The 57671-nt window shown below is 47.5% G+C and carries 40 protein-coding genes (2 of these 40 cut by a window edge); 23 read left to right on the top strand and 17 right to left on the bottom strand.

Features of this window, described 5'->3' with window-relative positions:
• Nucleotides 1–39, top strand: partial view of an ATP-binding protein gene (locus CFT61_RS04580; RefSeq protein WP_089543288.1) — the 3' portion only. The gene continues 1218 nt to the left of window position 1, outside the view; 39 of the gene's 1257 nt are visible here — the last part of the coding sequence; its start codon lies beyond the left edge, outside the window; its stop codon occupies nt 37–39.
• Nucleotides 40–121: 82 nt separating this feature from the next.
• On the opposite strand, the gene CFT61_RS04575 is transcribed toward CFT61_RS04580, so the two are convergent.
• The 8 genes from CFT61_RS04575 to CFT61_RS04540 form a co-directional block, all read right to left on the bottom strand.
• Nucleotides 122–2668 (bottom strand): hypothetical protein, encoded by a 2547-nt coding sequence (locus CFT61_RS04575; protein ID WP_142990561.1) that lies wholly within the window; start codon nt 2666–2668, stop codon nt 122–124.
• A 21-nt stretch (nt 2669–2689) separates the two neighbouring features.
• Complete coding sequence (locus CFT61_RS04570) at nt 2690–3340, bottom strand: DUF4974 domain-containing protein (protein ID WP_089543286.1); 651 nt, start codon at nt 3338–3340, stop codon at nt 2690–2692.
• Between the two features lie 10 nt (nt 3341–3350).
• Complete coding sequence (locus CFT61_RS04565; protein ID WP_089543285.1) at nt 3351–3902, bottom strand: sigma-70 family RNA polymerase sigma factor; 552 nt, start codon at nt 3900–3902, stop codon at nt 3351–3353.
• Nucleotides 3903–4079: 177 nt separating this feature from the next.
• Complete coding sequence (locus CFT61_RS04560) at nt 4080–5444, bottom strand: MATE family efflux transporter (RefSeq protein ID WP_254918854.1); 1365 nt, start codon at nt 5442–5444, stop codon at nt 4080–4082.
• A 62-nt stretch (nt 5445–5506) separates the two neighbouring features.
• Entirely contained in the window at nt 5507–5908 is a 402-nt protein-coding gene (locus CFT61_RS04555; RefSeq protein WP_089543284.1) for a hypothetical protein, read from the bottom strand.
• A 96-nt stretch (nt 5909–6004) separates the two neighbouring features.
• Nucleotides 6005–7297: an ATP-binding protein gene (locus CFT61_RS04550; RefSeq protein ID WP_089543334.1), complete on the bottom strand. Its 1293-nt coding sequence runs from the start codon at nt 7295–7297 to the stop codon at nt 6005–6007.
• A gap of 172 nt (nt 7298–7469) precedes the next feature.
• Complete coding sequence (locus CFT61_RS04545; protein ID WP_089543283.1) at nt 7470–9473, bottom strand: AAA domain-containing protein; 2004 nt, start codon at nt 9471–9473, stop codon at nt 7470–7472.
• A 65-nt stretch (nt 9474–9538) separates the two neighbouring features.
• Nucleotides 9539–10408: a PfkB family carbohydrate kinase gene (locus CFT61_RS04540; protein ID WP_089543282.1), complete on the bottom strand. Its 870-nt coding sequence runs from the start codon at nt 10406–10408 to the stop codon at nt 9539–9541.
• Nucleotides 10409–10607: 199 nt separating this feature from the next.
• Between CFT61_RS04540 and CFT61_RS04535 the strand changes: the two genes are divergently transcribed.
• On the top strand, nt 10608–12266 hold the full coding sequence (locus CFT61_RS04535; RefSeq protein ID WP_089543281.1) for a putative transporter: 1659 nt from the start codon (nt 10608–10610) through the stop codon (nt 12264–12266).
• Nucleotides 12267–12321: 55 nt separating this feature from the next.
• Here the strand turns inward: CFT61_RS04535 and CFT61_RS04530 are convergent, their stop codons facing one another.
• Nucleotides 12322–14118, bottom strand: coding sequence for an RluA family pseudouridine synthase (locus CFT61_RS04530; protein WP_089543280.1), 1797 nt, complete (start codon nt 14116–14118; stop codon nt 12322–12324).
• 86 nt (nt 14119–14204) lie between these two features.
• On the opposite strand from CFT61_RS04530, the gene CFT61_RS04525 reads away from it, so the two are divergent.
• The gene (locus CFT61_RS04525) at nt 14205–15104 is read left to right on the top strand and encodes a DMT family transporter (protein ID WP_089543279.1); all 900 of its coding nucleotides are present in this window, start codon (nt 14205–14207) and stop codon (nt 15102–15104) included.
• Nucleotide 15105: 1 nt separating this feature from the next.
• Here CFT61_RS04525 and CFT61_RS04520 read toward each other — a convergent pair whose 3' ends face one another.
• The 3 genes from CFT61_RS04520 to CFT61_RS04515 form a co-directional block, all read right to left on the bottom strand.
• Complete coding sequence (locus CFT61_RS04520; RefSeq protein WP_089543278.1) at nt 15106–16359, bottom strand: ATP-binding protein; 1254 nt, start codon at nt 16357–16359, stop codon at nt 15106–15108.
• A 201-nt stretch (nt 16360–16560) separates the two neighbouring features.
• Nucleotides 16561–16656 (bottom strand): smalltalk protein, encoded by a 96-nt coding sequence (locus CFT61_RS16850; RefSeq protein ID WP_153090088.1) that lies wholly within the window; start codon nt 16654–16656, stop codon nt 16561–16563.
• Between the two features lie 33 nt (nt 16657–16689).
• A complete protein-coding gene (locus CFT61_RS04515; protein WP_254918853.1) occupies nt 16690–17208 on the bottom strand; it encodes an HU family DNA-binding protein in 519 nt (172 codons plus the stop codon).
• A 1050-nt stretch (nt 17209–18258) separates the two neighbouring features.
• Here CFT61_RS04515 and CFT61_RS04510 point away from each other — a divergent pair.
• The 11 genes from CFT61_RS04510 (at nt 18259) to CFT61_RS04455 (ending at nt 35455) form a co-directional block, all read left to right on the top strand.
• Nucleotides 18259–18792, top strand: a complete 534-nt coding sequence (locus tag CFT61_RS04510; protein ID WP_089543277.1) for a DUF3575 domain-containing protein — start codon at nt 18259–18261, stop codon at nt 18790–18792.
• Between the two features lie 44 nt (nt 18793–18836).
• Nucleotides 18837–20204, top strand: coding sequence for a DUF4139 domain-containing protein (locus CFT61_RS04505; protein ID WP_142990560.1), 1368 nt, complete (start codon nt 18837–18839; stop codon nt 20202–20204).
• Between the two features lie 10 nt (nt 20205–20214).
• Nucleotides 20215–21120, top strand: a complete 906-nt coding sequence (locus CFT61_RS04500) for a hypothetical protein (RefSeq protein ID WP_142990559.1) — start codon at nt 20215–20217, stop codon at nt 21118–21120.
• A 48-nt stretch (nt 21121–21168) separates the two neighbouring features.
• Entirely contained in the window at nt 21169–22512 is a 1344-nt protein-coding gene (locus tag CFT61_RS04495) for a hypothetical protein (protein WP_142990558.1), read from the top strand.
• A gap of 203 nt (nt 22513–22715) precedes the next feature.
• A complete protein-coding gene (locus tag CFT61_RS04490) occupies nt 22716–24017 on the top strand; it encodes a hypothetical protein (protein WP_176425498.1) in 1302 nt (433 codons plus the stop codon).
• A gap of 33 nt (nt 24018–24050) precedes the next feature.
• Complete coding sequence (locus CFT61_RS04485; protein WP_142990557.1) at nt 24051–25511, top strand: hypothetical protein; 1461 nt, start codon at nt 24051–24053, stop codon at nt 25509–25511.
• Between the two features lie 51 nt (nt 25512–25562).
• The gene (locus CFT61_RS04480) at nt 25563–30419 is read left to right on the top strand and encodes a hypothetical protein (RefSeq protein ID WP_089543271.1); all 4857 of its coding nucleotides are present in this window, start codon (nt 25563–25565) and stop codon (nt 30417–30419) included.
• Between the two features lie 263 nt (nt 30420–30682).
• Nucleotides 30683–31363 carry a hypothetical protein gene (locus CFT61_RS04475; RefSeq protein ID WP_089543270.1) on the top strand — a complete coding sequence of 227 codons (681 nt, stop codon included), beginning with the start codon at nt 30683–30685 and terminating at the stop codon, nt 31361–31363.
• A 318-nt stretch (nt 31364–31681) separates the two neighbouring features.
• Nucleotides 31682–32116 (top strand): hypothetical protein, encoded by a 435-nt coding sequence (locus CFT61_RS04470; RefSeq protein ID WP_089543269.1) that lies wholly within the window; start codon nt 31682–31684, stop codon nt 32114–32116.
• Nucleotides 32098–34842, top strand: coding sequence for a hypothetical protein (locus tag CFT61_RS17190; protein ID WP_254918852.1), 2745 nt, complete (start codon nt 32098–32100; stop codon nt 34840–34842). The genes CFT61_RS04470 and CFT61_RS17190 overlap by 19 nt, the downstream gene beginning before the upstream one ends.
• A gap of 52 nt (nt 34843–34894) precedes the next feature.
• Complete coding sequence (locus tag CFT61_RS04455; protein ID WP_089543268.1) at nt 34895–35455, top strand: DUF5675 family protein; 561 nt, start codon at nt 34895–34897, stop codon at nt 35453–35455.
• Between the two features lie 33 nt (nt 35456–35488).
• Here CFT61_RS04455 and CFT61_RS04450 read toward each other — a convergent pair whose 3' ends face one another.
• From CFT61_RS04450 to CFT61_RS04440, 3 genes are all read right to left on the bottom strand, one after another.
• Nucleotides 35489–36289 carry an ABC transporter ATP-binding protein gene (locus CFT61_RS04450; protein ID WP_089543267.1) on the bottom strand — a complete coding sequence of 267 codons (801 nt, stop codon included), beginning with the start codon at nt 36287–36289 and terminating at the stop codon, nt 35489–35491.
• Between the two features lie 53 nt (nt 36290–36342).
• Nucleotides 36343–36717, bottom strand: coding sequence for a RidA family protein (locus CFT61_RS04445; protein WP_006848032.1), 375 nt, complete (start codon nt 36715–36717; stop codon nt 36343–36345).
• Nucleotides 36718–36803: 86 nt separating this feature from the next.
• Nucleotides 36804–40835 (bottom strand): hybrid sensor histidine kinase/response regulator transcription factor, encoded by a 4032-nt coding sequence (locus tag CFT61_RS04440; RefSeq protein ID WP_089543266.1) that lies wholly within the window; start codon nt 40833–40835, stop codon nt 36804–36806.
• A gap of 254 nt (nt 40836–41089) precedes the next feature.
• On the opposite strand from CFT61_RS04440, the gene CFT61_RS04435 reads away from it, so the two are divergent.
• From CFT61_RS04435 to CFT61_RS04410, 6 genes are all read left to right on the top strand, one after another.
• Nucleotides 41090–44164: a SusC/RagA family TonB-linked outer membrane protein gene (locus tag CFT61_RS04435; RefSeq protein WP_089543265.1), complete on the top strand. Its 3075-nt coding sequence runs from the start codon at nt 41090–41092 to the stop codon at nt 44162–44164.
• Between the two features lie 63 nt (nt 44165–44227).
• Nucleotides 44228–45790: a RagB/SusD family nutrient uptake outer membrane protein gene (locus CFT61_RS04430; RefSeq protein ID WP_089543264.1), complete on the top strand. Its 1563-nt coding sequence runs from the start codon at nt 44228–44230 to the stop codon at nt 45788–45790.
• A gap of 34 nt (nt 45791–45824) precedes the next feature.
• On the top strand, nt 45825–46742 hold the full coding sequence (locus tag CFT61_RS04425; protein ID WP_142990556.1) for a hypothetical protein: 918 nt from the start codon (nt 45825–45827) through the stop codon (nt 46740–46742).
• Between the two features lie 35 nt (nt 46743–46777).
• Nucleotides 46778–47980 (top strand): esterase, encoded by a 1203-nt coding sequence (locus CFT61_RS04420; protein ID WP_089543262.1) that lies wholly within the window; start codon nt 46778–46780, stop codon nt 47978–47980.
• 77 nt (nt 47981–48057) lie between these two features.
• Complete coding sequence (locus CFT61_RS04415) at nt 48058–49284, top strand: esterase (RefSeq protein WP_089543261.1); 1227 nt, start codon at nt 48058–48060, stop codon at nt 49282–49284.
• A 59-nt stretch (nt 49285–49343) separates the two neighbouring features.
• Nucleotides 49344–51686: a glycoside hydrolase family 3 C-terminal domain-containing protein gene (locus CFT61_RS04410; RefSeq protein ID WP_437176818.1), complete on the top strand. Its 2343-nt coding sequence runs from the start codon at nt 49344–49346 to the stop codon at nt 51684–51686.
• A 139-nt stretch (nt 51687–51825) separates the two neighbouring features.
• Here the strand turns inward: CFT61_RS04410 and ilvA are convergent, their stop codons facing one another.
• Together ilvA and CFT61_RS04400 are read right to left on the bottom strand one after the other, a co-directional pair.
• A complete protein-coding gene (gene ilvA / locus CFT61_RS04405) occupies nt 51826–53025 on the bottom strand; it encodes a threonine ammonia-lyase (RefSeq protein ID WP_089543259.1) in 1200 nt (399 codons plus the stop codon).
• Nucleotides 53026–53337: 312 nt separating this feature from the next.
• A complete protein-coding gene (locus CFT61_RS04400) occupies nt 53338–54144 on the bottom strand; it encodes a Cof-type HAD-IIB family hydrolase (RefSeq protein WP_089543332.1) in 807 nt (268 codons plus the stop codon).
• A gap of 277 nt (nt 54145–54421) precedes the next feature.
• Between CFT61_RS04400 and CFT61_RS04395 the strand changes: the two genes are divergently transcribed.
• The 3 genes from CFT61_RS04395 to CFT61_RS04385 all read left to right on the top strand — a co-directional run.
• A complete protein-coding gene (locus tag CFT61_RS04395; protein WP_089543258.1) occupies nt 54422–56497 on the top strand; it encodes a glycoside hydrolase family 127 protein in 2076 nt (691 codons plus the stop codon).
• Nucleotides 56498–56635: 138 nt separating this feature from the next.
• Nucleotides 56636–57136: an RNA polymerase sigma factor gene (locus CFT61_RS04390; protein ID WP_089543257.1), complete on the top strand. Its 501-nt coding sequence runs from the start codon at nt 56636–56638 to the stop codon at nt 57134–57136.
• A 45-nt stretch (nt 57137–57181) separates the two neighbouring features.
• On the top strand, nt 57182–57671 hold the 5' portion of the coding sequence (locus CFT61_RS04385; protein WP_089543256.1) for a hypothetical protein. It continues 272 nt past the right edge of the window; only the first 490 of its 762 coding nucleotides appear in the window; it begins with the start codon at nt 57182–57184; its stop codon lies beyond the right edge, outside the window.

Raw genomic sequence — 57671 nt, 5'->3', positions numbered from 1 at the left:
GAGATAATCCCTCTATGGAAATGGTTGCTGGAATTCTGATAACAGACAAAAAGGCTGAACTTCGGGTGAGGAAGTCCAGCCTTTTGCTTATTTGTGATTTCGGGAAAAGCGAAGACGGCTTTTACTTGAATGCGCCAGCATCTGAATCGTAGTTGTTAATGTTCTTTCGGATGTTCTTCTTCTTTCCGGAGAAGAAATTGTAGCTGACACCCAGCATCAGCATGCGGCGATTATCCTTGATGATGTGCTGTTCCGTCTGGTTCATAATCGGATTGTCGAACGACTGGCTCTCGTACTTGGCAGGAGCAAACATCCACATGCCATAGAGCGAGAAACGCCAGGCTCCCTTCTGATAAAAAGCAGAGAATTCGCTCTTAGGCTCATCCGCCTTGCGATAGTCCAAAACAGCCATCTTCGACGGAATATTTCCCTGGTAAGATGCTCCCCAGTTTCCCTTCCGGAAGTTGATGCCATATTTGAATGGACTCCACCAGTAGCAATGGCGACCATAGGAATTGCTGATTACCTCTCGTTCAAAACCTCCACCCACCATCAGTTTCAAAACCTCGTTCTTGAACGGCTTGAACTGAAGATAATAGCCTGTGCCATAACGCCAATAGAAACTGCCGTTTTCATAGGTAGAAACTATGCTGCGCTTGTCGTTCACCGTGGTCCAATAATAATAAGGTGTAATTACCTTGTCATTATAGATTCCATAAAGTGCTACTTGCAGGTAGAGCATCGCATCATTATAGGTGTATCTGAATATCGGTCCCCATTCCATCGTAGCCTTTACATTTGGGTTGCCCTGCTTCATCAGTCCGGGGATGACAATCGTCATGTTCTCGCTCAATGTTGAGATAGCTGGGTAATTGGTGCCGCTGGATGATAGCAGCTGCAACGAACCGTTCTTCAGCTTATAAGATAAATACAGCAACGGATGAATATAGTTGTTGTTATAGGTGAGATCCTGATAGCTCTGGGTTCTCCACGTGCTCTTTACGCCTATGCGATAGGTAAACTTGCCGATATGGTTCTGGTATTGGGCATAAACCGTATTGATCTTGATGCATGAAGAATACTTGGATGGCTCATAGCCGGAAAGGATATTGCGCACATTATAGTTGCTCCACTTATTCCAGGTATAAACTCCTACCGATAGCTCTCCCTGCTCCCATTCTTTGGTATAATCTGCTTCTCCTATCAGGGAATAGATGTGGCTCCTGGAGTGCATGTCGTCATCGGTCAAGATGCTATCCTTGTCGGAAGTCCATTGCCGGTTGAGCATTTGCTGCCTGGTGTTGAAGTAAGAGCCGAGCACGTCCACATCGAGTGTCTGCTTATGGGCAAACTGCTTGCTGAGATAGAGATCTACTGCTGGTTTCACGTAATCTACAATATCCTTCGTGTTTCCGAAACCATCCTTCCAAGCCTCGTTTCCTTGCGTTGCAACCTCGCTATTTCCCCGGTTGAACTTATGAGACAATTCTGGTGAAAAGGTGACCTGGAAGGTTACGTCATCTGGTTTGCTGTAAGCATACTTCAGGTTGAACTTGTTGTCGGTATAGCCAAAACGCTTGTGCAGATGGTAATCATAGACAGCCTGCTGGTCGTCAAGCGTAAAGGAATACTGGTTGTCTTCTATCCAGTTACGATAGTTTCTCACGTTGATGTTGTAATCGAAGGAAAACTGATGATTGCCCTTGTTGTACTTGAAATACACATTGTCATCGCTAAACCCTGTAGTCAAGGCACTGGACACATCAAAACCGGTAGTATAACCCGTATCAAGCGGCTTGGTAATAATGTTCATCAAGATGCCCACATCGCCGTATCTGATAGGAGGATCTTCGTAGTATTCCACCTTCTTTATTTTATTGGCGGCAATAGCCTTCAAGTCGTTCTCGCTCGTCATCGGCACGTTGTTGATGAGAATCTTGATGGATTTGCCTGTCATACTGGATGTCTTGCCGGTCATCGGATCGGTATAGATTCCCGGGAGTGTTCCCAGGAGATCCTGTGAATGGCGTGAGTTCTTGATCTGTTCGTCAGAGAATGTATAAGAGGCATGGTCTCCGTGGTCGATACGCAGCTTGCCCTTTACTTCCACCTTGCCCAGTTGATAGGCATTCGCCTGCATCTTCACATTTCCGATATGGGCAATAGGTACCAACTTGCAAATCGTCTTGTAGCCCACGAAAGAAACCTTCATGAGGGCCTGTTTCTGCTGGCAGGGGATGACGAAATCGCCATTGGCGTTGCTCACGCCTCCACAGAGAAAGGAGGAATCCTTCGGGTTGAGCAGCTGGATATTGGCGAATTCTACAGGAAGATTGTGATTGTCTATCAGTCTGCCTATCAGCTTGCGCTCGCTCTTGCGCATGCACTCCACGGTGATGAGGCTGTCGCCCACGGTCATTTGCATCGGATAGAAACCGATTACCTTGCGGATGGCATCGGGAATATTGGCTGTCTTCACGTTCTGGGTAACTGTGAAATCCTCCAGTTCGTTGTAGATGAAACTGATTTTGTAGTGCTTGGAGGCCTTGTCGAGGTCGATGAGGACGTCCGACATGCTGCGGTTGTGATAGTTGCGCTGGATGTGCTGTGCGCTCATCGCCAGGGCGAACGTGCACAGCAGGAATATGATGGCTGAAAATCTTCTCATAATGATGTTGCTTTTTATTTGTTATTTTACAATCAGCTCGTTTTGTTGCAATTCGATGTTTACATTCTCGAATTGGTTCAGTTCTTTTACGATGTTCTCGATGCTCGAATGACTGTTCCATTCGTAATAGAGGCGGAGGGTCTTGTCCTCGTTATTCTCAAACTTCACTTGTAAATCATAATAAGAAGCAATCTCTGAAATCATCTGCTCGAAAGCCACATTCTCGAAAGTCTTGTGAATGGCTGGCTTTTCTGGTTTCGGATGAGTCAGGGAATCCTTTCTTGCTACCTGCTTTGCGGAATCTGATTTTATGGCTTCCGGATGAGTATCAGCCGTTACCTGGGTTGGTTCCTGGCTGCGCTTGATGTAAGTATGGATTGCGGCAAAGGCAATACCCGAAATCAAGACAAATCCGGCGATGGATGCTGCCAGCTTGCGCCAGGAAGTTATAGGATGAGTTGCTTTTTCCTGAAGTTGATGCTCCTGGCTGAATTTCTCCCATTCCTCATCTACATTAATAATAGGAGAGGGGCTTTCAAGTGCAGAATCCACTTCCATCATCGTCTGATAGAGTTTTCGGCATTCCTCATCCTGCAATATTTCACGAATCTCCTCATCAGAATACTTCTCCTGATGGTCGATGATATCCAGTATTTTTTCAAACTTGTCCATAATAAATCTGCTAAGGGTTAAACTTTTGCTTTAATTTTCTGATGCCTTGCGCCAGATGCTTATAAACTGCCACTTCGCTGATGCCCAATTCCGTAGCAATCTCCCGATATTTCAGTTTCTGCCGAAAACGGAGATCGAGTACCTTGCGGGTTTGTGGCGTGAGTTCTGCATCCATATAAGCTTGAATTGCCTCGTACTTTTCGGTCTCCCTGTCTATTTCGGCAATCGTCGCTTCCAGGGGAACTATCGAAGGCGAAGTATCGGCTTTCAGGAGATGATGAACCCGGTCTTTCATCTTCTGTCGGCTCAACAGGTTGAGGCATTTATGGCGCACACACACCAGAAGATAGCTCCCGGCGTTGGCGGAAGGCAGGGGCGAATCGCTGGTTATAGTCTCGTTATCAAGACCCAGTTGAGTCTTTCTGTCGAGCACATCGGCAAAGACTTCGCTCACCACATCCTTGCTGGCTGCATCATCCTTCAGAAGTATCCTGGCCAATTGGTACATCCTCAGATAATGCTGCCGGAAGAGCTGTTCTATCGTTTCTTTGTTTATTTGCATTACTTTATTTCTTTTCTTTTGCCTATATTACAATCGAATTTTCATTTTCCTAACCCATAGCAGAATATTTTTTAATGCAAATTTTTAAATAAATGAGAGCTTGGTTGTGCGGATTGCAAATCCGCAAGAAGTAGGTCGAACCTTTTTTGACTCCGGATTGCAAATCCGGAGGAACGCCTAGCGGACTTGCTCCTTCTTCAGATGCTTATAAAGCCACAGGAAGGCGGGAATGAGGAAGAGATCTGCCATGACCCATGCCACAGGATCGCCGAAGCAGACTCCCGTCCACGCCAGGGCTGGTACCAGCCAGAGACTCACACCGCATCTCGCTATCATTTCCATTACGCCACTCAGCATCGAGAGGTTGCTGTAACCCAATCCCTGAATGCTGTAGCGCAGGATGGTGAGCAAGCCCAGACAAGGATAGAAATAGTTGGCTATGCGCATAAACTGTGCTGCATAAGTTACCACCTCAGCCTCGCCCTTATCCACGAAGAGCATCATCATCTCGTCGGCAAACGGATAGATGAGCAGGAAGGTGAAGACGAAATAAACCAGCATCATCCTGATGGAAGCTCTTACGCCCTGACCGATTCTATCCAGCTTCCTGGCTCCCAGGTTCTGACCGCAATAGGTAGCCATTGCCACTCCGATGTTCTCGAATACGCAGGTAAAGAGATATTTGATGCGCATAGAGGCTGTGAATGCCGCCACATAAACCGTTCCCAGAGCGTTGTTGGCACTCTGCAGCATGATGAGGCCGATGGCGGTAATCGAGAACTGCAGACCCATCGGAACACCATTGTTCAGCAGAATGCTTACCTTTTTGTTGTCGAATTTCCTTTCCTCACCCTTCGGAATCAGAATCTGCATTTTCTTTTTGATAAACCAGATACAGAGCAGCACGGAGATTCCCTGCGAGAGCCAGGTGGCAATGCCTGCACCCTCTACGCCTAACCCCATGCCGAGAATGAGAATGGCATCAAGAATAATGTTGATAACGGAAGCTGTAATGAGAAAATAGAAAGGCTGCTTCGAGTTGCCCAGGGCACGGATCTGACCTGAGAGCAGGTTGTAGGCGATAGTGAAAGGAATTGCCGCAAACTGCAGCATCAGGAAGATGTAGGCATCATCGAACACCTCCTTCGGCGTATTCACCAGGTGCAGAATCTTTCCGCAGAAGATGCAGGAAAGAAAGGTGATGACCACGGCAAACACCACGGCGATGCGGATGCTGTTGCTTACGTAAGCCCGCATCTTGGCGTAATCCCTGGCACCGAAAGCCTGGGCGATAGGGATGGCAAAACCGGCACAGGAGCCGTTGCAGAAGCCCATGATGAGGAACATGATGGAGCTGGATGCGCCTACTGCCGCAAGTGCTCCCACGCCAATCCATCTTCCCACGATGGCGGCATCGATGATGAGATACATCTGCTGAAGGATGTAGCCCAAGATAAGTGGAATCGCAAATTTGATGATGGCTCGCAAGGGCGAACCCACCGTCATGTCGTTTGTTGACTTTGAACTTTGAGTTTTGACCATTGAACTGTATGATTAGTTTTTGTTATCCTAAAAATATGAAAGAGGGGGAGAATGCACTCATTTTATTTGAGCGCATCTCCTATCTTCTGTCTGATTTGTGCCATTTTGTTGCGGCGCTCAATGGAAAACGTATCCCCGTGGGTTTCCACATAATCGAAGAGCATGAACGCCTTGTTCAGCAGTTCATCTCTTGCGGGCTGCCCCACCATGTCCGCCTCGTGATAGTAGAGTTCGGCAAGCATGTCCATCTTGGAGAGTCGTTTCTCCTCGTCGTCGATTCCTGCCATTGCCTTCATCACGTCCTCGATGGTGGCGATGCTGTAGAAGGCATAAGGGCCCACGTATTGATTGTAGAGCTCCTTAATCTTCTCACGTCTCACCTCCACCTCTTTCTTTTCGAGCATTCTTTCGAGTGCCGCCATAAACTCGCGAATCAGTCGCTGTATGTAGTCTCGTTGTAGCATATTGTTTTATTTTGTTGTTATTGTTGCGTTATCTAATAGACTCATTGGTATTGCTATGACTAAGGCAAAGTTCAGGGAGTATTGTGAGAAGAGTTCCTAGAAACTCTCCTCTACCCCGTACAATGGGACATTCTTCATCCACTCTTGCTCCTTGTATGGCGACATGGAGAAGCGGATGGCTCGCAAGTCGGGATGGGCGTCAAAGAAGGCGCGAAGTGACTTGGAACGCAGGTTCTCTTCCGCTTTTACCTCTATCGGAGTTATCACCCCTTGGTGCTGGGCAAGGAAGTCTATCTCCAAGCGAGCGTCTTCCCTACTATAATAATAGGTGTAAATGTCCTGTTGACATAATAGCTGGGTAAGGACGTAGTTTTCCGTGAACGCCCCCTTGCTCTCCGTCATGGCTTTGTTGGAGATGAGCATTTGGGCAGGTTCCATCTCGCTCAGCGCACCCAGGAGGCCGACATCCAGGAGAAACAGCTTGAAGGCATTGAGGTCTTCGTAAAACTTCAAAGGCATTCCAACTTCTCTTACTCGGGAAATGCGATAGGTGAGACCTGCATCCACCAGCCATTGTATTGCCATCTCAAAATCCTTGGCTCGTGCTCCGCTTCTCACCGCTCCATAGATGAACTTCTTGTTTTCCTTGGCAAGCTGGGAAGGGATGGATTGCCAAACCATGCTGATGCGAGTGGCTTCATTTGGGCTGACATGCTTCGACATGTCACTACGATAAATGGTGAGAATGTTGTTCTGAACCTGTCTGACGAGATTTGCATCGTTAGTTGCAAGATAAGTTTTCACAGCCTCAGGCATTCCCCCTACAAAATAATATTCTCTTAATATCTTGATGAGTTTATCATGAAGTAATGTGATGGTCTTCCAGTCTTTACTTTTCAATATGTTCAGCAACTGTTCTTCGTCTTTTGCCATAAGAAACTCTTCGAAAGACATAGGGTAGAGGCGAATGATGTCAACCTTTCCCACTGGGGCGGATTCTCCTTGGTGCATGGCAACGCCTAAAAGTGAACCTGCTACAGCCACATGGTATTCTGGTGCATTTTCACAGAAATACTTCAGCGAGGAAAGTCCCTTGTGAAGTTCTTGTATTTCATCCAGAATGATAAGCGTTTTGCCAGGGATTATAGGCTGTTTGCTAATGGCTCCGATAACCATTAGGACTCGCTTCATATCATAATCTTCTGCAAATATGTTGGCAATCTCAGAGTTTCCATCACAGTTGATGTAGGCAACGTGGTCATATTCCTGTTTCCCAAACTCCTGGAGGATATAAGTCTTGCCTACTTGTCTTGCTCCTGATAAGATTAAGGGCTTTCTGTAAAGGCTCTCTTTCCATGCTTTTAATTGTTCTATGATCGTTCTTTTCATCCTTACATACATTTTGAAGTTGTTAATGATGTTAATAACTTGCTGTTATGATGTTTAAACCGCTCTGTCGGTTGCAAAGATACACTTTTTTACACGAACTTCCAAATGTTTTCAACACTTTTCTACACGAACTTTCCTTGCATACATACACTTTTTTACACGAACTTCGTTCTTATTCATCATTATTGAGCCCTTCCACATACTCCCACAGTTTCTTGTAGAAAGGATGCTTCGTCATCGTGTCCTTGTTGCCCAGGATGATGAGCTTCATGCGGGCTCTCGTCATCGCCACGTTCATGCGGCGGAGGTCTTTCAGGAAACCTATCTGGCCTTCATCGTTGGAACGTACCAGCGAGATGAGAATCACGTCTCTTTCCTGCCCCTGGAAACCATCCACCGTGTTTACGCTGATCAGACGGCGGTAAGGCTTGAAGAACTCATACTTCTTGATGAGCTTCTTCAGATACTGCACCTGGGCACGATAAGGCGAAATGATGCCTACGTCGATGCTCTCGCTCAATACCCGCTGCTTGCCTATCTTGGTGAAGTATTCCGCCAGGGTGAGCAGGGTAAGCTCGGCTTCCGCCTTGTTGATACGCCCGAAACTCTCGCCCACAAACTGCTCCTTGAAGTTCAAATCAGAATTCTGATTGGCTGCAGATACAGAAGATGCTGTGGAAGCAGAATCCTCAGGAGCATCTTCTCCTTCTATCGTTATCTGATTCTCCTCGTTCGAAGTATCAATCCACGTAATCGGATGGTCGTAATCCAATACGCTTCGGTATTTGATCTGAGGCGCACTCTCCACCTTGCCCCCGTAGAACCAGTCGCTGGAGAATCGCATGATTTCGTCGTTCATGCGGTATTGGATTTTCAGCAGGGTTACTACCTCCGGCTTGTTTTCGGCGATGCGCTCCATCAGGGTCTTGCCAAGTCCGGCTCTCAATGCCGCAATACTCTTCACGGTAGGTGGCAGCTGACAATGGTCGCCCGCCAGAATCACCCGGCTGGCTCTCTTCATCGGAATCCAGCAGGCGGCTTCCAAAGCCTGGGCTGCCTCGTCGATAAACAGGGTGCCGAACTTCATGCCTTCCAGCAACCGGTGGGCAGAGCCCACCAGGGTGCAGGCGATGACACGCGCCTCGCCAAAGAGTTCAGAATTGATGCGGATTTCTATCTCGGCGGCACGGCTCTTCAGCCTATCCATCTTCTGATGATAGTTCTCGCTGCCTTTCTTCCTGTTTTTTCTTAATTCTCTGATTGCCTTGCGGATAGCCCAGAGCTGCGGATAGTCGGGATGACTCTCGAAACGGCGCTCGTAGGTGAAGCCCAGCATCTTGTCGTTCACACGGGTAGGGTTTCCGATACGGAGCACGTTGATGCCTCTATCCACCAATTTTTCAGAAATCCAATCCACCGCCATATTGCTCTGTGCACACACCAGCACCTGACTCTCTCGCATCAGGGTTTCGTTGATGGCTTCCACCAGGGTCGTGGTCTTTCCGGTTCCCGGAGGTCCATGAACAATCGCCACATCCTTCGCCCAGAGCACCTCATTCACAGCCCTTTCCTGGGTAGGATTGAGCCAAGGGAACTTCATTGGTTCGAAGGAGAATCTGCCTGCCTTCTGATGCGAATAGAATAAGTCGCGGAGATAAGCCAGGCGGTTGTTCTTTGCCTTCATCACTCTATCCAAAGCCTCGAACATCAGCTTGTAGCTGGTTTCATCAAAGGATAGCTGCACGCCGATAGGCTCCGCAGATTGCTGCAAGTCGAGCAATGGGGCAGAGTCGGGCACGGTAATCACCATTCTGTCGCCATCCACATAGCTCACGGTTCCGGTAAAAGAAAAATATTTGATACTTTGAACTTTTCTGTCCTGGTTCTCATTCTTGTCCATCTTCTTGACCATAAAGAACATGACGGGGCGACCGAACTCAAAGTTGTGCTCGATATCCTGATCAGAGGTGCGGAAGACCTCAATGGCTGTTTGATTCAGCGAATTATAAAAGCTTTTTCCCACACGGAGCGGGAACCAGGCATCACCTCGTTTCACCTTGCGCTGCATTCCCATCTGTTCGGTGAGCTTGCGGAAGGCTTCCTTCTCGGTGTAATACTCCAGCTGGAGCAGGGTGCGTTGTTGCAATAATGCCTGAATTGGTGAAATCTGTTCCATATAGGATGCAAAGTTACACCAATTCAGGCAAAAATAAGAAGATAATAGGATAAATTATCTAAAATTTATTTCATGATGCGTTCTACGTCCTGGATGGTGCGGTTGAACGGACCATTGTGCTCCAGCTTGATTGTGCACATGGCAGCCGCAAACTTGCCAGCCTCGGTAGGAGTGGCGCCCTGCAGTCGCTTGTAGAGATAACCGGCAGAATAGGTGTCGCCGCATCCGGTAGCATCCACCACCTCGTGAGGAGGATAGGCGGGAATCTCGTAGAAGGTGTCATCTACATAAATCAGAGAACCCTCGCTGCCCAGCGTGATGATTACCTCGGTAACTCCCCACGAATGTATCAGCTTCGCAGCCTCGCGTGGCTCCTTCAGCCCCGTGATGGTCTCCATCTCCGTCTCGTTCACCTTCAGATAGTAGGTGTTCTTCAGCACTTCCAGCTTATCCTTCCAGTCTATCGGATACACCTTCTCGTCTCTCACCTCGCGCAGATAGCCCTGCACGTCGATGGAAACCCTTCCGCTGCGCGAGAGGAATTCCACTACCTCGGGCGAGAAATCATCGCTCAGCAGACTTCCCAGGTGATAGACCTTCGCCTCCACGTGCTCCAGCTGTCTGATGGTGAATGGATCAGCCTTGGCAAGCACACGCTGCTTGCGCTCGTTCTGGTTTTCTCCGTAGATATTCTCGAAGAAGACGGTATTGCGCGAAGGATTGAGGGTTACTTCTATGCCCGCCTGGCGCATCTTTTCTACAGGCTCTGTTTCTGTTGGATCCATTGCCGTGATGAGCGAAAAGCTCACATCCTTGGGCAGTTGGTTGATGGCGTAGGCGAAGTAGAACGATGTGCCGCCAGCCATGTAAACAGTTCTGTTTGGGGTAACTATCTTGTCTTTGGTTACGTGCCCTATACAACAAATATCTTTCATCTATTTCTATTTTAAACGGGTGCAAAGGTACAAAAAAACTTTGAGTTAGATTTGGTTTTTTGCTTTAAATTCAGCTTTTATTGCAAATATTTAGAAGAAAAGGGCATTTTTCTTTTGTGATGTTCTTTATTTAATGTACCTTTGCAGCCGAATTTAGAAAATTGAACATTATCTCGAGAAAAGATAGAAACTTATAATTATGTGGTTTGATCATTTAATCAACGTGCATTCGGCGGTGCAGGGCATCGTCATTCTTTCATTGATTTGTACCTTAGGTCTTGCCCTGGGCAAGATTCATGTCAAGGGAATCTCCCTCGGCATAGCTTTCGTATTCTTTGTGGGCATCGTGGCGGGCCATCTCGGACTCTCCATCGACGAGAACATGCTGGAGTTTGCCGAGAGCTTCGGACTCACCATGTTCGTGTATGTGCTGGGTCTCTATGTGGGTCCTAACTTCTTCGGTTCGATGCGCCACGAGGGCATCTCGCTCAATCTCTGGAGCCTGGCAGTCATCGCCGTGGGCACCGTATTTTCGCTTGCCCTGTGCCTGGTGCTGCCCGTGAGCCTGCCCGATATGGTGGGCATTCTCTGCGGTGCCACCACCAATACTCCGGCTCTGGGTGCTGCTCAGCAGGCGCTGCAGCAGTTGGGATTGCCTAGCGGCGGAGCAGCCCTGGGCTGTGCGGTAACCTATCCTCTGGGCGTTGTGGGCGTCATCCTGGCGATGATGTTCCTGCGAAAGCTCTTCGTAAAGCCTGAGGACCTGGAGATCCGACGTGCCGATGAGGATGACCATACATCCATCGGACAGTACGTCATCGTAAACCCGGCTCTCAACGGCAGTACCATCGCCGAAATCTCGATGATGACCCATCGCAAGTTCATCATCTCCCGTGTATGGCGAGGCGAGCAGGTCATCATTCCTGAGGCTGATACCGTGCTCCATACCAACGATAATGTGCTCGTGGTTACCAATAAGGATGAGGCAGCTGCCATGCAGATACTCTTCGGAAAGAAGGTGGATAAGGAGTGGAATAATGATAAGGTGGACTGGAACGCCATCGATGCCAAACTGGAGAGCAGAATCATCGTGATGACCCGTCCGGGACTCAACGGCAAGCGACTGGGAAGCCTGCAGATGCGCAATACCTATGGCGTGAATGTGAGCCGAGTGCTGCGTGGTGATATCCGACTGCTGGCTACCGACGACCTCCGTCTGCAGTATGGCGACCGCCTGACGGTGGTGGGCGACCCTACGAGCATCGACCATGTGGAGCAGTTTCTGGGCAATGCCGTGAAGACGCTCAACGAGCCTAACCTGGGCGCCATCTTCCTGGGTATCATTCTAGGACTCGCCGTGGGAACCATTCCGCTGAATATTCCGGGAATGACGGCTCCCGTACGTCTGGGTATTGCCGGTGGTCCTATCGTAATGGGTATTCTGATTGGTGCGCTGGGCCCTAGGGTGCAGTTCATCTCCTATATGACGCGTAGTGCGGGACTGATGCTCCGCGAGCTGGGTCTTGCCCTGTATCTGGGCTGTCTGGGCCTGTCGGCTGGTGGACAGTTCTTCGAGACGGTGGTTCGTCCCGAGGGCTTGATGTGGGTAGGCATCGGTTTCCTCATCACGGTGGTTCCGGTTATCATAGTGGGCTTCATCATCCTGAAGACCAAGAAGTACGATTTTGGCAGCATCTGCGGCATTCTCTGCGGCAGTATGGCGAATCCGATGGCGCTTACCTACGCCAACGAGACCCTGGATGGCGATACGCCTAGCATCAGCTATGCTACGGTTTATCCGCTCGGCATGTTTATCCGAGTCATCATCGCCCAGGTCATCATCATGTTCTTTGTCTGAAGGGCTTAACTTGAAAAACTTGAATAAAAATAGACAGAAAAAAGGCTGATTCCGTTTAGAAATCAGCCTTTCTCTTTATCGTTATTTTCTTACCCGTCAGGGGATGTTCGAAGGTAATCTCCTCGGCATGTAGATGCAGTCGGGCAGCCTTCTCGTTGCCGTAGAGCGGATCGCCCAGGATGGGTGCATTCAAGCCCTCCTGATGGGCACAATGCACACGCAGCTGGTGGGTTCTTCCCGTCTTGGGATAGAGGGCGATGCGGAGGTGTGAGCCGTCGATGCGCTCCAGAATTTCATACTCCGTGATGGCCTCCTTGCCCTGCTCGTGATTCACTATCTGGCAAGGGCGGTTCAGATAATCGGGCAGCAGCGGAAGGGAGATGATTCCCTTTTCCGGAATCTCCTTTTCCGAAATATCCTTTCCCGAAATGTCTTTTTCTGAAATGATGGCGATGTATTTCTTCTGCACCCGATGGTTCAGAAACTCCTTCTGTAGGCGATGATAGGCAAATTCGGTCTTGGCGATGATCATCAGTCCGCTGGTCGCCATGTCCAGCCGGTGAACGATGAGCGGACCGGTAGCCTCGGGATATTTCCTTCGCATCAGCGCATAGACCGATGGCTGGGCAGCGTCCTTTCCCGGTACAGAGAGCAGTCCTGCAGGTTTGTGGATCACGGTCAGCTCGCAGTCTTCGTAGAGCGTTTCCACCTGCTCATAGAGCATCTCTACCTGCTTAGGGAATGGTTCCTTCTGTCCGCCGATGCCGTTTTCTGCCGATGCAGGGCTTTCGAATACCGATGGCGGCAGCATCCAATGCAGTATCGGCTTGCACTTGCCGTTGCAGGCTGGATAGAACTGCAGGTGGTGACGGATTTCCTCCTTCGGACTTTCTCCCCACCAGAACATAGCCATCTGCAGCGGTTTGTAACCATGCTGGTATGCATATTGCAGCAGTTTCGGTTCGCAGCACTCGCCACTTCCGGCAGGCGGCACCATCTTCAGGGCTGCAATCCTGCTCGTAGCTATCGCCGCCTGCGGATACTCCTTCAGGGCTTCATCTCTGAAAATCTCCAGCAGATCCTTGCTTTCTCCCTCCTGGTTCAGCATTCTGAACTGCGAGAAAAGCCATTGCTGCAGGGCATCAGAGAGTTGCTTGCGCAACTGCTTCAGTCTCAGTATATTCTCCTGATAATCCTCAAATTCCGTTTCCAGGGCTGTCTTTTCCGAGAGCGATTTCTTCAGTCGGCGCAGTTCAGCCTTCATAAACTGGCTTTCCCTGATCATCTCCGCCTCTTCCGCTTCTGATAGGTTTCCTGCCTCTCTGCGGCTGTCACGCTTTGCCTTCGCTTCCTTTATCTTCTCCTGATAGGCGGCGATGGTACGCTTCCGCTCCTCCTGCAGTTGCCGGATCAGGGTTCTGGCTTCCTTCATCCTTTCATCCTTCTCCAGGTGGCTGATGCTCTGGTTGATACGTGAGATTTCCGCCTCGTGGGTCTTGAAGTAGCCGTCGGGCTGCAGATAGTCGAATACGGCAGGCACGAAGTCCTCCCAGTCGCTTCTTCCGCCAATCTGTCCGCTGTAGGCTGCCAGGTATCCCCATTTCGGGGCCTTGCTATCGGCAGCTGGGTATCCCCATTTTGGGACATCGGTATCTGTTTTTACATTTTCTACGATGAGCACGCCAAACATTTTGCCGTGCGCAATCTCTTCCTGCCAGTCTTCTCGTCTGGCAAGCATCTCCTGCACTTCCCTGCACGCCTGGATGCAGAGCGGATGCGGTTCGTAATCCAAAGGATTGTTCATCCTTGCAGGAACATTTTCTGAAGTATGATGGAATGGATGGAAAATCATGCTGCAAAGTTACAAAAAAAATGCAGAAGTCTTGGTTTATCCACAGAAAAATCTTACTTTTGCACCATTAAAGGAAAAATTAAGATATGCAAACGAAAAATAACAATATATTCTACCATCTGGTAGCCTTCCTGACGGTGGCGATCTGGGGAACCACCTTCGTTTCCACCAAGGTGCTGATGCTGAACGGGCTTTCTCCTGCTCAGATTTTCACCCTGCGTTTCAGCATCGCCTACGTGCTGATGCTGGCGTTCAATCATCGCCGTCTCTTTGCCGATTCCTGGCAGGATGAGGCTAAGATGGCGCTGCTGGGCATTACGGGCGGTTCGCTCTATTTCTGCAGCGAGAATGAGGCGATGAATTTTACCACCACCACCAATACCTCGCTCATCGTCTGTTCGTGTCCGCTCTTTGCCACCCTGCTGGTTCGTCTGGTCTATAAGGATTCCAACCGCATTCATATCGTCCAGCTGCTGGGTTCTCTTCTGGCATTTGTGGGTATGATCATCGTGGTATTGAACGGCAGGTTTGTGCTTCATCTTTCTCCGGTGGGCGATGCATTGGCGTTTACGGCGTGTATGTGCTGGGCGATTTATTCGCTGCTGATGAAGTCAACCACGGGCGATTACAGTCCTGCATTCATCACCCGCAAGGTGTTTTTCTATGGTGTTCTTACCATCTTGCCTTATTATATCTTCATTCCGGGTTTTCCTCCGCTCGAGGTATTCACCCGTCCTCAGGTATTTGGCAATCTGCTCTTTCTGGGCTGCCTTGCCTCTATGATCTGCTTCCTCACGTGGAACTGGTGCATCTCAAAACTGGGAACGGTAAAGGCTACCAACTGGGTCTATTTCAATCCGATAACGACGATGATTTTCGCCTCGTGGGTGCTTGGCGAGCAGATTACCCCCTATTTCCTGGCTGGTGCCGCCTGCATCCTGATAGGAATGTATGTGGCGGATAAGAAAACGAAAGGGGAGCAGTAATTTAACCTTCCAACACCCATTTCCATGCAGGTCTTATTTCTATCTTGAGTCCATCACGCACAATCTCCCCTTCATCCTCATAGGTAATTATCATGGCTCGTTTCAGAGGATACAAACCATGCAAGGTTACTAATGCTTTCACTTCTCGCTCTATGGTTTCTTCGTCGCTCATCTGATAGCTCGCCTGCACAGCTAGTCCCTCATCAGGCACATAGAAATCAACCTCAATATTTCTATTGTAATAGTATAAGCCCTTGCCGTATTTTTTATACAATGTAATTGTACAAAGATTCTCCAGTAATGAGGTGTTTGGATTGTTGATGAAGAGATGCAGCAGCCCATTATCTACAAAATAATGTTTCTTTATAGTTTCTTTCTCCACGAATTTGGAAGCATAATTGTCAATAGATATCAGCAAGCATGATTCTTGTAGATAGCGAACATATTCCATAACCGTTGATGGACTACACGGAGTTCCTGTTGCTTTTATCAGATTGCTCAAACGATTCAAGGAGCATGGTTGTTTCACGCTTTCTGCCAATCTTCTTACACAAAGGCGTAAGGCATCCTCGTTCTTCACCTTGTGCCGAACTACCAAATCATTAAAGAAAATACGATTATACAAGCTGTTTAGCCATACTCTCTTTTCTTGAAAATGCACAAGCTCAGGAAAGCCACCCCAATCAAAGTAGGTTCGGAAATGGCGTTGCAGTTCATTTGCTTTTCGTCCATATTGCCAATTCTTTGTAACCAAGACTCCAACTGCTTTTAGATATTCAGAAAAGCTATATGGAAACACGCTGATATCCAAATATCTTCCTCCCAATACTGTCTCTATGTCACGACTCAGCATTTTGGCATTGCTGCCAGTTATATAGACACGATATTTTTGGTTGGCTAGACGGCGTGCAAAGTTTGCCCACCCTTCAACATTCTGTATCTCATCAAAGAAGAAGATGGGCTGGCTATCATACATGCTATGATAGGCTTGCAATATAAGGTCGAAGTCTGTTGCCGACATTTCTTGCAAACGTTCATCGTCAAAGTTGACATATACAATATTTTCTATCTCAACTCCATTTGCCAGCAATTGCTGTATTCTCTGGTATAGCAAATAGGATTTTCCTGCTTGTCTTACTCCTACAAACACATAATTGCCATACTCCTCTAGGTCTAGAGGGCGCTGTACCAAAGGAATACGACCTATATATTCTTGGTTCTCAGCTATTATCGTTCGAAACAATTCCTTTTCCATATACTTACTTTTTGCGGCAAAAGTACAAATTTTATTTGATACTACAAAATAAAATAGCATTTTTTATTCGCTGCCACCGAATAATAATGCTTGATTTTGTTCGGTGGCAGCGAATAAAAACGAGGGAGAGCAGTAATAGATATAAAAACGAGGGTGCGTCATTAGTCTATGACGCATCCTCTTTTTAGTTTTTGTGTTGTTCTACGACATGCAGCTCGTCACGCCCAGAGAGGCGGCGATAGCGGTTAAGATAGATAGTACTATCTGAAATACAGTTTTCCAGGTTTCTTTCTTCATAGGCAGTTTTTTTTAGTGATTAATGATTAGTGATTACAGACTTACGTTGTCGTCGCCGCTGTCAGTTCCGCCGCCAGTGCCCTGGCTGGTGTTGCCTCCACCCGGTGTATTCTCAGAACCTCCGCCATCCTCAGCCCCGGTGGTATAGTCATCGTATGCCACGATCTTGGTGAGCTTCTTAAGCTCGGCATTGCTCCAGCTCTTTGTGTTTCTCACAATCAGGTGCACGCCCAGCACGCTTGCCGCTGTCACCTTCTCCTTGCTCACCTCGCCACGTGAAGTCATACCGATGGAGAACAATCCGAGGTCGGAGAAACGCACGCTCTTGCCATCCAGAATCAGATGCTTCAGGCAATCCAAAGTATCCATCAGCACACCGTGGATGGTGCCTCGGCTGTATGGAGAGTTGTGCTCAGAGATATGAGTCACGAAGTCCTCGAAACTCATCTCACGGTCGCTCACGGCAGTAGCATACCAGAGCTTCTTACCTGCGTTCTCACCCGTCTGAGGGGTACGTGTAATCTTACGATACTTACTAGTTCCTTGTCCCATAATCAATCAGTTTTTAAAGGGTTAATAATTAATTTTTAATGGTTACTAATTCAGTTTTTTGTCACTCATCCGATTGGCGCCTTATCTCTGAATGACGGTGCAAAGATACGGCTTTTTTCTGGAACCGCCAAATTTCAGAGTGTGATAAGGGCCGATTTTCAGCAGCTTTCAATTTGAAACTGCGTTAATAATCCTAACTCGTAAGATAAAGAAGAGAGAAATATCGAGTTGTTGTTTGAAAAATATAGAAATCCAGCCTAAACTACTATTAAATAAACCTTTAAGCCATTATGAATCTTCTATCCGTACTCCTCTAAAATCGTACTCAATTACTCAGTTACTCAATTACTCAGTTTTATTCTGCCCGTATGTTTCTTCTTGTATAGATAGTATATTATATATTTATATAATATATAAATATATAATATAAAAAATATACTTTCAATTTGTAACCAAGTTGTAGGTGTGGGGGTCTGAAAAGAAACTGAGTAATTGAGTAACTGAGTAATTGAGTCAAACCGAGCCAAATTCCAGCTTCGTGTCTGTATCAACAGATAATCTCCGTGTGGCTTCTTCTGATGTAAATAAAACTCTAAATATGACTCTCAAAATACGCTCAAAGATTTTGCATATTCCTCTACCGCCATCTGATCTACCGCCATCTGATAAGTAGGTTCACTACCTACTGCTTCTGTGATAACATCCGGCACATATCCACTCGTTACCTCAATTTAGCAGGTATTTAATTAAAAATACGTTTATTATTGTTAAAGCATTCTAAAACGGGGGGGGGGGATTTTATAGAATCTACAAAATTATATACCTTTGCAACCAGAAATCAGTCTCCAAGTAATATACAAGGGGATTGGTTGAAATATGTTGAGGACCATTTGATAAGTCATAATAGGTTTATATTGGTTTACAACAATGTTTATATTGCTTAATAACAATGTTTTATATTGCTTAAAAACGATGTTTTATATTGCTAAACAACAATACAACAGTAAGATTCCGGGTAACCGGATAAATAGTTAATATAGTAAGTGATAAATGAAAAGGAAAGCAGTTTTGCTGTTTTTTATTTTGGGAATTAAAACAGTAGGTTACTCACAAGATTTCGCCCTGAAGACGAACGGACTCTACTGGGCGACAACCACACTCAATCTGGGCGTAGAAAAGGCAATCAGCAACCAGGTAACCCTGGAAGCAGATGTAGCATACAACCCCTGGACATTCAGGGAAGACAAGAAGATGCACCTTCTCCTGGTGCAGCCAGAAATGAAATACTGGCTGTGCGAAAAGTACGAAGGACATTTCGTAGGTATCCACCTGCATGGTGCTCAATTCTTCGGAGGTTTTGGCAGCAAGCTCTACGATGGCTACTTGGCTGGCGGAGGCGTAACATACGGTTACGACTGGATTCTATCCCCTCACTGGAACCTGGAGGCAGCCATCGGTGTGGGATACGCCCACCTCTGGTACAAGCAAAGCCCTAACTTGCCCTGCATCAAGTGCCAGGAAAAGAAGAACGAGAACTATATCGGTCCTACCAAGGCTGCACTATCATTAATCTATATCTTTTAAAATAAGTGCATCATTTAATCACAAAGATCATTATGGATGATAGAATGAAACTCAAAATAGTATATCTGGCTATTGTTGGCGCAGGATTAGCCCTGATAGTGGCTATGTCTTCATGCAGCAACCAGAGCATGGCAAGCGACAAAAAGATTACATGTACTCCCGATTCCTTTATGCTCATGCCAGATAGCAGCAATCAGGCTGCACTCAACCTTCAGGTTCATATCCCGAAGCATTATTTCTCGAAGAGAAGCCGTCTCTTCGTAATACCCGTATTGACAGACAGCGACAGCATCGTGGCTAAATACAAGCCTATAGTGCTGGATGCGCCTATCTACAGAAGGAAGATGGAACGTAAATGGGTACTCGACAGCATTGCTGACCCATACGATTCTGTTGCACTGAGAGTTACAAACACGAAAGTAGATTTGTCCGTGTTATATAACGACACCATCACCCTGCCTGCAAACTTCCATAAGGGAAGCCTCGTGGCAGTGGCTTCTGCCGACGGATGCGGCGAATGCCGTGCCATCAGCCATACCAAGATAGCCGATGTGTTCCGTCCGGAAATCAAGAAGCAACTGCACCTCAACTGGATGATGCATACCTTCGAGATCAAGCCGAAGATAAGAGAAGGAAAGGGCGTGGCACGACTTGAGTTTGTTATCAATAAATATGATATCAATCTCAAGATGAGCAACAACCAGGCTGAGCTCGACCACATGTTGAGCGATATAGCTCCAGTGCTCAGCGACAGCCTCGCTACTCTCACTTCTTTGGGCATCTATGGTCTGGCGTCAGCCGACGGTCCGCTGAAATTCAACACCCCACTTTCCCGCAACCGTGCCAACTCTGCCCTGAAGTGGCTGCTTGCGCACATAGAGAATGGCGACAAGGTGAAGAAGATAGCCCGTATCGGTTCACGCCCTGAAGGATGGCAACCAGTATTGAATGCGATGGTGGCCGCCGGCGATGCCGACAGCACGTTGGTGAAGAACATCCTGACCCGATATGCCAACTTCAACGATGATGTGCAGGAGCGCTATATCCGCCGCCTGCCTATCTGGAACAGCATCAAGAAGAAGTATCTGCAGAAGAGCCGTAGCGTGGAATACACCTACACATACATCATCAAGAACTTCACCACCGATGAAGAAATGCTGCAGATGTACGAGCTCCGCCCAGATGCCTTCAGCGAAGATGAGTTCCTGCATGTGGCACAGATTGCAGAGAGCGCAGAAAAGCAGAAGCAGGTATATGAGACGACTTTGAAATATTACCCTATGTCGAAGATTGCAGCCAATAATCTTGCCATCCTACTCGAGAACGAAGGCAAGGTGGATGAAGCTGAAGAGATATTGAATCGCCAGAAGGCAGAAGAGACTAAGAATAGCCCAAAGGCACTATCTGAATAAAGCACAGCGTATGACAAGATTAAAAGTTATCATATATGGCATGGCACTGGCTATATCATTTACCTCGTGCGTTCGTGAAGATCTGGACCAATGTCCTCCTCTGCGTATCAACATTGAGGTGAAAGACAAGAATTATTTCAATGTCGACCAGACTGCACCCGAAGAGAAACGAGATGAGAATCAGCCATTTAGGTCATTCGTTCCGTCTCTTTCCTATCGTCTGAGCCGACTCAACGACGACGGCACACAGCAGGTTATCGTAGAAGAAAAAGGTTTCGAAGTAGAAGGTGACGGATTAACTTATCCTGTAAGCTTCGACCCCGACATGCCTTTCGGAAAATACGTCTTTACGGTATGGGGAGGTATGAGGAAGCGAGGCGAACTCAATCTGGATAAAAACGAGCTGTTGCTGCATCCGGAGCACAGTCAGGGCGATGATGTTTATCAGGTTTGCGATACCCTCGTCTATGATGAAAACCATTATTGCTATACCAGCGAGATGGAGCGCACCAAGGGAAAACTGGTTATATGGACAGAGAATCTTCCTGCCGGGTATCATGTGATGGATACTGAAGTAAGCGATCTCTATGGAATAGTAAATCCAAGTTTCCTATATTCTGAAGAGACCAGCGTCTTTCATGAATCGGAAATTGAAGCTGGCGCCAAGACCAAGACCTCTATTTTCCTGGCTCCTTCTTTCCAGAAGGAAGAGTCAGTGGTGGATGTCAATTTCTATAAGAATAGTGGCGAAGGCGGCAATTCATCTGTGTTGTCACCTGATGACGTGAAGGTAAGCATGGAGCGCAATAAGATTACGGTGCTGAGATATGTGTACGATTCCAAACGCAATCGCTTCACCATCTATATGAAGGTGAACGACAACTGGGAGGAAATTCACGGCATGATATTGGATTGATAATTAATTTATACTCAATTTTTAAATTTATAATTTATGAAAAAAGGTATGTTTTTTGCGCTTGCAGCAAGCAGCTTGCTGTTCAGCGCATGTAGCAGTGACGACGCTGTGGTTAGCACAGTGGGTCAGAATGAGGCAGTACAGCAAATTGTATTGCAGGTAGCAAGTAGCGGTGATGGCTTGACAACACGTGCAGGTCGCCCATTGTATTCTTCACAGGCTTTGCAGACTATCCAGCATGTTCGCGTAATAATTTACAAGGATGATGCAACAAAGACTATTGTCAAAGACAAACTGTTGAACTGGAAAGATAGTAAAACGTATGACAATCATGGTCGCGAGCTTACTCTTACTTACAAGGGTGATGAAAGACTGGGTGAAGGTAACTACAAGGTTATGGCTGTAGGTTACAGCGATAACAGTGACTACACCTATTCTTTGGATGTAACAGGTGCAGCAGCACTTACCGGTAATTACAGTGACATCACTGCAACCTTGAAGGCAGGCAAAGTAGCAGAGGAGGTATTCGCAGGTGATGCAGCGCTTACAATCAACGCTGACAAGAAAATCACCAACCTTACTTCTGGTGAAGAGGATGGATTGGATGTAACCTTGCATCGTCAGGTAGCTGGTAGCTTCGGTTATTTCCAGAACATTCCTGCAAGTGTGAATGGCAAAGCAGCCGCAACCCTTCGTCTCGTAGTAAGAGATAAGAATGATGTGTTGACTTTCAACAACTTCAACAGCTCATTCACTGCTAATGGAGCAACTGGCAGCACTATCAAGTATTATGTTAATGGTTCTAAATCTACAAGTGCTGCTACTGCAGATGCAAAGTTCAATAACAACGAGGACGGTTATGTGCTCTACTCTATCGATTTGAATACATGGTTCCCTGGTGGTGATCAGAACAAAGACGGTCTGCTGAATGCTGAAGATACCAACTGGAAACACCCTGATAGTGTAAAGACTCAGGTTGTGAAGGGTTCTGTATTCGGAAGCAACTTCGTCATTCCATTTAATTACGCAAAGGGTAAGAACACCATGGAGCTTCAGCTCTTGGATGCTAAAAACAATATCATCAAGACTTGGACCGTTTCTATCCCAGCAGCAGATGTAAATATTGATGCCACAAATGGAAATGTTGCAGACGCAAGTCCTTCTATCTTCAACGTGGTTCGTAACCACATGTACAACTTGGGCGTGAAGACTTCAAATGGTACAACAACTGATCCAGATCCAAATAAACCAGATCCAGATCCAAATAAACCAGATCCAGATAAACCAGATCCAGGTAAAGACGAGCCAGAAGACTTGACCAAATCTCAGAACCTCATCTTGAAGGTGAACGACAACTGGGAGGCTATCCACAAGTTGGAGCTGGGTGATTAATCTTACTACGTGCTCATAATATAGGCAGTATTAAGAAAAATATATCCAAGGGATGCACAGTGCCCGCTATAGGCACTCGCATCCCTTACTATCCCAACATCACAATATTTAATTTATCATTCATTTTATACGTAATTCCCATTCAAATCGAATAGGCGAACATTGAAATCGAATAGGCAAACATTGAAATCGAATAGGCGAATATGATGAGAAAATCTATAAAAAACAGTTTAAATATAATCCTCGCTGCCAGTCTCCTAATGAGCTGCAGCGCAAGCAATGATGCGCCTGATACCCTCGCCGACGGCTCGCATGCCGTGAAGTTGAACATGAGAGTGGGTGTAAGCGCAGGTGTTGTTACCGGCTCACGAGAACTTGATACATGGGATGGAGCACAGCAGGTGAATGATATGAGAATCTACGTCTTCAGATGCCCCGAAGGCAAGAAGGGCACCCCCGAAGAAGCATATACCTATTGCACCCCTATTGAAACAGAAGCAGCCAAGAAAGGTTACTATTCCGTTGACGCATTCAACAATAGAGAACCCTACTATTCTGCCGAGCACCAGAACATGCCCGAGCAGCATCTATACACCTTCGAACCCTATCTGCAGAACGGCTACTACTACCAGTTTCTAGCCATAGGCAGAGATGATAAATACGCAACGAAGAAAGTACTTACAGAACCCAAATTCACTGAAAACGTAACGAAACTGGAGGACGCAAGAATCGCCCTCACCGAGGAGGCAAAAAACAGCGTCAAACTCGGTATCCTCAATACCACAGAGCTGTTTAGCGGCATCCTGCAAGACGAGAAGACCCAAGAGAAAGCCCCCGTGCTCGTAACGGAAGAGACGAAATACTTCCACCGCACGCTGACCGCCAGCCGTAACGTGGCTGGTCTGATGATTTACGTAGAAAACATCCCGGCACAGGTGGAGTCGAATGCAGCAGGAGACGTGAGCCCCGTTCCCTTCACGCCCACCTCTCTATCCGTTGTAGCCACCGGCATCAGCACCGAAACGCTGATATGGCAGAAGCAGGCACCAGCAGATGCTGAACCGTTGACTTATCAGACGTTGGGCACCATCGACCTCACCCCCTCAAACGGATGGACCGTAGATGCTACAGAGAACATATTCAAGCGAGCTGAAGACTCCCAGAAAGGATGGAAGGCAAACAGCTACATGATAAGCAACTTCATGATGCCTACACCAGAGGAAAAAATGCAGAAAAGCAAGAACTCGGCAGAGAACGAGACCACCTTCTATCTGCATTACACGGATGGCACGCACCACAGGTACGACAACATCAGGAAGTCTACAACCACTGGCGACAAGTTCAAATTCCCTATCCAGGCAAACCACCTGTATTGCCTGGGAGCCAAGAGCAAGACCGTGAACCAGCCATACGACCTGAAGGAGTATTACGAGCCGGTGATGACCGACGTGAAGGTTGAGATAGAACCAGCCTTCGAAAAAAAACATGAATTTGAAACAGAATAAACGTTACAAACAGCATAAAAACGGAAATAGAATATGCAGAAATCAAGATTTAGCATCTATAAGATAAGCTCCATCAAGATGAACGCCATCAGGATGAACGCCATCAGGACAGGCATGGCGGCAGGTTTTTGCTTCCTCCTCGCACTAGCCGCAGGATGCAGCAGCGATGCCGATCTGCCACCTTATCCAGATGGCAGCAATGGAGATGCAGGCATGAATCAGCCTTCGGAAAACGAAGATGAAATTACGACTGTTCCCATCACCATCACTCTGGGCGGATTAAGCGGCAGCGATGGCAATGCCAAGCAAGATGGCAGAAACACCCGTGTAGCTCCTCCTGGTGCAGGATCCTCTTCCTCGTCGGGCACAATAGGCGAGGACGACGGATATACCGAGACCGACAACGTCGATGCCGTAAGGCTGATAGCTTTTCGACGAAGAGTTCAGAACAATGGAGAAAAAACTGCAACCTATGATGCTGCAGTCAACGATATCCAGGGCTTCGAGTACGACCCTACCAACGACAGGGTGATTAACGGGAAACCCACGTTAGAAGACGGCAAGGAAGACGATTATCTTTCGGGAAAGCTCCACAAGCACTATGTGGTAAAGGGCACCTTCGGCATCAGCAGGGGCTACGAATATCGCATCATTGCCCTCGCTTACAATAGCCAGGAGAAATCGCCCTATCCGCAGTATGAGGAAAACAAAGTGGTTACCACGGAAATGCTCAATATCAAGAGAGGTACTACATTTCAGGAGTTCAAGGCCACGTTTGCAAGTTACCTGGTCGATGACAAAACCGAAACCCCCAACAACTGGCTTGACTATCTAAAAAAAATAGTTCTCACACTAAATCATGTAGATTGCTTGAGCCGCCAGCTCATCACGGTGCCGCAGCTCTTCTATGGCACCCTCTACCAGCAGGGGGATGATACCCAAAATCCAATCATCTCTTCTGCTGATTACCAGAAAGAAAATCTGGGAAACAACACCCCTACGCCGCTTGTAGGAACACTCTATAGAGGCATGGCAGAAGTGGAGGTTCATATCACTCATGCCGCCCATTACAGCATTACAGCGCAGACGCAATGGTATTGCCTACTTGCCGACACCGTGCTTACCCAGATGCCTCTTACCAGCTACGACGGTTTTAAGCAGGGCAGTGTACCTATCAAAAAGTATTCAGAAAAGGGAGGCTCCTATACCGCCATTGCCTATGCCCCCTTCCCAGGTGAAGGCAACGAAGTGGTTCTCAAGGCATTTGTGCTGCCAGGCAAGACCCATCTTGCCGTGAGAATAGGCCTTAAAGCCTATCCTTACGCCCACAACTATCAGATAAAGGCAAAGGATATGATGTCTTCTGAAGCAGCTACGGGCGTTATCGTGGTAGATGGAGTAAGCAACCTCTTCTATCTGAGACGAAACCATAAATATGTCTTCACATACGATGAGCAAAAGACACTTACAGACTCCAGACATTTGCTCGAATAAGATCAAGAGAATTATCAAGACATTATGCTATGTTTTAAAATCAAACAGACAATGAAACTGCATTTTATATACAAAACTTTCATATCATTTTTGTTGGCATTCCTGCTGGCTGTGCCCGCCTCTATCCAGGCGGCACAACCCAAGGATGACAACACCAGTCCCTATTTCGAGAGTGCTGCCGTTAGAGACTCGTTCATGAACTGCAAGAAACCCATCTGGACCAACAACTGGGATGATCTGCCAACCGACACGCTGGAGAAACATTTTGTGGAGTTCAACAATGACCCCAAATATGGCAACATGACATTCCGTGAGCTGCGCAACCGCCGTGCCCTTACAGGCGAATCGTGCACCATTAACAAATTGATTGGTGTGGTAGGCGTAGGCAGCTGGACCAAGAATATGGGCGCCCTTACCGACGATTCACTCGACAACTATGCACAGGTGAACTCCGTGGTAAGAGCAGGCGTAACCGTAGACCCGATAGTAAGTGTAAAAGATATGGATAATTACTATTCCAAGGGAACGGTGGCAGGCTTTGCCATCGTGGCTGGTTCGGGTAGCAGCGTGCTGAGCCTCGATGTAATCAAGGCATTCTCCATCGGATTCTATCGCGACGGCAAACTGAAGGGTGTGAAGGCGGTAAGGGAAGGACAGGATGGTTCGGGAGTAACACTGAAGCTGCTCCAGATACCGGGTTCCGACAACATCTGCGCTATGTTGACGGCAGAAAGCGACTGGCTCTTCGATGAAATCAGTCTCGACTGCTCGGGCGGTATCCAGGCAGAAGTGGCGAATATTCTGAAAATCAAATATGCCTTCGTGGGCGAGCCTACGGAGTTTACCATCACCGATGGAGGCATCCAAAAATACAACGAATATTCCGAGGGCGACAAGCAGGTGTCGCTCCAAGAGATGAAAGGCTGGCGCCCTATTCTCCTCGGCATCCCCCTGCCTTTCCTGGACGACGATATAAAGAAGATGACAGATGATAATTTGGACAATTTCGCCACCATCGTCCCTCTTCTTAACGTGGGTTACCAGGGAGGAGCCAAGTTTATGATGAAGAACGACAAGAACCCGCAAGGCGAAGCATTCGAGGCGGGCATGGAGGCTGGCTTCAAATACAAGATGGATGCTGTGCTGAGCCTCACGGCGGGTACATGGATTAACGTGCTGCTCTTCGACCACAAGGGAAACAAGGTGCAGGAAGAGACCATTTCTGCCCAGGTGCTCAACCTCTCGCTGGTGCAGATTGGCGACGGAACGGTGAGCATCAAGGCAAAGGTGCCGTTTTCGGGATGCGAAATCAGATTCCTCACGGTGCTCGGAGTCAACGTGGGCGCCATGGGTATCCATTACGGATTCGTAAGAATGGCTCCAGATGTATCCCATCGGTGTCCCATCAACCCTACCATCAGCAGCAATGTCTGCCCATCGCAGACTTCCTTCAACCTTCGCTCCAACCCCAAGGTGAGCGTAACATGGGAGCTGGTGAATGCATGGGATTTGAAAAATAACGATATTCTTGCCACCACACCTGTAAAGGTTACCTCTGCTGGTCAAGTTACCAATCTGGGACCTGGTAAATATACCTTCAAGGCCACGGCTCAGGACGGATGTTATGATGAAACCACCATTACCGTAGGTGGTTTTAATGATGGAAATACAACTTGCGGCAAACCGCTTATCAACGATACTGAAAAAGCCGTCTATGCTCTCTCCACCGACAAGCACGCTACCTCAGGTTCGCTGATTTCCATTTCCGACCTCCAAAATCCTCAGAATATTCTCAACAAGGATGATACTTCGTATGCAGAATACATCAGCGGTCTCAACCTGGGCAACAACCTGGGCATCATCGGTATCAAAAGAATAGAGGAGAATAGTCTGATATATGATGCTACCGGCCGACACGAAGGTGAATCAGAGCCGGAAGCCGTCAAGAGAGCTCAACCCAAGCGCATCGGATTCGTGGTAGAAGCCACGGGAACGGTGCTGAACCTGCATGCACTGGAGTTCTTGCATATAAGATGCTATCATAACGGCGAGGAAATATATAGCCATCTGATAGACGAGAACAATGCCATCAGTGCCGACCTGATAGGTTCAGAGAAAGTGCAGAAAGTGAGATATTCCATCGAGGTGCCTTCCATTGACAAGAATGGAAAGCCAACCCAGATGGACGAGTTCCAACTCTGGTATTCGGGTGCAGTCAATCTGGGCGTTTCTAAACTCCGTATCTACTATGCCTTTATCGAGGAGGCTTCCGACGACTGTTCTTCGCCACTTGCATGTAGCAGTATGGTGATGTCGCATAATCATTCACATACTACCATCAATGCTAATGAAACCAAATTTGGCGGAGCGGTGAGTGTGGCTACTGTAGATGATAACTTAGGTTATCTGGTGGATGATGACTTGAATACCTATATGGCGGTTGCCAATACGGTAAGTCTGGGAGTTGGTCAAACATTCGCCGTAAAGATGGGTAGAACACTCGACTATCATCATCAGCTGGGAATTGTCATTGACAACAAGACTTTCCTGGCAGCCGTAAACGTAGGAGACTGGCTAACGGTAGAAACCTTCAAAGAAGGTAATTCTACGGGAGATAAATTTACCGACTGGAAGGTGATTTCCGCTAAAGTAGCGGGTTATGGCGATAAGAATATCCTCTTCCTTCAGCCAAAGAAAGCGTATGACGAGGTGCGATTTACTTTAGGCAAAATTGTAGGCGCATTGGATGTGCAGAAATTCTACGGACTCGTGACACGTGGTGATATTGATAATGATGGTATTCCTGACTGTAAGGACAACAACTCGTGCGTAAATGGTGTAGATGATATCGTTGTCAACAATGTATGCGTAGGAGATACGATTGTCGTAACTGCTACCGGATTGACCGGAGTAGATTATCATCTTTACTTCGGTGATAAGAATGCGGGAGATAATGGCATCGTGTCTCTGCATTCTACATCAGACACCAAGAACAATATAAAATATTCTTATATCACCAAGAAGCCGGGCGAATATCAGCTCACCTTCTTCGACGGCAGCTGGACGCCACTCTCTTCAGTAGTATATCAGGTTCATCCATTACAGACCCGATGGCTTCCGAGTGCATCTACCAATGAATGGAACAAGTGGGACAACTGGAGCGACGGTTCGCCTTACTGCTGCACCAACGCCATCATCTCGTCGGATGCCGATAACTTCCCAATGCTGGGCACGCCAGTGAAGCCAGCCGACTACTGCTGCAAGGACATCTTCTTCGAACCCCGTTCGGCGGTGGATAACGTGCCATCGCTCAACTATCGCAAGGCATGGGTAGAACTGGAGCAGAAGCCGAACCATTACTATCTGCTGAGTGCACCGCTCAAGCAGATGTACACGGGCGATATGTTCATGCCTGCCGACACCACGAAGGCGAAATACTTCGAGGATCTGAACGAAGGAAACTGGAAGGAACAGCGCTTCAATCCGAGCATCTACCAGCGCCTCTGGGCGGCTGCGCATCCGGGTAAGATTTATTCGCTAGACAGCAAGGAAAATCCGGTTTTGACGGATGAAACGCTTGCCGTGAACGAGGCCACCTGGTCGCACAACTTCAATGCCGTGGCTAAGCCTTACGGCATGGGTGAAGGCTTCTCTATGTGGATAGACAACGGCAATCTGCCGGCTACCAATAAGTTCAGTATCCGCCTGCCTAAGGCGCATAAAGAATATAGTTACTTCGTGGATTACGATCAGGAGAAAGTGGCTAGTGAAACAGTGACGAAAGATGCAGATAAGATAAACCGCTTCATCTACGAATCGGATTCTCCGCAGGAAGGCAACTTGACGATGGAATATAAGTATCTGTCGGAAGGCAAGGAAGTGACGGAGCACCGCACGGTGTTCGTGGGGCAGAGCGAGTATTATATTACGCTGAAATCGGATATTCCTACGCAGACCTTCGTGCTGGGCAACCCATTCATGAGCCGCCTGAATATCAAGAAGTTCCTGGAGGTGAATGAGAACGTGAACAGTGTGAAGGTGGAAGTAGAGAATGAATCAGGAGGTATGGAAGAGCAGACTGTAAGCAAGGACGCTTCTACGGGCAACGCCACCACCATCGCCCCAATGCAGGCATTCTATGTTACCACAAATGATGCGGCGAGTAAGCAAATCACCCTGCTGCTCACCCCAGAAATGATTGGTGGAAGCAAGAAGGCTACTGAGGAAAGTAAACCTACTGAAGCCAAGGGACTGAAAGTGTGTGTGGAAAGCCTGAAGACGCGAAGCAAATCAGCAGCTATGCTGGTGATGGAGAATTCAGAAACTGCTTATGATGTTTCTGCCGGTTCTTCTTTCAAGAACTCTGTATTGGTTCCAACTCTTCTGGATAGTGAAGTGAAGTCACCTTTGAAGGTATTTGGTATTCAGCAGAGTCACGCTTACGATATCCTTCCGATGACTGGAGATACACCTTTAGGAATCTATCTGTCGCAAAAGGATAGCATCCGTATCGAGGTAAAACCTATTCAGGGTGTTGATATGAGCGGATATGTTCTCCATGATATGCTTTCGGGTGCCGATTATTCACTCGATTCTCCTGTCATGATTGCGGATGCCGAGACCTCATTAGGCAGATTTGTTATCAGAAGCCGTTATGGAAGTACAGATGTGACATCTGTTGATACTGATCAGCGCATCAGTGTTGTTCAGGAAGGTTCTTCTGTCCTCGTGCAATCTGCCAGCGGTCTGCTCAAGAGTGTCAAGGTCATAGACCTGAATGGCAGAATCATCAGCAGGGTACAGGGAAATGGTTCAAGGTGTTTAAAGGCGAGCATAGCCACAGGCATTCAAATCATACACATAGAATTGACAGATGGTAGCAGTAAGGACTATAAGATGATTTTCTAAGTGAAATCAGAATAGCGAATAGCTGCACAAAGATATTTGATGGATTAGAGCCTATTGATAGCAGGTATATGTGAATATGCCTCCTTCATATTACATCATTTACTTATAATTATCCCTGCCAGCTTGTGAAAGCCGGCAGGGCTTTTATAATAGTCTTTCCCGAAAGAGTAACAACATAACAATAAGGAACGCAAGCCCCGCCTAGCAGAGTAAAACGCTCTCGCTAGGCGGGGCTTTTGCATATACTTAAAAACCATAATAATATGAAAGAAGAAAAACAAAAACCAAAAAGCAATCACTGGGCTCCTGATGATGAGGAAGCCAAGAACTTTGTCAACCAGCCGGGCTATCAAAAAGGTGCCATGGGTATGGTTAACCTGATCGTTGATGTAATGAATGATACCCATGAATATAAAGAGGCGATTTTCTGCAAACATTTACTGATGGAATGCAGCCGCAAGCATCATCTTGATTTAGAAGAGCAGATAGAACGTGTGGTGGCACATGCTCAGGATATTGATGAGTTTGGTAAGTATATGAAAGCCAAGAATGGCGAATTGACCCCCAAGCGTATATCTGAGCAGGAGTTTGCTTATGCCATCGACCAGCTGATGGAGTCTGTAGATGAATCTGGCAAGTACATATTCAAGATTCAGCGCCACTGGATTGCCGTGTTCAGAGTAGCCGTAGATTTGCATTTAATAGGAGAGAATGACTACAAGGGTTTCTGTAACTGGATAGATACGATTCACCCGGGAGCTTTCAGAGTGAAGCTGACGCAGGGTGATCTGAAGCAGATCAGCAACTCGGATTGTTATATGAAACCATTCGATAAATGGGGATATGCTCCGATGGGAAACGTGAAGAAAGAACCTTATATCGCGATGACCCATGTGGTGGTTTGCTTCAGAAATCTGTTGGGAATCGACGAAAAAATTGCTTGAAAACGGCTCAGAAATAACCCTCGTTATAACTTTATAACCCTCGAAATAACCGCAGGGTTATTTGCTTGGTCAGTATCGGATTTCGCCGTACCTTTGCCTCGCAATCAGATGATAAAGTCTGGTTGCGGGGCTTTTCTGTATCTGGAAAACCGGTACCATTTCCTGGTACGGAATTTAGCGGATAGTCGCAGCCCCAACGTGATAATACATATATGAATATGGATAAGAACAATATGAAGCCGTATGTTTTCAAGCATCCGGAGTATGAATGGAGAGTATTTCTAATTAACAACATATCTTTCTAAAACTTCAATATATATGAGCAAGAAAAGTTTTTCTGCAGCTGCAGAGGCTGCTGTACAGGCGCTTTTGAACGCCCAGAAGGTAGATGCCAGTATCATTACTGACGAGTGTGGTAACGTAGCTATCCGCAAGGCTCCCTGGAACGATGCGGAAACCATCTGCGAGGTGCCAAAGGTGATTCCGGGCAGAATGATCTGCAGCGGTGGCGAATGCGGCGACCAGCTCGACTTCAAGCCTTACGCACAGTCGGGCGGGAAGCTATATACGGAGATTATCCATACCTCGCATGGTGCCCTCCGTACCTCGATGCAGCGTGTGTTCGTCTCCTTCTCTTTCCCGAAGGAAATGCACAAGTCGGATATTCTGAAATATCTCTACAAAGAGATGATGGAGATGAAGGGCAAGGCTAAACATTTCAAGGAGGATATAGCATGGGAACAGTACAAGTAATGGCTCTGAATCCGGCACGCAAGGGCAATATGGGAAGCTTGAATTCTTCCCAGCCCCTGTATGTCTATGACACCCTGATAGCACAGCCGTGGCTGAAGGGTGTGATTGCGCAGATACGTGGGGAGAAGGCTATCCCCGGCGTAGATGCTGGTGATGAGAAGGCGGTGAAGAAGGCTAGAGAGGGGCTGAAGAAGCAGCTGCCTATCCGTGCCATTCATTATTCTAAGTTCAGGAATAATCACCGCTCCAGTGAGGATGCGGATCCTGAAAGTTTCCTCTTCCAGACGACTATTGATGTGGATGATGTGGATTATGTGGATGCTGCCCTGGAGAAGGCTCGTGAGCTGAACTGCAGTAACACGATATGGAAGGGGAAACTGCTGCATCTGGAATATTCGGCTAGAAAGAAGCTGCATATTGATATCCGTATGCCGATGGGTATGACGATAGAGGAGACGCAGAAGGCGTATTGCGAGGCGGCTGGGATTCCCTACGATAAAAGCTGCATCACGCCGGAGAGAATCATCTTTATCACGGATAAGGACTCGGAGATCTACCGCTCCAAGGAGTGGTATGGGGTTCTGCCGGATGAGGAGATTCAAGCCCGCAGAGAGGCATTTCTCAAGCGTGGGCTTACGATTGATGGTAAGGGGACGGCTCGCTACAGCTTGCTTGCCGGGGATTGCAAATCCCCGGAACGCCTGGCGGGGGACTTTCAGGGGCAAGTACCTAATAGCAAATCCCCGGAACACCTGGCGGGAGACTTCCAGGGGCAAGTACCTAGCGATAGTAATCATAAAGTTCAAAGTTCAAATGTTAAAGTTCAAAGTAATGACGATGTTCAAGACAATCGATTTCAGGGCACTGACAGCCATTCTGCTGTTTCTTCTGGCGCTGCTATTCAGCCTGCCCAATCTGGTAATAGCCATCGTGCTGATGATGATTATATCAGCCATACTGGAGGTTCTCAGAATGCTGATGCCAAGAATCTGATAGCCTTCGACCTCTTCCAGGAATCCGCAGGACTGAAGGGGATGAATATCGATACCATCGGGTCCAGGCATTCCTCTCTGCTCGCTATTATGAGTGCTGGCGCTTCTCGTGTGATGAGTGAGGAGGAACTGATGAAGGTAGTGGCGAAGAGAATGCCGAGCTATTATCAGGAGAATGACTGCCATCAGCTGATTCACGATTTCTATGCGAAATATGGGGACAGCTCCAAGCCGTTTTCGAGGGATGTGATTCGGGTGAATGCTCAGGCGGAGCAGGCTGCTAAGAGCTTGCTTGCCGGGGATTGCAAATCCCCGGAACGCCTGACGAGGGACTTTCTTGCTGGACAAAATGGTTATAACTCGCTTGCCGGGGATTGCAAATCCCCGGCAAGCCTGACGGGTTCAAATCTCTGTGTTCAAAGTTCCGAAGACGAGGAGTATCCTGCTCCGCCTCCGATGCCGAAGAAGCTGCCGAAACTGGTGGAGCTGCTGATATCCAAGACTCCGGAAATCTATCAGCCGGCTGTGGCGCACGCCATTTTTCCTTCGCTCGCTACCCATCTCTGGAGAACCAGATTCAGATATATCGATAACGTGGAGCACGAAGCTACCCTGATGACCTGTCTGCTTGCAGGCACAGGCGCAGGTAAAAGTTGCGTACAGAAGCCTATCGATTTCATCATGGAGGATATCCGTAAGCGCGACCAGGAAAACCTGAAGCGTGAGAAGGAATGGAAGGATGAAATGATGCGTAAGGGTGCCAACAAGGATAAGCGCAAACGCCCTGAGAATCTGATTATCCAGGAGATTGATGCCGATATGACCAACCCAGCCTTCGTGATGCGTACCGCTGAAGCCAAGGAACATTTCCTTTATACTTCGCTGAACGAAATCGACCAGTTTGATGCACTCAAAGGTAGCGGTTTTCAGCAGTTCCGCATCATGTGTCTCGCCTTTGATCCAGGTAACTTATATGGACAAACGCGAGTCGGAACCCAAAGTGTCACCGAACGTGTCACCATCCGTTTCAACTGGAATGCTTCTACCACCATCCATAAAGGCATCAGGTATTTCAAGCGTGTGCTGACCGACGGTCCGGTTTCCCGTATCAACTTCTGCACCATCCCGGAAAGAGACATCGGCGAGGACATTCCTATCTATGGAACCTATGATGAGGAATTCAGAAATTCTCTGAAACCTTACATCGATAATCTCTGTATGGCTTCGGGGCTGGTGGAGTGCAAGGAGGCTTTTCATCTTGCCGAGGTGCTGAAGGATGAGAATGCGGAATTCTCCCGTCTGTCGCAGGATAGGGTCTATGAGAATCTGAGCTTCCGTGCCAACGTAATCGGCTATCTGAAGGCATGTGTGCTCTATGTGGCGAACGGTTACCAGTGGGAGCCGGAGATTGAGGATTTCATCCGCTGGAGCGAGCGTTACGACCTCTACTGCAAGATGCGTTTCTTCGGTGATGCCATCAAGAAGGCGGAACAGGAGTGCGATCAGGAGAGCAAGAGAGGTCCGGCAAGTATCCTGGGATTCCTGCCAGAGGAGTTCAACTATCAGCAGGTGGAAGCCTTGAGAGTTGAGCATAAGATGAGTGCGAAGGGCACGATGAAAATGCTGAACAACTGGCTCTTCCGTGGCTACATCAAGGTGAAGGAGAAAGACTCAAATACTCAGTTACTCAAATACTCAGTTTTTATCAAAACCCATTCCAAGAGTGGGGATTGAATCGCATCAGGAAAATATTCTTGAAAATAATGAACGAAAAAATCTATTGTATATGGAAATTGTTGTAGAAAGAATCGCAAAGAAGAATACTTATACCATCGGCCGACTGTATCTGTTGGCTGATGGTGATGTGAAACGTAAGGCGCTGTCGGGCAAGACTGCCGGCGACAAGCGCAGTTTCGAACATAGTTTTGATTTGGAGAAGTTGTCTAAGGACAGCTACTTCTGTGATACCCTGGAGCCAACGTGGCGCAACCTGAAGGGCGTGGAGCTCCAGCCCGAGGAAGTGAATGCCCGCTTCAGCAGAGAGAGCGGCAAGGTGGCAAGAAAGATTCCGGGCCATACCGCCATCCCCGAGGGCTCGTATCGTGTGCTCATCACCAAGTCGCCCCGATTCAAGAAGTGGCTGCCGTATGTGCAGGGTGTTCCCGGTTTCGAGGGCATCCGAATTCATGTCGGCAACAAGCCCGAAGATACCCAGGGCTGCATTCTGGTGGGCGAGAACAGGGTAAAAGGTATGGTGGTGAACTCCCGTATCTGGCTTCATCGTCTGATGAAGCGCATCCATGCGGCTGAGAATCAGGGGGAAGGTATCTGGATTACCATCATCTAAAAAATGCAGTGCGCTGCAAATTTCTTATGGAAACTAGGAAAATTTGCAGTGCGCTGCATTTTCTATTTCAATCTTCATTCCTTCCGGGTTGAACCGGATGCCGTCGCGATCTATGAATCTCGAGAGGGAACCATCGGCGGCAAGCGACTTCGGGGTGCCGATGGAGAGACGGTTCTGCTCCATCAGCCAGAGACTGTCGGAGAGCTGCAGCGCCAGCTCTACATCGTGGGTGGAGAGCAGGATTGCCTTGTGTTGCTCGTGTGCCAGGCGGCGGAGCATCTGAAGGGTTTCTACCTTGCTGGGGAAATCGAGGAAGGCGGTAGGCTCGTCGAGAATGATGATGCGGGTCTGCTGGGCAAGCGCCTTGGCTATCATCGTCTTCTGGCGCTCGCCATCGCTCAGCTCGGAGATGTTGCGCTGGGCGAGGTGACGGATGCCGACCTGATGGATGGCTTCATCCACTATCTGCTGATCTGCCGGAGTCAGGGTGCCCCAGAAATTGGTGTAGGGAGACCTGCCGATGCCTACAATCTCCTTGACAGACAGCTGGGGAACATCGATGCGGGAGGTGAGAACCACGCCAATCTGACGGGCTAGCTGCTGCGCCGAATAAGCGGAAAGAGGCTGATCCTGAAGAAGGATTTCGCCATCCAGGGCTGGCTGGAAACCGCAAAGGGTTCTGAGCAGGGTGGATTTGCCCACTCCGTTGGCACCGATGAGGCAGGTGAGCTCGCCCGGATGCAGGGAGGCAGAAACAGCAGAGGCTATCACCCGGAGCTGATGCTTCGGACGATAGCCAATGCTTAGATTCTTGAATGTAATGCAGGATTCCATCAAAAATATTTTTCCTTGTTGTTTTCGGACCTGTGATTCCTGGAATGCAGGAATTACTTAGCTGCCAAAACCTCAACCTCTACGAGTGCGCCCTTAGGCAACTTCTCTACGGCTACGGCTGAACGGGCTGGATATGGCTGGCTGAAGAACTCGGCATAAACCTCGTTCATGGCTGCGAAATCGTCCATGCTGTTCAGATAAACGGTAGTCTTCACTACGTGAGAAAGGTCGGTACCGGCTGCCTTCAGGATGTTCTGGGCATTGGTGAGGCTCTGACGAGTCTGCTCCTTGATGCCACCCTCTACGAAATTGCCTGTTGCAGGGTCGATAGGAATCTGACCTGATGCAAATACGAAACCGTTTACTTCGATCGCCTGGCTATATGGACCGATAGCTGCAGGCGCATTGTCTGTGTGAATTGCGTTCATAATTAATTTCCTTTTTCTATTATTAAATCAATCTGGATGCAAAGATAAGCATTTTTCGCCAAAACGGACCTATTTCGCATCGAAATTTAATAAGTTTTCTTACTATATTCGCTCGGTGTACATCCAAATTGCTTCTTGAAGCTGGTTGAGAAGTGAGACAGGGTGTTGAATCCCGTCATATAGGCAATCTCCGAGATGTTGTACTTGCCCTCCACGATGAGGGTGGCGGCACGATTGAGCTTATAGGTCTTGAAGAAGACGCTTGGATTCTCTCCTGTGAGTCCCTTGACCTTGTAGTAGAGCTTTGTGCGGGAGATGTGCATCAGTTTCGTTACCTTGTTGACATCCAATTCCGAGTTGGCCAGTTCCTGCTCCATCATATGATAGAGTTCATCCATAAAGAGTTTGTCTTGTGGCGACAGTACTTCCTCCACGTTCTTGTCGGTCTCCGTGGCGTTGGTCAGGATGGTCTTGGTCTTCTCGCGGTTGGTGAGTTGCGAGTTGATCATTGCCAGGAGAACCTTGGGGGTGAATGGTTTGGTAACGTAGGCATCAGCTCCACTGTTCAGACCCTCCACTTGGTTTTCGGTGGTGGTCTTTGCCGTTACCAGGATGACTGGGATATGGCAGAGCTGGATGTCTTGCTTGATTTCCTTGCAGAGATCATAGCCGCTCATTCCCGGCATCACCACATCGCTGAGGATGAGGCTAGGTTCTTCCTCCCTTGTCGCCTTCAAGGCACTCTCGGCATCGAAACGATAGATGATGCGATAGGATGACGCCAGGAGGGTGCGAAGATAATGCACCACTTCGGTGTCATCATCTACGATAAGTATTTTCGGACGGTTGTCTGTACTGTTGTCTTGACTTACCTTGTCTGCCACTTTCTGACTGTCGTGCAGTGGAAAAGCCATCTTCTGGTCTTGCTCCAAAGGGGCTTTCTCGTTGGCGGCATAGAGGCTCTCCTCGGTAGGCAGGGTAACGGTGAAGATGGCTCCCTGGCAGTCCTTGCGATTGCCCGCCTTTAGATCGCCATGGTGAAGGATGGCCAGGCTGCGGGCATAGTAGAGTCCGATGCCTGTACCCCAGTTGATGGTGCCTGTGGACTGGTTGTTCAACTGATAATATCGCTTGAAGATATTCTCCACCTCATTCTGTGGGATTCCCTTGCCGGTATCAGCCACTGTGATGGTGATGATCTGTACTCCCTTGTTAGTGGTACCGGTGTCGAAAGATACATCTATCTTACCGCCACGAGGGGTAAACTTCATGGCGTTGGACATCAGGTTGTTGATAATCTTTTCCAGTTTGTCGGAATCCAGAAGCATCAGGTAGGAACCTTCTAGTCCGTGACAGTTCAAGGTGATACCTTTCTCCTCGGTATTCACGATGAAGAGGTCCATGATGCGTTTCATCTCGGAGATAATGTCGGTTTGCTTGACGTGCAAGCGGAGTGTGTCGTTCTCCAACTTGTTGAAGTCGAGCAACTGGTTGACGAGTCTCAGCATTCTATCCACGCTTCGGTTGATGATGTTCAATAGCAACTTGTCGTGCTTGTTGATGCTTTCACTTTCACAGAGTTGTTCCACTGGTCCCGAAATCATGGTGAGTGGTGTCCGGAACTCATGCGAGATGTTGGCGAAGAAACTCATGTTCATCTTGTTGATGCGCTGTTCCTGCTCCTTCTCATCCTTAGCCTTTTGAACCATGTTCTTCTCAATGCTGATGCGCATCTTCTGCCGATAGATCACGAAGCCGACGCATCCCATTATAATAAGGTATAGGCACCATGCCCACCAGGAGTTCCAAGGCTCAGGGGCGATGCTTACCTGTATGCTTTTTTCGGCGATGATATTGTCGGAGTCGTTGCCTACCATCTTGACCTTGAAGGTATAGTTGCCAGCTGGCAGATTAGAGTAGTACGCCTCGTTGTTATTGCCTGCATCAATCCATGTATTGTCGAATCCTGCCATTTGGTAGAAGTAATGGATGTGCTTGTAGTCGCTGTAGTCGATGGCCGAAAAGGCGATGCTGAAGCTGTTTTGTTTGTAGCTTAGGTGGATATGGGGTGATTCCTCCATACTCTCCTCGATGCATCCGTTCTTGCCGGGAAGCATAATCTCATTATGTACCTTGAGTGTTTCGAAAAGCAGACTTATCTGTTGGTTCGTGTTTACGTTTTGCGGATTGAAGATGGTGAGTCCCTGGGTGCCGCCGAAGATGAGTGTTCCATCTGATAGCTTGCACGAAGCCCTATCGTAGAATTGGAAGCCTTTCACACCGTCAGCCTCGTTGTAGGTGGTTACCTTTTCTGTTTTTCCATCTATCTTGTTGAGTCCATACAGCGTACTAACCCAAATGTTTCCATCTCTATCTTCCTCGATGCTGGAAATGTCGGAGCAGGAGATTCCTGCTATGGTGGTCAGCTTGCGGCTCTTTGCGTCATACTTCAAGAGTCCGTTGGTAACTGTACCCAACCAGATGTTGCCCTTGCGGTCTTGATAGTTCTTGGTAGGGATATACACACTTCGCTTGATGCACTTTTTCCAGTCATCCGGATTCACTTTAAACTCTTGGACATCGAAGTTGTTTCCATTCATTTCCAGGATAGGTCTGTAGAAGGCAGATATGAGCATGCTGCCATTCTGCAAGAGCATGATGCTGGGAATGAAGCAGAAAGTGGTAGGGAAGAGTTGTTTTTTGGTCATCTCTCCACTTTGTGCTGAAATGCAGTAGATGTTGACGGATGCCGTGGATACCCAGATGTTTCCCTTTGCATCTTGGCAGATGTCCATAGGCATGAAGCAAGGGTAGGAGGCTACCTTGTTGAGATTGTTGCCATCGTATTGGTACTTTGCCACATGGTCGCCATTGGCTAGCCATAGATGATTGCTGCTATCCACAAAGATGTTGGTGGTGGCATTCTTCCTGTTGCCGTTGCTATAGGAAATCATCGGTATGTCCTTGAGTTGCTGGGTTTGCAAGTCATACATATAGAGTCCGTTCTTCTTGGTAGAAATCCAAAGGTGATGATTCCTGTCGGTGGCTACGGAGAGTACGGGCTGTTTGCCGATGGCACGTTGAAGGGCAGGCATGCTATTAAACATATCCTTGTATCTATAGATGGTTTTTACGCCATCGTCTTCAGAACCAAGCCAAAGGTTGCCCTTGGAGTCGGTTAACATCTTGTTGACTTCCATATCAGGCACTTCGAATGGGAAATTCTTGTCGCTTTGTGGCAGGATGGTTCCCTTCTGGGCATTGAAATAGAGTAATCCGTGCTTGGTGGTGCTAAGCAGAAGGTTGCCTTTTGCACCATAGGGATGGATGCAGTTGACCATGTCGTTGGGGATTTGCAAGCCTTGCAATGCTGCAGGGAGATGTTGCCATTTCCTGGTATCCGTATCAAAGAGTTGCATTCCATTGTAGCCAGAGATGTAGAGCTGATGCCCATCGAGGAGAAAAGAGGCGATGGGATAACTCTGTACAGGGCTTTGGACGATAAGTTTGAGGTCTTGGGTGCGATATCCCTTGACAGAGTAAGAGGTAACAATCCACATCACATCTTTTCGGTCTATATGGCAAGAGTAGTTATAGCAGTTCTTCTCCACCATCTTGGAGAGCCTGGTGATGGCTTTGTTGTTTTTTTCGTCATATTGATATAGGTCTGTTGTCGTGAGAAGGAAGATTCTTCCCTCCTTGTCTTCCAGGATTTTTTCGATGTTCTTGTTATTGCCATTGATACTTACTCGTTTGAAATTGCCATTGGCCTGGTATAGGCATACGCCATTGACGGTGGCTACCCAGAGTCGGTTGTGGGAGTCACGATAAATGTCGGTAATATTGTTGTCGGGCAATCCCAGTGAATCGTCCACGCAGTAGTATTGGTGATACTGGTTGCCATCATACTTGTTGAGACCACGGAAGGTACCTATCCAGATTTGTCCGTATCTGTCTTCGCAGATGCTCTTTACCTTTTGGTTGGAGATATGATCAGACAGGACGAGGTTCTTCTCGGGTGAAGAGACTTCGGGGATGTCTTTTTGGTCCTGGCAATCAGTAAGAAGAAGGGCTGCCAAGAGGATGAGTACGTTATAAAATACCTTTGTTCGTTTCATAATCGATGGTTTTGATAGTTGCTGCAAAAGTACTATAAAACCTTGATATATACAAGGTTTATAAGACTTTTTAAACAAATACGCAAGTTTTTGAACATATAGAAAACCCCATTTTGAACAAAAACGTAACACAAGAAAACAAGTTAGAAAAAGGTGTATGATAAAAAGCAATACCTTTGCAGCCGTAAACAATCAACTGATTTACAAGAATAAAAGCTTAACTAACAAAGTATTATCTTTAATGAGTAAAATCTATGAGAAAAATGAATGATTACAGAAGGTTCCTGACCTTCGTGTTCTTATTGATGATTTCCGGTTCTGCTGCCTTGGCGCAGGAACTGATGAAAGTCGCTGGTCTCGTAGTTGACCAAAATGCCGACCCTTTGATTGGTGTTACCGTGCGTGTGCAGGGAGACAACAAGGGTGGCACTGTAACCGATATGGATGGTAACTTTACGATCCATGTGCAAAAAGGTAAGACCCTTGTCTTCTCTTATCTTGGCTATAAGAATAAAGAGGTATTAGCCAACTCTTCCAAGCTTAAGATTACATTACATGAAGACAACAAGGTTCTCGATGATGTGGTGGTTGTAGGCTATGGCGTTCAGAAGAAGAGTTCTGTAACAGGTGCCATCTCTCAGGTGAAGAAAGAGGATATGGAGAATCGTACCATCACCAATGCCAAGTCTGCTCTTCAGGGTAAGACCGCAGGTGTACAGATTGTCTCTTCTTCTGCTCGTCCGGGTGCATCACCAACCGTTCGTATCCGTGGTTTCTCTTCCAATGGATCTTCCGATCCTCTCTATGTAGTAGATGGTGTGCGCCTAGGCGATATTAGTGGTATCGATCCTAATGACATAGCATCTATGGAAGTGTTGAAGGATGCCGCTTCTGCTGCCATATATGGTGCAGAGGCTGGTAATGGCGTGGTTCTCATTACTACGAAGAAGGGTTCTGTGGGTAGTGGAAAGATAACATATGATTTCCAATATGCCATCGAATCGCTTGCTAAAAAGCCTAAGTTGCTCAATGCCGAAGAATATATCCAATATATGAAAGAAGGTAAGACCTTTACCGAGGATTATCTCTTGAAGAATTGGGATGGAACAACCAATACCTCCTGGGTAGATGCCATCTATGGCAAGGGTAAGATGCAGAAGCACAACCTGGGCTTTACGGGTGGTAACCAAAATGGCAACTACTATCTTTCGCTTACTTATCTTGACAATGATGGTATGGTAAGAGGTAATAATGATCTCTATCGTCGTCTCACCGCTACCATCAATGCTGAATATCAGATCAAGCCATGGCTGAAGGTGGGCACTACTAACCAGATTGAAAAATATAACGCTCGTTCTGTTTCAGAGGGTTCTGAGTATGGTTCTATGATGGCAGCTGTGCTTTCTATGGATCCATTGACCCCCGTTGCATACGAGGGTGGAAACTTGCCTGCTCATGTTGCTAGTGCCTTGGCAAGCGGAAAGCATCTCTTGACCAATGCGGCTGGTAACTACTATGGCGTGTCAGCTTTCTATGCAGGTGAGCAGTTCAACCCATTCGTGATGCGTGACAATGGCATATCTCGCAACAGTGGATTCAATGTGAATGGTTCCATCTATGCAGATTTCAAGCCTATCAAGGATCTTGTGATTACTTCTCGCTTTGGTTATCGTTTGTCGGGTACTCGCAGTTCTTCCACTTCACTTCCTTTCTATGGAAATGCAACGCAAAGCCGTGATTATGTAGATCAGAATGCATCTTCTTCTACCTCTATCTATTATCAATGGGAAAACTTTGCCAACTATATGAAGAGACTCGGTGACCATACCGTGAATGCCATGGTTGGTATGTCTTTCCAGGAATCTACCTACGATTACGTGCAGGGTGGTTTGCAGGCTAATGGTGAAGACGCTGTCAAGAAAAACAATCCATTGTTCTACTATCTGAATTTCGCATCCGCTTCTGCTACCAAGTCTGTAGGTGGTGAGAAAACTCGCTCAGCCAAGTATTCTTACTTTGGCCGTTTGAGTTACGATTATAAGAACCGTTATTATCTGCAGGCTTCCCTCCGTGCAGATGCTGCCGACTTGTCTAAGCTTCCAGCTACCAATCGTTGGGGATATTTCCCAGCTGTGTCTGGAGGTTGGACCATTTCCGAGGAAAAGTTCTTCGAGCCTTTGAGAGATGTTGTGACTAGCTTGAAGTTGCGTGCCAGCTGGGGACAGAATGGTAGCTTGGCTGCCTTGAGTGGCTATGCCTACAGCACCGATATGGCGCAGGGTAGCATTTATCCGTTGGTTCCTGGTAATAATTATACAACATCTGTTAGTCCATCCAGTATGGGTAACGATAAACTGAAGTGGGAAACATCAGAGCAGACCGACTTGGGTATCGATGCGCTCCTCTTCGCAGGCAGAATGAACTTCAGCATGGACTATTTCGTGAAGAAGACCAAGGACTTGCTCGTGGGTGGCACCACTCCATCTCTGGTTATCGGCGGCACCACATCTCCTATCAATGCTGGTAACGTAAGTAACAAGGGATTCGAGTTTGAACTCGGTTGGAGAGACAACATCGGTGATTTCAGCTACAGTGTACGTGGCAACCTCGCTACCTTGAAGAACGAGGTTACTTATCTCGACCCATCCTTGACCCGTTTGCAGGGTACTACCTTTATGAATGTGCCTCTCACATACTTCGAGAAGGGTTATCCTGTGTATTATTTCCGCGGCTATCAGTTTACAGGCATAGACTCAAAGACGGGCGATCCAACTTTTGCCGACCTGAACGATAGTGGTGATTTGACCGATGATGACAAGATGGACTTGGGCAGTGCCATTCCAAACTTCACCTATGGTATCACCTTGACCGCAGCTTACAAAGGTTTCGACTTGGCAGTATTTGGTTCCGGTGCATCAGGCAACAAGATATTCAACTGCATCAACCGTACCGACTTCCCTATGGTCAACAAGATGAAGGAACTCTTCTATGACGACCGTTGGACGGAGAGCAATCCTAATGGTAGCAAGCCACGTGCTGGTGCCAACAATATGGACAAGTATGCTACATCCAGCGCAATGGTATATGATGGATCTTATTTCAAGATTAAGCAGATTCAGTTGGGCTACAGCTTGCCGAGAACCCTTCTCAAGAAGGTGGCAATCAGCAACTTGCGCCTCTATGTATCTCTCGATGACTTCTTCACCATCACCAAGTACCCAGGCTTCGACCCTGAGGTTTCTACCAATGATGTAGTGGGTATGGGTATCGACAAGGGCGGTTATCCAACCTCAAGAAAGGTAGTAATGGGCTTCAACTTGGAGTTCTAAGGTCTGGAGGTTCATATAACTAACACTATACATATTCTATATATATAATAACATTAGGAAATTATGAAAAAGAATATCATATATAGTCTGCTTCTCGTTGTGGCAGTGTTATTTGCCGGTTGTGAAGACAGACTCGATATAGCAAAGCATGGCAATATGGGTGGTCAGGATGATTTCTACAAGACCAATGAGCAGACCGAGCAGGCGGTGGCTGCCATGTATAGCCGTGTGAAGGGATTGTATTATACTTGGTTCTTTACCAAGAATATGCTTTCGGATGATGCTTGGTGTGGCGGTGGTAGTCGTGGCGACAACAACTCATACGAGCAGTTGAATGAATATACCTTCGATTCTAGCAACGGTAATATCGAGGGCCTGTTCTCGGGTCTCTATGGTGTCATCTATCAGTCAAACCTCGTCATAGAGAAGGTGGCTAATGATACGGAAGTCAAGAAACGTGCCATAGCCGAGGCTTATTTCTTCCGTGCTTGGGCTAACTTCGAGCTGGTTACCCTTTGGGGTACAGCTCCATTGGTAGATCATCTCTTGGCTACAGGTGAGTACCGCCAGCCAAACAGTACTCCTGAGACACTTTGGGCTGCTGTGGAGGCAGACTTGAAAGAGGCTATCGGCATGAATGCCTTGCCTTCCAAGAAGAACAAGGACGATCAGGAGACGGGTATGCGTGTTACCCAGGAAGTGGCAAAGGCTTATTTGGGCAAGGCTTATCTCTTCCAGAAAAAGTATCAGGAGGCTGCATCCGCACTCAATGAGGTGGTGGATTCCAAGAAGTACGACCTCTTCCGTGGCGACTATGACATGCAGTTTCATGCCGTTAACAACAACAACTGTGAGTCTATGCTCGAATTGCAGTGGCGTAACGACCAGGAGCAGGCTTGGAGCCAGTTTGACATGACCTTCCTGATGCAAGGATGGCGTACTGGCAATATGACGCTCGAAGGCAAGGCTGCCGACGAAGTGGCTCAGGGAACCTACGGCTTCTTGAATCCTCGCAAGTCTCTCTATGATGCATTTGTAAAAGCAGAGGGCGAGAATGGATATCGTTTGCAGAAAACTCTGCTCAACAGTGATCAGATGACAGCATACGGCGTGAAATTGAATCCTGGTCAGAATATCTATGGATGTGAAGGATACCTTTTCTTCAAGAACCGCGTATTGAAGAGTGACAACATCATGGATGCCTCCTACTTCCAGGGATTACAATATACCGACCGAAAGATTATGCGTTATGCCGAAGTTCTCCTCCTGGCTGCCGAGGCAAACCTGGAGGCTGGTAACACAGACGTAGCACTGAAAGACATCAATGAGATTCGTATCCGCGCCAAGGAAACTCCATTGACTAGCGTTACCTTGGACGATATCAAGACGGAGAAGCGCTTGGAACTCTGTCTGGAAAGTACCCGATTCCAGGACTTGGTACGTTGGGGTGATGCCAAGAATGCCTTGGCTTCACAGGGTAAGGAAATCCCTAACTACTCTTCCAAGGGCGTAAGTTGGGATTTCTCCAATTCTACTTTCGGATTCCAAGACAAGCACATGTTGCTTCCTATTCCTTTGAAGGAAAGAGAATTGAATCCTAATATCCAGCAGAATACGGGATGGTAATCTTCTAATTAACTGATATTTAAATGATATTGATATGAAAAAATATATAGGTTCAATATTAAGTCTGTTTATTGCTGGGCTGTGTTTCACAGCCTGCGATAACGATGCTCTTGATGGTATGCAGGGGGTATATGCAGATATGCAGAGTTATACATCGCAAGAGGCTACCGTGCAGCCTACCACTAAGTTAAAGAAAGGTGTGAAGTCGCTCAATGTAGATATAAAAGATGTAAAGGGAACTGCCATTCAGATTAGTTTTGGCAGTACCGAGTGGATTCTTCCCGCTGCCTCTTATACCGTAGCTGAGACCGTGGCTAACAAAACTTGTGTGGTCAAGGTGAATGGTGAGGCAATGAAGAGTGGCGACATCGACGTATCTCTTATCGGGGGCAAGTATTACTTGAACGGTTTGTTTGCCAATGCCGCTGGTCAGCATGTGAAGCTGAATTATGTAGGAGAGCTTGCCTTCATCGTGGGACAGGATGACCCAGAGGCATCGGGCTATACTCTTACTATCACTCCAACTCAGATTATCGATTGGTCAACAGGTGCTCCTGTCGTCGTGAATCCTGATGCTACCAAGTATATCATCTCTATCAACAATCCAGCAGGTCAGCCTGCTGCTTATCTGGAGGCCGTGAATGCCAATCAGCTCGGTAATGCAGACTTGGCTGGTGAATATACCATTCAGGGGAATGCTTCAGAGCCTTGGTTGATGGGCAATGGTTATGCTTTCCCTCAATACGGTTTCATGGGTGGTAGTTTCTTCGTGGATGAGACTGGTGTTGCACAATACATCACAGCTGGTAAGATCATCATCTCTACCGCTAAGGATGCAGAGGGACAGGACTTATTCTCATTCGAGGGCGCTGACCTTGATACCCAGAGTGGTGTGGATGGAGCGGCTGGCAAGGGATCTCTTAAGATTAAGTTTGCTGCCATCGCCAAGTAACAAGTAATAAATTAAAAAATAAAACGTTATATTCAATGAAAAGATTTTCGATATTAGCAATAGCATTATGTGCGATTGGTGGCTCTGCCTTCGGACAGCAAGCCTTGTTCGGAGGGCAGATGCCTCTCTCTCCTGAGATTCATGCAGACAAGACCGTTACATTCCGCTGCATGGCACCAGGGGCTCAAAAAGTACAGATAACTGGTGACTTCCTGCCAACCAAGAAAATTGATACCCCGATGGGTAAGTATGATATGCCAGGAGTAGCCGATTTGAAGAAGGATGAGAAGGGCGTGTGGTCTTTTACAACCACTGCTCCTTTGGCACCAGAGCTTTATAGCTACACCATGATGGTGGATGGCGCCAGTGTTACCGACCATCTCAACGTCTATACCGTGCGTGACATCGCCAACGTTTCCAACTATTTCCTGGTAGGCGGTGGAAAGGCAGATCTCTACAAGGTCAACAAGGTAGCGCATGGAACCGTATCAAAGGTCTGGTATGATGATGCCAAAGCTGGCCTTACTCGCCGTATGACAGTATATACTCCTGCAGGTTACGAGACCAGCAAGCAGAAATATCCTGTGCTTTATCTCTTGCATGGCATCGGTGGCGACGAGGAAGCGTGGATGGATTTGGGACGTGCTTCGCAAATCCTCGATAACCTCATTGCGCAAGGCAAGGCGAAGCCAATGATCGTCGTCATGACCAATGGCAATATCTCTCAGGAGGCAGCTCCAGGACAGACATCGGATAATCTGATAGTTCCTACATTGGGATTGCCTAAGACCATGGAGGGCTCTTTCGAGGCATCTTTCCCTGAGGTAGTGAAGTTCATGGATAGTCGCTATCGTACCATCGCCAGTACTCAAGGTCGTGCCATAGCAGGTCTTTCGATGGGTGGTTTCCACTCGTTCTATATTTCTATCAACAATCCTAAGACCTTTGGTTATGTAGGTTTATTCTCTGCAGCCATCGGTAAGGAGCAGAGGAGCGGTGGCGCCAATGAGTATATCTACGACAATGTGGATGATAAGTTGGCTAACCTCTTTGCAGCCAAGCCAAAGCTCTACTGGATAGGCATAGGTAATTCCGATTTCCTCTACAAGGACAACGTCGCTTTGCGAAAGAAACTGGATAGCAAGGGCTACAAATATACCTATATGGAAACTGATGGGGGACATATTTGGCGAAATTGGAGAATCTATCTCGCTGAATTTGTACAAAAAATATTCTAATAATTACCAGGAAGGTCTTCTAAATCTTAGGAGACCTTCTATAGAATGAGACTAACAATTATTAAAATTAGATAACAATGAAAAAAATTACATTCTTGGCAACTGCCTTGCTGATGAGTCTTGGCAGTTTTGCCCAACAGGCATTGTTTGACAATGTTCCTGTTATCTCACCTGAGGTGAACGCCAACCATACCGTAACTTTCCGCTTGAAGGCTCCTAATGCCCAGAAGGTGCAGGTTACTGGTGATTTCCTGGCACCGAAAACCATTGATACACCAATGGGAAAGTATGATGCTCCTGGAGTAGCTGATATGACAAAAGATGAAAAGGGTGTTTGGACTTTTACCAGCCAGATGCTTTCTCCTGAGTTGTATTCTTACAATTTACTTTTGGATGGAGTGAAGATCGTTGACCCGGGAAGCGTGTATATCACTCGTGATATTACCTCAGAAACCAATATATTTATTCTTTCAGACAAGAAAGGTGATTGTGGTGACCTCTATACTGTTAACGAAGTGCCTCACGGAAATGTGTCTAAGGTATGGTATGATAGTCCTACACTCAAGATGCAGCGCCGTATGACGGTCTATACTCCAGCAGGTTATGACAAGGGTAAGGATTATCCTGTACTCTATCTGCTCCATGGCGCTGGTGGCGATGAGGATGCCTGGACTACTTTAGGACGTGCACAGCATATTCTTGATAATTTGATTGCCACAGGTAAGGCTAAGCCTATGGTTGTGGTGATGACAAATGGTAATCCTAATTGCCAGGCTGCTCCAGGTGAGTGGTCGGCAGGTCAATACATTCCTTCTTTCTATGGCTATCAAGGTGCCAAGCCAGCTGCCACCATGGATGAGAGTTTCCCTGATGTGATGAATTATGTGGAGAGCCACTATAAAGTTGCTAAGGACAAGGCTCATCGTGCCATCTGTGGACTCTCTATGGGCGGTGGTCATTCTTTCGATATCTCTCGTCGTTTCCCTACCAAGTTTGATTACATCGGACTCTTCTCTGCAGGTTTGCATGTGGGTACTACTGGCGATTTCCGTAGTGACTTCTACAAGCAGTTGCAGGGGAATGAGGAGGCTAAGACTCAGTTGGCTACTCTGTTTAAGAACAAGCCAAAGTTGTATTGGATTGGTATGGGCAAGACCGATTTCCTCTACAAGAGCAGTGCAGACTTGCGTCGCTACTTCGATGAGAAGGGGTATAAATATACCTATTTGGAAACGGAGGGTGGACACATCTGGCGTAATTGGCGTGTGTATCTTACAGAGTTCGCACAGAAGATTTTCAAATGATAAGATAAGTTTTTCAAGTAATAGTTTTATAAACATTAAAAAATAAGGTATAGACAATGATAAAACAGATTTTAGTTTCTTCATGTGTGCTTTTTTCTGCGACTTTCGTAGTGCAAGCACAGAACCCAAAGTTGGGTGTGTCTCCTATCCAGGATGTCATCAATGCGATGACTCTCGATGAGAAGATTCAGTTGGTGGTAGGTTCTACGGGTAAGTATGAGAGCCAGATGGAGGCTACCATTGGTAACCAAGGTCAGTTGGTACAGGGTGCCGCAGGTCAGGTGAATGGTATTGAGCGTCTGGGCATTCCTGCTACGGTTGTAGCCGATGGTCCTGCTGGCCTTCGCATCGACCCTAAGCGCAAGGATACCGACAAGACGTTCTACTGTACCCACTTCCCTGTGGCTACTGTGATGAGCTCTACCTGGAACAAAGACTTGGTGTATTCCGTAGGTACCTCTATGGGAGACGAGGTGAAGCATTATGGCGTAGATGTCTTGTTGGCACCTGCTACCAATATTATGCGTAATCCTCTTTGTGGTCGTAACTTTGAGTATTATTCAGAAGATCCATTGTTGGCTGGTACCATTTGTGCTGCTATGGTGAATGGTATCGAGAGCAACGATGTAGGTACTTCGTTGAAGCATTTCGCACTGAACAACCAGGAGACCAATCGTACTCGTAACAATGTTATCGGTAATCCACGTACTTTCCGTGAGATTTACTTGAAACCTTTCGAAATCGTTATCAAGGAGGCTCAGCCTTGGACAGTGATGACTTCTTACAATCTCATCAATGGTACGATGTCTAGTGAGCGTTGTGACTTGATAACAGAGATTCTTCGCCATGAGTGGGGATTCAAGGGTATGGTGATGACTGACTGGTTTGGTGGTCTTAGCGCAGCTGCCCAGATGGAAGCGGGTAACGACCTGTTGATGCCAGGTAAGGCAGACCAGGTGAAGGAGATTCGCAAGGCTGTGCTCAATGGTCGCCTGTCGATGGAAATCCTCGACCGCAATGTACGCCATATCTTGGAGTATATCATGCAGACTCCTCGTTTCAAGCAGTATGTTGCTGACAACAACCCTGATTTGAAGGGACATGCTTTGGTGGCTCGCAATGCCGCTACCGAGGGAATGGTGTTATTGAAGAATAACAAAAATGTATTGCCACTCGTTCAGAAGATTAAGAACATAGCTCTCTTCGGCAATACTTCTTATGATTTCATAGCTGGTGGTACTGGTTCCGGCAATGTTAACCATGCTTATGTGGTAAGTTTGTTGGATGGTTTGAAGAATGCTGGCTATCAGGTGGATGGCGACATCCAGAAGTCATACATAGAGTATGCTCCAAAGGCAAAGGCAAATTTGCCAAAGCCAAAGAATCCTTTGGAGGCTTTCTTGCCTGGTCACTTCATCCCTGAGATGAGCCTTGCTGAATTGAATATGTCTGCTGCCGTCAAAAACAACGATATGGCAATCATCACTATTGGTAAGTCGTCTGGTGAGTTCTTGGATCGAAAGATTTCTGATAGCTTCAATCTCACCAAGGAGGAGAAGGATATGATTTCTGGCGTTTGCAACGCTTTCCATAAGGCAGGTAAGAAGGTGGTTGTCATCTTGAATGTTTGTGGCGTTATTGAGACCAAGAGTTGGATTGGCGGTCCTGATGCTGTATTGTTGTCTTGGTTGCCTGGTCAGGAGGGTGGTAACTGTGTTGCTGACATCTTGGCGGGTAAGGAGAATCCTTCTGGTCGTCTTCCTATGACATGGCCTGTAAGTTATAACGATGTTCCTTCTAAGGCTGATTTCCCTAACCCTGAGACTGTCAAGGTTGATGATGTGCTTGGTATGTTTATGGGCAAGGGCATCGGTAGCAAGGGTGACGTGAAGAATGTGGATTACACCGAGTATAATGATGGTGTTTATGTAGGTTATCGTTATTACCAGACTAAGAAAGTGCCTGTATCTTTTCCTTTTGGTTATGGTATGAGTTATACTACCTTTAAGTATGGCAAACCTGTGGTAACGAAGGATGCACAGGGCAATATCAAGGTCCTGGTGACTGTGAAGAATGCTGGTAAGGTAGCTGGTAAGGAGGTTGTTCAGGTATATGTGGCAGCTCCTGGCAAGGATATGGATAAACCAGCAAGGGAACTTCGTGGTTTCGCCAAGACTAAGAATTTGCAGCCTGGTGAGTCGGAGACAGTTTCTATCGACATCCCATACAAGAACCTGGCTTCTTTCAATGAGGTTGATAGTCAGTGGCAGGTTGAGGCTGGTGATTACAAGGTGATGGTGGCAAAGAATGCTGCCGATTTCAAGCCTCTCACTACCGTGATTACTGAGGAAGCAGGTGTAACCGAGAAGGTTCGCCCTTGCTTGCTCAAGGAAGTAAAGTAGTTCTATCAAAGATAAAGCTCAATAATAAAAGAGCTTGATGGTAATAAAGAGTTTAATAAGATATAAAAAGAGGGTGCGCTATCAACTGACGGCGCACCCTCTTTTTATATCTTATGGATTTTTTTAAAAGTCTCTTCTCTTATATGATCCAGAGATGGAAGCCCTTCTGCTCCAGGGCACTCTTGATTTCCTTGACGTGTTCCTCGTCGCGGGTCTCCATGGTGACACGGAGCACGCAGGCATTCACCTTGTTGCGGTTGGCAGAACGGTCGTGATGAACTCCCGTGATGTTGCCGCCCAGGCTTGCGATGACGGAGGCTACCTCTACCAGCTCGCCCGGCTTGTCGTCCAGCTCCATCTCGATGGTGCAGAGACGTCCACTCTTTACCAATCCACGGTTGATGACACGATTGAGGATGGTTACGTCGATGTTACCGCCGCTTACCACGCAGATGGTCTTCTTGCCCTTCACCGGTACCTTGTTGTACATCACGGCAGCCACACTTGCTGCTCCGGCACCTTCTGCCACCATCTTCTCGCTCTCGAGGAGCTTCAGGATGGCTGCGCAGATCTCGTCCTCGCTTACGGTGACGATTTCATCCACATAGTTGGAGCAGGTTTCGAAGGTAATCTTTCCCGGTTCCTTCACGGCGATGCCGTCGGCTACGGTTGCCACAGATGGCAGCTTCTCCTGCTTGTGGTCGTGGAGGCTCTGAACCATGCTGGCTGCTCCCTCTGCCTGGACTCCATAGACCTTGACGTTGGGGTTGAGCGACTTGATGGCGAAAGCGACTCCCGAAATCAGTCCGCCGCCACCTACCGGTACTACCACAGCTTCCACATCAGGCAGCTGGTCGAGGATTTCCAGTCCGATGGTTCCCTGTCCGGCAATCACCTTCTCGTCATCGAAAGGATGCACGAAGGTATAGCCGTGCTCATCCTTCAGCTGCAACGCCTTCTGGTAAGCGTCATCATAGACGCCCGGAACCAGGCAGACCTCTGCACCCAGACGCTTGGTAGCCTCTACCTTGGAGATAGGGGCACCCTCGGGCAGACAGATGAGGCTCTTCACTCCCATGGCGGTAGCGCCGAGAGCCACACCCTGTGCGTGGTTGCCTGCCGAACAGGCAATCACACCCTTCTCCTTCTCTTCCTGAGAGAGTTGGGAAATCTTATAGTATGCACCTCGAATCTTGAACGACCCCGTCTTCTGGAGGCATTCCGGTTTCAGATAAACATCACTATCTGGGTTGATTCTCGGTGTGTGAACCAGCTCAGTTTTTCTAATCACGTGGCTCAGCACGAAGCGGGCCTTGTAGAAATCGTCAAGTTGTAACATAATCGTTGATATGCTTTAATTCTGTTATCTGTCAGGATGATAGTTCCTGAGTGATTTTTGACTGCAAAGGTACTCTAAAAGGAAGAAAACACAAAATATTTCAATTTAATTTTTGTTATTCGATGATAATATGTGATTATTTTGGTATTAAAGCTTTTGCCCTTACAGGGCGATAGGCTAGCGTCCATAATAACCCAGGGCGATGCCCTGGGCTAGGAGCTTCTGCCCTTTACCTTTCCCTTCGGCCGGTGACCGTTGGTTCAGGGCGTGTAGGGCAAAACGTGCGAAAGTTCTGTTAGATTATTTATGCAATTACATGCCGAAGTGCTCCAGTGCCGCAGCTACGCCATCTTCCTCATTCGAGAGGGTGATGTAGTCGGCATCGGCTCTTACTTCCGGGGCGGCATTCGCCATGGCTACTCCCATGCCTGCAAGCTTCAGCATACTGAGGTCGTTGTAGCCATCGCCGAAGGCTATCATATCGGCAGGGGTGAGATTGATCTTCGCCAGGAGTCTTCTCAGCGACTGCGCCTTGTCGATTCCCTTAGGCACCAGTTCGAGGAAGAATGGGGCTGAGCGGAAGACGTCCATCTTATCGCCCACCATATCCAGCAGTTCCTGTTCAGCCTTGAGCATATCCGATGGGTCGCCCGTCATGAGGAGCTTGGTAGGATGAGGCTCCAGTGCTTCGAGCAGATTCTCTACCTTGCGGATGTTCATCTTGTTGATGCGCGATTCTTCCTTCACATACTGATCGTTTGGCATTTCGGTGATGATTTCGTTGACGGCATAGCCCAGCAGGGCATGGTTCTTCTCTTGCGCGTACTTATATAATACAGGGATTACCTCATCTGGCAGAAACTGGGTGAAGAGTTTCTCGCCGGTCTGGGCATTCACGATGTTGCCACCATTATAGGAAAGAATGTAGCCCCCTCGCTTCTGCAGTTCCAGGCATTCTGCCACCGGCTCGATGCCGTAGGTAGGGCGACCGGATGCAAGGATGATGACGGCTCCCTGGCTGGCAGCCTGGAGCAGCGCTTCGCGGGTTTTCGGAGTAACCACCTTCTCGTGGTTGGTCAGGGTGCCATCCAGGTCGAGTGCGATGGCACGGTAAGGAATCTGTTTTGCTTTTTCCATTGTTCTATGTGATTCTTTGTTTTTTATGCGTGCAAAGATACAATAATATTCTGAAAAATGGGAAGTAAAGTGTATTTTTGCTAATTTTGTTCCCAAAAAGGTGGTCATTTGAACGAAATGACTCTGTTTTTATCAGTGCTAAATGGTTTTTGAACGATTAGTGCCTATCTTTTGTTGTTTGATATACACTATATTCGAAAATTATTGTTATCTTTGCACCGCAAATCATATAACAATAATAAATTTTAAACCTATCAATATGAAGAGATTTATTTCTGCAGTATTGCTTTCTGCAGCCGTAGCTATGCCTACGATGGCGCAGAAGCAGAAGACATTGGGCAATGGCTATCCATTCACTCAAGTACCATTCACCAGTGTGAAGATTTCACAGAATACTTTCTGGGGTGCCCGTCTGAAGGCTGCCCGAGAGGTAACCGTGCCATTGGCTTTCAGCAAGTGTGAGAGCGAGCACCGTTACAAGAACTTCGAGATGGCTGCCTATACCCTGCAGCATCCTAACCACCCGGGCTTGGATACCAAGGAGTGGGATGTGAGCAAGTTCATGGGCTTCTCTTTCGATGATACCGATGTTTATAAGACCATCGAAGGTGCCAGCTACATCCTCCAGACTTATCCGAACAAGAAGTTGAAGGCTTATATCGACAGCGTGCTCGATGTAGTAGCTGCTGCTCAGGAGCCAGATGGCTATCTCTATACCGCCCGTACCATCAACCCAAAGCATCCACACGGATGGTCGGGAAATAAGCGTTGGGTCAAGGACGAGGAGGCGAGCCACGAGCTTTACAACCTCGGTCACATGGTAGATGCAGCCTGTGCTCACTATCAGGCTACGGGTAGCACCAAGTTCCTGAACATCGCCAAGCGCTATGCCGATTGTGTGGTAAAGGAGGTTGGACCTAATCCAGGACAGGTTACCATCGTTCCGGGACATCAGATTGCAGAGATGGCTTTGGCTCGTCTCTATACCTTGACCGGTGAGAAGAAATATCTGGATGAGGCTAAGTATCTGCTCGACTATCGTGGCAAGACCCATATCCGCAACCCATATTCTCAGAGTCAGGCTCCTATCCTGGAGCAGAAAGAGGCGGTAGGTCATGCGGTGCGTGCCGGATATATGTATGCCGGAATTGCCGATGTGGCTGCCCTGACCAAGGATTCTGCCTATATGACGGTGATCGACCGCATTTTCAATAATATCGTTGGCAAGAAATACTATCTTACAGGTGGTGTAGGTGCCCGCCATGACGGTGAGGCATTCGGTGATAACTATGAGTTGCCAAACATGACTGCCTACAACGAGACCTGTGCAGCCATTTCTATGGTTTATCTCTTCGAGCGTATGTTCCTCCTTCACGGCGAGAGCAAGTATATCGACTGCATGGAGCGTACCTTATATAATGGTGTCATCTCTGGTATGAGCATGGATGGTGGCAGATTCTTCTATCCTAACCCATTGTCAAGCGACGGCAAGTATAAGTTTAATGCCGATGGCAACACCACCCGCCAGCCTTGGTTCGGATGTGCCTGCTGCCCAAGTAACTTGTGCCGTTTCATCCCTTCTGTTCCAGGTTATCTCTATGGCGTGAAGGACAATAATATCTATGTGAATCTCTTTGCCGGCAATACATCTACCATCAAGGTAAATGGTAAGGATGTGGTTTTGGAGGAGACTACCGAGTATCCTTGGAACGGCGATATCAAGATTGCTGTGAAGAAGAGCGGCGTAAAGAATGCCAACCTCCTGGTCCGTATTCCTGGATGGGTTCGCAACCAGGTGGTGCCTAGTGATCTTTACAAGTATAGCGATGCCGAGAAGCCTGCTTATAGCGTAACCGTAAACGGCAAGGCTGTGGCGGCTGACCTCGATGCCAACAAGGGTTATCTCCCTGTCAAGAACATCAAGAAGGGTGATGTCATCCGCATCCACTTCGATATGCCTGTGCGTACAGTAGTTGCTAATGGCAAGGTAGCAGATGATAAGGGTAAGGTTGCCGTAGAGCGTGGACCATTGGTTTATTGCGCTGAGGCTGTGGATAATCAGAACGAGCCGGTGCTCCGTGCCGTTATGGCCAAGAAGCCTGCATTCTCACTGGTAGATAACTACAGCATCGAGAACACAGAGACCAAGGACGCTCCAGCCTTCTCTGTCAAGGCTATCCAGACCTCTTCTCAGGTGCTCGACCAGGCTGCTGACGGCACCGTTTCTGTCAAGAACCAGAAGCTCACCCTGATTCCTTACTATGCCTGGAATCATCGTGGTGCCAACCAGATGAATGTCTGGTTCTATCAGAACTTGAATGCTTTGGATAAATAATTTGCAGTTTTATAAAATAAGAAAGCCTGGCAACCGTTATTGCCAGGCTTTCTTGTTAATATAGGTTAATCCCATTAAGAAAAACACTTCTTTTCCGTTTATGTTGTAGTTTTGAACAAATAAAACAAAAGAGAGCTAATGACAGAGAATGAATTCATCCATATCGTTCCGCAGTTGCGGCAGATAACCTTGCAGATCAGTCAAGGTTATGGTGTTGGCTGCGATGAGGCTGAGGATATCGCACAGGATGCGATGCTCAAGCTCTGGGCCATCAAGGATGATATTCGGTCTGCTGCTCATGCCAAAGGTTCGATGGGTTGCATCGCCAAGCATCTTTGCATCGACTTCTTTCGCAAGCGGAAGATGATTTCGATAGATGCCCAGCCTTTCGATAAGTCGCCTAGCCACTATGCGCCGCCCGATGTGGAAGTGGAAAACTCGGAGAACGAGCTGTGGCTGCAAAAACGCCTCAAGGCTCTGCCCTCCAACCAATATCAGGTGCTTTATCTGCGACAGGTAGAGAAGAAAAGCTTTGAGGAAATAGCGCAAATCGTGGGCATCACCCCTGAATCTGTATCTGTCTTGCTTTCGAGGGCAAGAAAGCAGATGTTGCAGGAAATCAGAAAAAGATGTCGATAGCCCTTATATATAAATAGGTATAATCAATAAAGGAGGAAACTGGATATGAACGAAAAAGAAAAGGACATACGACTGTTGCTCGACCGATTTATGGCTGGTGAGACTTCTCTGGAAGAGGAGGCTCTGCTAGGGGAGTGGTTTCGTCAGCATCCCGATGTGAGCGATGACTTGAAGGAATATCAGCTGATGTTTGGATATTTCGATGAGGGGATGCCCCTGGACCATGAGGCGGAGGAGCATGTAGAAGATGCTCATCCGAAGACTAAGGCACGAATGCGTCGCCTATGGTTGCCGATAGGTATGGCTGCATCCATCGCCCTGCTCTTTGTGATTGCCATTCCTTGGATAGGTCAACAGACAGGGCATCGGGACGATTCGAAGATGGCTCAACTCGATGGAAAAACGACTCAGGAGGATGTTGATTCTGCTGTTGTCCACGAGGAGAAATCGACAGATGCCAATCTTTCCATGCCTGAAAAGATAAAAAAGTCGGGTGATTCCATATCTCCCAAAACGAGGAAGCACAAGCAGAGGA

Source organism: Segatella copri (assembly GCF_002224675.1).
In the GTDB taxonomy this organism is placed as follows: domain Bacteria; phylum Bacteroidota; class Bacteroidia; order Bacteroidales; family Bacteroidaceae; genus Prevotella; species Prevotella copri_U.
The sequence above is the reverse complement of the archived record's forward strand: the minus strand, read 5'-3'. Positions and strand labels throughout refer to the sequence as shown.

Excerpts from the sequence above, each read along its gene's own strand:
- CFT61_RS04575 (WP_142990561.1), bottom strand. The coding sequence starts at position 2,668 with ATGAGAAGATTTTCAGCCATCATATTCCTGCTGTGCACGTTCGCCCTG.
- CFT61_RS04570 (WP_089543286.1), bottom strand. The coding sequence starts at position 3,340 with ATGGACAAGTTTGAAAAAATACTGGATATCATCGACCATCAGGAGAAG.
- CFT61_RS04565 (WP_089543285.1), bottom strand. The coding sequence starts at position 3,902 with ATGCAAATAAACAAAGAAACGATAGAACAGCTCTTCCGGCAGCATTAT.
- CFT61_RS04560 (WP_254918854.1), bottom strand. The coding sequence starts at position 5,444 with ATGGTCAAAACTCAAAGTTCAAAGTCAACAAACGACATGACGGTGGGT.
- CFT61_RS04555 (WP_089543284.1), bottom strand. The coding sequence starts at position 5,908 with ATGCTACAACGAGACTACATACAGCGACTGATTCGCGAGTTTATGGCG.
- CFT61_RS04550 (WP_089543334.1), bottom strand. The coding sequence starts at position 7,297 with ATGAAAAGAACGATCATAGAACAATTAAAAGCATGGAAAGAGAGCCTT.
- CFT61_RS04545 (WP_089543283.1), bottom strand. The coding sequence starts at position 9,473 with ATGGAACAGATTTCACCAATTCAGGCATTATTGCAACAACGCACCCTG.
- CFT61_RS04540 (WP_089543282.1), bottom strand. The coding sequence starts at position 10,408 with ATGAAAGATATTTGTTGTATAGGGCACGTAACCAAAGACAAGATAGTT.
- CFT61_RS04535 (WP_089543281.1), top strand. The coding sequence starts at position 10,608 with ATGTGGTTTGATCATTTAATCAACGTGCATTCGGCGGTGCAGGGCATC.
- CFT61_RS04530 (WP_089543280.1), bottom strand. The coding sequence starts at position 14,118 with ATGATTTTCCATCCATTCCATCATACTTCAGAAAATGTTCCTGCAAGG.
- CFT61_RS04525 (WP_089543279.1), top strand. The coding sequence starts at position 14,205 with ATGCAAACGAAAAATAACAATATATTCTACCATCTGGTAGCCTTCCTG.
- CFT61_RS04520 (WP_089543278.1), bottom strand. The coding sequence starts at position 16,359 with ATGGAAAAGGAATTGTTTCGAACGATAATAGCTGAGAACCAAGAATAT.
- CFT61_RS16850 (WP_153090088.1), bottom strand. The coding sequence starts at position 16,656 with ATGAAGAAAGAAACCTGGAAAACTGTATTTCAGATAGTACTATCTATC.
- CFT61_RS04515 (WP_254918853.1), bottom strand. The coding sequence starts at position 17,208 with ATGGGACAAGGAACTAGTAAGTATCGTAAGATTACACGTACCCCTCAG.
- CFT61_RS04510 (WP_089543277.1), top strand. The coding sequence starts at position 18,259 with ATGAAAAGGAAAGCAGTTTTGCTGTTTTTTATTTTGGGAATTAAAACA.
- CFT61_RS04505 (WP_142990560.1), top strand. The coding sequence starts at position 18,837 with ATGAAACTCAAAATAGTATATCTGGCTATTGTTGGCGCAGGATTAGCC.
- CFT61_RS04500 (WP_142990559.1), top strand. The coding sequence starts at position 20,215 with ATGACAAGATTAAAAGTTATCATATATGGCATGGCACTGGCTATATCA.
- CFT61_RS04495 (WP_142990558.1), top strand. The coding sequence starts at position 21,169 with ATGTTTTTTGCGCTTGCAGCAAGCAGCTTGCTGTTCAGCGCATGTAGC.
- CFT61_RS04490 (WP_176425498.1), top strand. The coding sequence starts at position 22,716 with ATGATGAGAAAATCTATAAAAAACAGTTTAAATATAATCCTCGCTGCC.
- CFT61_RS04485 (WP_142990557.1), top strand. The coding sequence starts at position 24,051 with ATGCAGAAATCAAGATTTAGCATCTATAAGATAAGCTCCATCAAGATG.
- CFT61_RS04480 (WP_089543271.1), top strand. The coding sequence starts at position 25,563 with ATGAAACTGCATTTTATATACAAAACTTTCATATCATTTTTGTTGGCA.
- CFT61_RS04475 (WP_089543270.1), top strand. The coding sequence starts at position 30,683 with ATGAAAGAAGAAAAACAAAAACCAAAAAGCAATCACTGGGCTCCTGAT.
- CFT61_RS04470 (WP_089543269.1), top strand. The coding sequence starts at position 31,682 with ATGAGCAAGAAAAGTTTTTCTGCAGCTGCAGAGGCTGCTGTACAGGCG.
- CFT61_RS17190 (WP_254918852.1), top strand. The coding sequence starts at position 32,098 with ATGGGAACAGTACAAGTAATGGCTCTGAATCCGGCACGCAAGGGCAAT.
- CFT61_RS04455 (WP_089543268.1), top strand. The coding sequence starts at position 34,895 with ATGGAAATTGTTGTAGAAAGAATCGCAAAGAAGAATACTTATACCATC.
- CFT61_RS04450 (WP_089543267.1), bottom strand. The coding sequence starts at position 36,289 with ATGGAATCCTGCATTACATTCAAGAATCTAAGCATTGGCTATCGTCCG.
- CFT61_RS04445 (WP_006848032.1), bottom strand. The coding sequence starts at position 36,717 with ATGAACGCAATTCACACAGACAATGCGCCTGCAGCTATCGGTCCATAT.
- CFT61_RS04440 (WP_089543266.1), bottom strand. The coding sequence starts at position 40,835 with ATGAAACGAACAAAGGTATTTTATAACGTACTCATCCTCTTGGCAGCC.
- CFT61_RS04435 (WP_089543265.1), top strand. The coding sequence starts at position 41,090 with ATGAGAAAAATGAATGATTACAGAAGGTTCCTGACCTTCGTGTTCTTA.
- CFT61_RS04430 (WP_089543264.1), top strand. The coding sequence starts at position 44,228 with ATGAAAAAGAATATCATATATAGTCTGCTTCTCGTTGTGGCAGTGTTA.
- CFT61_RS04425 (WP_142990556.1), top strand. The coding sequence starts at position 45,825 with ATGAAAAAATATATAGGTTCAATATTAAGTCTGTTTATTGCTGGGCTG.
- CFT61_RS04420 (WP_089543262.1), top strand. The coding sequence starts at position 46,778 with ATGAAAAGATTTTCGATATTAGCAATAGCATTATGTGCGATTGGTGGC.
- CFT61_RS04415 (WP_089543261.1), top strand. The coding sequence starts at position 48,058 with ATGAAAAAAATTACATTCTTGGCAACTGCCTTGCTGATGAGTCTTGGC.
- ilvA (WP_089543259.1), bottom strand. The coding sequence starts at position 53,025 with ATGTTACAACTTGACGATTTCTACAAGGCCCGCTTCGTGCTGAGCCAC.
- CFT61_RS04395 (WP_089543258.1), top strand. The coding sequence starts at position 54,422 with ATGAAGAGATTTATTTCTGCAGTATTGCTTTCTGCAGCCGTAGCTATG.
- CFT61_RS04390 (WP_089543257.1), top strand. The coding sequence starts at position 56,636 with ATGACAGAGAATGAATTCATCCATATCGTTCCGCAGTTGCGGCAGATA.